51 protein-coding genes and 12 tRNA genes (2 of these 63 only partly in view) are annotated in these 56,348 nt (G+C 63.8%); 48 read left to right on the top strand and 15 right to left on the bottom strand.

What is annotated here, in order from left to right:
* On the bottom strand, positions 1-282 hold the 5' end (the start) of the coding sequence (locus CIW53_RS13385) for a DUF4097 family beta strand repeat-containing protein (protein ID WP_149365213.1). Its footprint begins 555 nt before the window's first position; only the first 282 of its 837 coding nucleotides appear in the window; the start codon lies at positions 280-282; its stop codon lies beyond the left edge, outside the window.
* A 67-nt stretch (positions 283-349) separates the two neighbouring features.
* Entirely contained in the window at positions 350-925 is a 576-nt protein-coding gene (locus tag CIW53_RS18085) for a M13-type metalloendopeptidase (protein ID WP_277949639.1), read from the bottom strand.
* 169 nt (positions 926-1,094) lie between these two features.
* Here CIW53_RS18085 and CIW53_RS13375 point away from each other — a divergent pair, with 169 nt between their 5' ends.
* The 6 genes from CIW53_RS13375 (at position 1,095) to CIW53_RS13350 (ending at position 7,395) form a co-directional block, all read left to right on the top strand.
* On the top strand, positions 1,095-1,871 hold the full coding sequence (locus CIW53_RS13375) for an iron-containing redox enzyme family protein (protein ID WP_149365212.1): 777 nt from the start codon (positions 1,095-1,097) through the stop codon (positions 1,869-1,871).
* A gap of 69 nt (positions 1,872-1,940) precedes the next feature.
* On the top strand, positions 1,941-4,697 hold the full coding sequence (locus tag CIW53_RS13370) for an EAL domain-containing protein (protein ID WP_242451907.1): 2,757 nt from the start codon (positions 1,941-1,943) through the stop codon (positions 4,695-4,697).
* 103 nt (positions 4,698-4,800) lie between these two features.
* Positions 4,801-5,778 (top strand): lipoyl synthase, encoded by a 978-nt coding sequence (gene lipA / locus CIW53_RS13365; protein ID WP_149365211.1) that lies wholly within the window; start codon positions 4,801-4,803, stop codon positions 5,776-5,778.
* Positions 5,779-5,838: 60 nt separating this feature from the next.
* Complete coding sequence (locus CIW53_RS13360) at positions 5,839-6,090, top strand: hypothetical protein (protein ID WP_149365210.1); 252 nt, start codon at positions 5,839-5,841, stop codon at positions 6,088-6,090.
* Between the two features lie 11 nt (positions 6,091-6,101).
* On the top strand, positions 6,102-6,443 hold the full coding sequence (locus CIW53_RS13355) for a carboxymuconolactone decarboxylase family protein (RefSeq protein ID WP_149365209.1): 342 nt from the start codon (positions 6,102-6,104) through the stop codon (positions 6,441-6,443).
* A 1-nt stretch (position 6,444) separates the two neighbouring features.
* Positions 6,445-7,395, top strand: a complete 951-nt coding sequence (locus CIW53_RS13350) for a cysteine synthase family protein (protein WP_149365208.1) — start codon at positions 6,445-6,447, stop codon at positions 7,393-7,395.
* Positions 7,396-7,428: 33 nt separating this feature from the next.
* Here CIW53_RS13350 and CIW53_RS13345 read toward each other — a convergent pair whose 3' ends face one another.
* A complete protein-coding gene (locus CIW53_RS13345) occupies positions 7,429-9,228 on the bottom strand; it encodes an aminopeptidase P family protein (RefSeq protein ID WP_149365207.1) in 1,800 nt (599 codons plus the stop codon).
* A gap of 145 nt (positions 9,229-9,373) precedes the next feature.
* Here CIW53_RS13345 and CIW53_RS13340 point away from each other — a divergent pair, with 145 nt between their 5' ends.
* From CIW53_RS13340 to truD, 8 genes are all read left to right on the top strand, one after another.
* Positions 9,374-11,044, top strand: a complete 1,671-nt coding sequence (locus CIW53_RS13340) for a CTP synthase (protein ID WP_149365206.1) — start codon at positions 9,374-9,376, stop codon at positions 11,042-11,044.
* Entirely contained in the window at positions 11,041-11,880 is an 840-nt protein-coding gene (gene kdsA / locus CIW53_RS13335) for a 3-deoxy-8-phosphooctulonate synthase (protein ID WP_149365205.1), read from the top strand. The genes CIW53_RS13340 and kdsA overlap by 4 nt, the downstream gene beginning before the upstream one ends.
* 90 nt (positions 11,881-11,970) lie before the next feature.
* Positions 11,971-13,269, top strand: coding sequence for a phosphopyruvate hydratase (gene eno / locus CIW53_RS13330; RefSeq protein ID WP_149365204.1), 1,299 nt, complete (start codon positions 11,971-11,973; stop codon positions 13,267-13,269).
* A 19-nt stretch (positions 13,270-13,288) separates the two neighbouring features.
* Positions 13,289-13,624: a cell division protein FtsB gene (gene ftsB / locus CIW53_RS13325; RefSeq protein ID WP_149365203.1), complete on the top strand. Its 336-nt coding sequence runs from the start codon at positions 13,289-13,291 to the stop codon at positions 13,622-13,624.
* On the top strand, positions 13,621-14,331 hold the full coding sequence (gene ispD, locus CIW53_RS13320; RefSeq protein WP_149365202.1) for a 2-C-methyl-D-erythritol 4-phosphate cytidylyltransferase: 711 nt from the start codon (positions 13,621-13,623) through the stop codon (positions 14,329-14,331). The genes ftsB and ispD overlap by 4 nt, the downstream gene beginning before the upstream one ends.
* A 157-nt stretch (positions 14,332-14,488) precedes the next feature.
* A complete protein-coding gene (ispF, locus tag CIW53_RS13315) occupies positions 14,489-14,962 on the top strand; it encodes a 2-C-methyl-D-erythritol 2,4-cyclodiphosphate synthase (RefSeq protein WP_149365201.1) in 474 nt (157 codons plus the stop codon).
* Positions 14,959-16,353, top strand: coding sequence for a magnesium transporter (gene mgtE, locus CIW53_RS13310; protein WP_149365200.1), 1,395 nt, complete (start codon positions 14,959-14,961; stop codon positions 16,351-16,353). Before ispF ends, mgtE begins: the two co-directional genes overlap by 4 nt.
* Before the next feature lie 74 nt (positions 16,354-16,427).
* Positions 16,428-17,435, top strand: coding sequence for a tRNA pseudouridine(13) synthase TruD (truD, locus tag CIW53_RS13305; protein WP_149365199.1), 1,008 nt, complete (start codon positions 16,428-16,430; stop codon positions 17,433-17,435).
* Positions 17,436-17,520: 85 nt separating this feature from the next.
* Here truD and CIW53_RS13300 read toward each other — a convergent pair whose 3' ends face one another.
* On the bottom strand, positions 17,521-18,066 hold the full coding sequence (locus tag CIW53_RS13300; RefSeq protein WP_149365198.1) for a Smr/MutS family protein: 546 nt from the start codon (positions 18,064-18,066) through the stop codon (positions 17,521-17,523).
* A 149-nt stretch (positions 18,067-18,215) separates the two neighbouring features.
* On the opposite strand from CIW53_RS13300, the gene surE reads away from it, so the two are divergent.
* The 4 genes from surE to CIW53_RS13280 are packed head-to-tail and all read left to right on the top strand — an operon-like array spanning position 18,216 to position 21,312.
* Positions 18,216-19,013, top strand: a complete 798-nt coding sequence (gene surE / locus CIW53_RS13295; protein ID WP_149365197.1) for a 5'/3'-nucleotidase SurE — start codon at positions 18,216-18,218, stop codon at positions 19,011-19,013.
* Positions 19,014-19,016: 3 nt separating this feature from the next.
* A complete protein-coding gene (locus tag CIW53_RS13290) occupies positions 19,017-19,697 on the top strand; it encodes a protein-L-isoaspartate(D-aspartate) O-methyltransferase (RefSeq protein ID WP_149365196.1) in 681 nt (226 codons plus the stop codon).
* Positions 19,697-20,305: a VTT domain-containing protein gene (locus tag CIW53_RS13285; RefSeq protein WP_149365195.1), complete on the top strand. Its 609-nt coding sequence runs from the start codon at positions 19,697-19,699 to the stop codon at positions 20,303-20,305. The genes CIW53_RS13290 and CIW53_RS13285 overlap by 1 nt, the downstream gene beginning before the upstream one ends.
* 53 nt (positions 20,306-20,358) lie before the next feature.
* A complete protein-coding gene (locus CIW53_RS13280) occupies positions 20,359-21,312 on the top strand; it encodes a peptidoglycan DD-metalloendopeptidase family protein (RefSeq protein ID WP_149365275.1) in 954 nt (317 codons plus the stop codon).
* Between the two features lie 39 nt (positions 21,313-21,351).
* Here CIW53_RS13280 and CIW53_RS13275 read toward each other — a convergent pair whose 3' ends face one another.
* Both CIW53_RS13275 and yhbY read right to left on the bottom strand, forming a co-directional pair.
* Entirely contained in the window at positions 21,352-21,729 is a 378-nt protein-coding gene (locus CIW53_RS13275; RefSeq protein WP_149365194.1) for an Mth938-like domain-containing protein, read from the bottom strand.
* A gap of 8 nt (positions 21,730-21,737) precedes the next feature.
* Positions 21,738-22,034 (bottom strand): ribosome assembly RNA-binding protein YhbY, encoded by a 297-nt coding sequence (gene yhbY / locus CIW53_RS13270; protein WP_149365193.1) that lies wholly within the window; start codon positions 22,032-22,034, stop codon positions 21,738-21,740.
* A gap of 83 nt (positions 22,035-22,117) precedes the next feature.
* On the opposite strand from yhbY, the gene rlmE reads away from it, so the two are divergent.
* From rlmE to CIW53_RS13190, 16 genes are all read left to right on the top strand, one after another.
* Positions 22,118-22,768, top strand: a complete 651-nt coding sequence (gene rlmE / locus CIW53_RS13265) for a 23S rRNA (uridine(2552)-2'-O)-methyltransferase RlmE (RefSeq protein ID WP_149365192.1) — start codon at positions 22,118-22,120, stop codon at positions 22,766-22,768.
* Positions 22,765-24,729, top strand: coding sequence for an ATP-dependent zinc metalloprotease FtsH (gene ftsH, locus CIW53_RS13260; protein WP_172969667.1), 1,965 nt, complete (start codon positions 22,765-22,767; stop codon positions 24,727-24,729). Before rlmE ends, ftsH begins: the two co-directional genes overlap by 4 nt.
* Positions 24,730-24,988: 259 nt before the next feature.
* Positions 24,989-25,065: transfer RNA gene (locus CIW53_RS13255), tRNA-Arg, on the top strand.
* A 200-nt stretch (positions 25,066-25,265) separates the two neighbouring features.
* Positions 25,266-25,342: transfer RNA gene (locus CIW53_RS13250), tRNA-Pro, on the top strand.
* Positions 25,343-25,367: 25 nt separating this feature from the next.
* Positions 25,368-25,444, top strand: a tRNA-Arg gene (locus tag CIW53_RS13245).
* Positions 25,445-25,459: 15 nt separating this feature from the next.
* Positions 25,460-25,536, top strand: a tRNA-His gene (locus CIW53_RS13240).
* A 20-nt stretch (positions 25,537-25,556) separates the two neighbouring features.
* A tRNA-Lys gene (locus CIW53_RS13235) sits at positions 25,557-25,632 on the top strand.
* Positions 25,633-25,905: 273 nt separating this feature from the next.
* Positions 25,906-25,990: transfer RNA gene (locus tag CIW53_RS13230), tRNA-Leu, on the top strand.
* A gap of 88 nt (positions 25,991-26,078) precedes the next feature.
* Complete coding sequence (gene tig, locus CIW53_RS13225) at positions 26,079-27,371, top strand: trigger factor (RefSeq protein ID WP_149365191.1); 1,293 nt, start codon at positions 26,079-26,081, stop codon at positions 27,369-27,371.
* Positions 27,372-27,412: 41 nt separating this feature from the next.
* Entirely contained in the window at positions 27,413-28,036 is a 624-nt protein-coding gene (gene clpP / locus CIW53_RS13220) for an ATP-dependent Clp endopeptidase proteolytic subunit ClpP (RefSeq protein WP_242451906.1), read from the top strand.
* Between the two features lie 109 nt (positions 28,037-28,145).
* Complete coding sequence (gene clpX / locus CIW53_RS13215) at positions 28,146-29,438, top strand: ATP-dependent Clp protease ATP-binding subunit ClpX (protein ID WP_149365189.1); 1,293 nt, start codon at positions 28,146-28,148, stop codon at positions 29,436-29,438.
* A 173-nt stretch (positions 29,439-29,611) separates the two neighbouring features.
* Positions 29,612-32,083, top strand: coding sequence for an endopeptidase La (lon, locus tag CIW53_RS13210; protein WP_149365188.1), 2,472 nt, complete (start codon positions 29,612-29,614; stop codon positions 32,081-32,083).
* Positions 32,084-32,434: 351 nt separating this feature from the next.
* Positions 32,435-32,707, top strand: a complete 273-nt coding sequence (locus CIW53_RS13205; RefSeq protein ID WP_149365187.1) for an HU family DNA-binding protein — start codon at positions 32,435-32,437, stop codon at positions 32,705-32,707.
* Between the two features lie 19 nt (positions 32,708-32,726).
* A tRNA-Val gene (locus CIW53_RS13200) sits at positions 32,727-32,801 on the top strand.
* A 9-nt stretch (positions 32,802-32,810) separates the two neighbouring features.
* Positions 32,811-32,887 (top strand) — tRNA-Asp (locus tag CIW53_RS13195).
* Between the two features lie 152 nt (positions 32,888-33,039).
* Positions 33,040-34,944 carry a SurA N-terminal domain-containing protein gene (locus CIW53_RS13190; RefSeq protein WP_149365186.1) on the top strand — a complete coding sequence of 635 codons (1,905 nt, stop codon included), beginning with the start codon at positions 33,040-33,042 and terminating at the stop codon, positions 34,942-34,944.
* A gap of 139 nt (positions 34,945-35,083) precedes the next feature.
* Here CIW53_RS13190 and CIW53_RS13185 read toward each other — a convergent pair whose 3' ends face one another.
* Both CIW53_RS13185 and gloB read right to left on the bottom strand, forming a co-directional pair.
* Positions 35,084-36,265 carry a transglycosylase SLT domain-containing protein gene (locus CIW53_RS13185; protein ID WP_343192409.1) on the bottom strand — a complete coding sequence of 394 codons (1,182 nt, stop codon included), beginning with the start codon at positions 36,263-36,265 and terminating at the stop codon, positions 35,084-35,086.
* Positions 36,262-37,029: a hydroxyacylglutathione hydrolase gene (gene gloB / locus CIW53_RS13180; protein ID WP_149365272.1), complete on the bottom strand. Its 768-nt coding sequence runs from the start codon at positions 37,027-37,029 to the stop codon at positions 36,262-36,264. Before gloB ends, CIW53_RS13185 begins: the two co-directional genes overlap by 4 nt.
* A gap of 238 nt (positions 37,030-37,267) precedes the next feature.
* Here gloB and CIW53_RS13175 point away from each other — a divergent pair, with 238 nt between their 5' ends.
* From CIW53_RS13175 to dnaQ, 3 genes are read left to right on the top strand one after another with little or no spacing between them, the layout of a single operon-like run.
* Positions 37,268-37,957: a methyltransferase domain-containing protein gene (locus tag CIW53_RS13175; protein ID WP_149365185.1), complete on the top strand. Its 690-nt coding sequence runs from the start codon at positions 37,268-37,270 to the stop codon at positions 37,955-37,957.
* A gap of 24 nt (positions 37,958-37,981) precedes the next feature.
* Complete coding sequence (gene rnhA / locus CIW53_RS13170) at positions 37,982-38,425, top strand: ribonuclease HI (RefSeq protein ID WP_149365184.1); 444 nt, start codon at positions 37,982-37,984, stop codon at positions 38,423-38,425.
* Positions 38,422-39,132, top strand: coding sequence for a DNA polymerase III subunit epsilon (gene dnaQ / locus CIW53_RS13165; RefSeq protein WP_149365183.1), 711 nt, complete (start codon positions 38,422-38,424; stop codon positions 39,130-39,132). The genes rnhA and dnaQ overlap by 4 nt, the downstream gene beginning before the upstream one ends.
* 26 nt (positions 39,133-39,158) lie before the next feature.
* Here dnaQ and CIW53_RS13160 read toward each other — a convergent pair whose 3' ends face one another.
* The 3 genes from CIW53_RS13160 to ppsA all read right to left on the bottom strand — a co-directional run bounded on the left by CIW53_RS13160 (position 39,159) and on the right by ppsA (position 42,721).
* Complete coding sequence (locus CIW53_RS13160) at positions 39,159-39,860, bottom strand: protein phosphatase 2C domain-containing protein (protein WP_149365182.1); 702 nt, start codon at positions 39,858-39,860, stop codon at positions 39,159-39,161.
* 300 nt (positions 39,861-40,160) lie between these two features.
* Positions 40,161-40,250, bottom strand: a tRNA-Ser gene (locus CIW53_RS13155).
* Positions 40,251-40,348: 98 nt separating this feature from the next.
* Positions 40,349-42,721, bottom strand: a complete 2,373-nt coding sequence (gene ppsA, locus CIW53_RS13150; RefSeq protein WP_149365181.1) for a phosphoenolpyruvate synthase — start codon at positions 42,719-42,721, stop codon at positions 40,349-40,351.
* Between the two features lie 230 nt (positions 42,722-42,951).
* Between ppsA and CIW53_RS13145 the strand changes: the two genes are divergently transcribed.
* Together CIW53_RS13145 and CIW53_RS13140 are read left to right on the top strand one after the other, a co-directional pair.
* On the top strand, positions 42,952-43,767 hold the full coding sequence (locus tag CIW53_RS13145) for a pyruvate, water dikinase regulatory protein (protein ID WP_149365180.1): 816 nt from the start codon (positions 42,952-42,954) through the stop codon (positions 43,765-43,767).
* Between the two features lie 27 nt (positions 43,768-43,794).
* Entirely contained in the window at positions 43,795-44,280 is a 486-nt protein-coding gene (locus tag CIW53_RS13140) for a DUF1249 domain-containing protein (protein WP_149365179.1), read from the top strand.
* Positions 44,281-44,397: 117 nt separating this feature from the next.
* Here the strand turns inward: CIW53_RS13140 and CIW53_RS13135 are convergent.
* The 3 genes from CIW53_RS13135 to CIW53_RS13125 all read right to left on the bottom strand — a co-directional run bounded on the left by CIW53_RS13135 (position 44,398) and on the right by CIW53_RS13125 (position 44,671).
* A tRNA-Asp gene (locus CIW53_RS13135) sits at positions 44,398-44,474 on the bottom strand.
* Between the two features lie 36 nt (positions 44,475-44,510).
* Positions 44,511-44,586 (bottom strand) — tRNA-Glu (locus tag CIW53_RS13130).
* A 9-nt stretch (positions 44,587-44,595) separates the two neighbouring features.
* Positions 44,596-44,671, bottom strand: a tRNA-Ala gene (locus tag CIW53_RS13125).
* A 169-nt stretch (positions 44,672-44,840) separates the two neighbouring features.
* On the opposite strand from CIW53_RS13125, the gene CIW53_RS13120 reads away from it, so the two are divergent.
* From CIW53_RS13120 to CIW53_RS13100, 5 genes are all read left to right on the top strand, one after another.
* On the top strand, positions 44,841-46,607 hold the full coding sequence (locus CIW53_RS13120; RefSeq protein ID WP_149365178.1) for a cation:proton antiporter: 1,767 nt from the start codon (positions 44,841-44,843) through the stop codon (positions 46,605-46,607).
* 162 nt (positions 46,608-46,769) lie between these two features.
* Positions 46,770-47,525: an FKBP-type peptidyl-prolyl cis-trans isomerase gene (locus CIW53_RS13115; RefSeq protein WP_149365177.1), complete on the top strand. Its 756-nt coding sequence runs from the start codon at positions 46,770-46,772 to the stop codon at positions 47,523-47,525.
* 147 nt (positions 47,526-47,672) lie between these two features.
* On the top strand, positions 47,673-49,016 hold the full coding sequence (locus CIW53_RS13110; protein WP_149365271.1) for a UDP-glucose/GDP-mannose dehydrogenase family protein: 1,344 nt from the start codon (positions 47,673-47,675) through the stop codon (positions 49,014-49,016).
* Entirely contained in the window at positions 49,013-49,237 is a 225-nt protein-coding gene (locus tag CIW53_RS13105) for a SlyX family protein (RefSeq protein ID WP_149365176.1), read from the top strand. The genes CIW53_RS13110 and CIW53_RS13105 overlap by 4 nt, the downstream gene beginning before the upstream one ends.
* Positions 49,238-49,284: 47 nt before the next feature.
* A complete protein-coding gene (locus CIW53_RS13100; RefSeq protein ID WP_149365175.1) occupies positions 49,285-49,851 on the top strand; it encodes a DUF2058 family protein in 567 nt (188 codons plus the stop codon).
* A 21-nt stretch (positions 49,852-49,872) separates the two neighbouring features.
* On the opposite strand, the gene CIW53_RS13095 is transcribed toward CIW53_RS13100, so the two are convergent.
* On the bottom strand, positions 49,873-51,954 hold the full coding sequence (locus CIW53_RS13095) for a 3-hydroxyacyl-CoA dehydrogenase NAD-binding domain-containing protein (RefSeq protein ID WP_149365174.1): 2,082 nt from the start codon (positions 51,952-51,954) through the stop codon (positions 49,873-49,875).
* Positions 51,955-52,251: 297 nt separating this feature from the next.
* Between CIW53_RS13095 and CIW53_RS13090 the strand changes: the two genes are divergently transcribed.
* The 4 genes from CIW53_RS13090 to CIW53_RS13075 form a co-directional block, all read left to right on the top strand.
* Complete coding sequence (locus CIW53_RS13090) at positions 52,252-52,746, top strand: hypothetical protein (protein WP_149365270.1); 495 nt, start codon at positions 52,252-52,254, stop codon at positions 52,744-52,746.
* A 13-nt stretch (positions 52,747-52,759) separates the two neighbouring features.
* Complete coding sequence (locus CIW53_RS13085; RefSeq protein ID WP_149365173.1) at positions 52,760-55,315, top strand: bifunctional diguanylate cyclase/phosphodiesterase; 2,556 nt, start codon at positions 52,760-52,762, stop codon at positions 55,313-55,315.
* Between the two features lie 193 nt (positions 55,316-55,508).
* Positions 55,509-56,105 (top strand): RNA polymerase sigma factor RpoE, encoded by a 597-nt coding sequence (rpoE, locus tag CIW53_RS13080; protein ID WP_172969678.1) that lies wholly within the window; start codon positions 55,509-55,511, stop codon positions 56,103-56,105.
* Between the two features lie 11 nt (positions 56,106-56,116).
* Positions 56,117-56,348, top strand: the beginning of a protein-coding gene (locus CIW53_RS13075) for a sigma-E factor negative regulatory protein (protein WP_242451905.1). 416 nt of this gene lie beyond the right edge of the window; 232 of the gene's 648 nt are visible here — the first part of the coding sequence; it begins with the start codon at positions 56,117-56,119; the stop codon falls past the right edge of the window.

Raw genomic sequence — 56,348 nt, 5'->3', positions numbered from 1 at the left:
GTTGCGGGCCTGCACCGAGGCGTGCTCGCCGACGTGGTCGGAGGTGACCTGCAGGTCCTTCAGCCACGCCGCGTCGGAAGCACAGGCGGTGCCGCGCACCTCGATCCTGGTCAGGCCCGGTACGCTGCGGATGTCCATATCCGCCGAGCCGAGGGTCACGCTCAGGCTCTTCAGGCCGGCAGCGTCGATGTCGGTGTTGCGCGGTGCGCTGAATTGGCAGGGCGTTGCGGCTGCCGCCAGCGACGGCAAGAGCAGCAACAGCAGGGGAACGATCTTTTGCATGGCATGTACTCCGTTGGGCAATCCAGCCTCTGATGCGCGCGGGTGGCACAGCGTTTACACGAGTGGCCTACCAGATGCGCACGCGATCCTTCGGCGCCAGATACAGCTTGTCGCCTGGCTTGACGTCGAAGGCTCGGTACCACGCGTCGATGTCGCGCACCGGGCCATTGACGTGGAACGCGCGCGAGGAGTGCGGATCGCTGGTGACCTGGCGGCGGATCGCGTCGTCGGTGAGCTTGCCGCGCCATGCCTGCGCCCAGCCGAGGAAGACGCGCTGGTCCCCGCTGAGGCCGTCGAGCACCGGGGCGGGCTTGCCGTCCAGCGAGGTATGGTAGGCGTCCAGCGCCAGGGTGAGGCCGCCGAGGTCGGCGATGTTCCCGCCCATGGTGAGGTCGCCGTTGATGTGCACGCCGGGCAACGGCTGGAACGCGGAATGCTGCCTACGGGTTCGCGCGGTGGCGAAAACATGGATGCGGGGTTCATGAGCGGCACCGGCGATCCCGGGTGACCGTCTCGGGCGAGCGGCCGCCCTTCGGGTCGGGGTTTGACGGTATGCGTGGATGCGCGGGCGCGCGCAAGATCGTAGGCTGGACGGTGTTGGGGTTCGTTTGGCCGTCCATTTTTCGCGACACGAGCGACGCATGCCGTCGTGTGCGGTGCGCGCAGCAGACGTCCCATGTCATGCGACATCCCCGAATTCATGGCTTTCCGGCAGCGTCTCGCGTTGACGGATCACGGTCGGCAGCGGGAATCCTCCCCCGTCGGCCACAAGGCAGCAACCACCGCAACATCCAATCTCGCAGGAGAGTCCCATGAACAATCATTTCGAACGCACCGGCCCGTTGACGGAACTGAGCAGCTACCCGCAGTGGGCGCAGCAGATGGTCGCCGATTGCGAAAGCACCAAACAGTCCGTGGTCCAGCATGAACTGTGGGACCTGATGCGTGGGGCAACCCTCGATCAGGTGTCCACGGCGAACTTCATGAAGGGCATCTGGCCGGTGATCGAGCGATTCCCGGCCTACATGGCGCTCAGCCTGCTCAAGACCCGGTTCGGCCGAAGCCCCGGCGACAACCTCGCGCGCCGCTGGCTGGTGCGCAACATCCGGGTCGAACAGAACCACGCCGAGTACTGGCTCAACTGGGCCGAGGGTGCTGGTGTGCCGCGCGACGAGGTACTGCATGGACGGGCACCGCATGGCACCGGGACGCTGGCCAGCTGGTGCGAGGAGGTCTGCACCGGGGGTACGCTGGCGGCCAGCATCGCCGCCACGAATTACGCGGTCGAGGGAGCTACCGGCGAGTGGTCGCAACGGGTTTATGAGAGTAAAACGTATGCTGAAAGCTTCCCGGCAAGCGAACGGGTCGGCAGTCTGCGCTGGTTGCAACTGCATGCCGCCTATGACGACACTCACCCGTGGGAGGCGCTGGAGATAGTCTGTACCTTGATGGGCATGACGCCGTCTGCCGATGAAGTGACCCACATCGGCGACTGCATCAAGCGCAGCTACACCAGCATGTGCATCAGCATGGACCGCTGCCTGCACGTACGCCGCAACCTGGAGGCGATGAGCGAAGCCGCCGCCTGACCGGAGCGGTCGGTGTAACGTGGCGACCGCGCACCCACGAGACGCCGGTCATGGTAGAAGGGGTTACCGATGCGTAACGCGCAAGCCACCTTGCAACGACCGCTGTCCAGGCGCCTGATGCCGCTGGCGTACGCGCTGGCGGGTATCGTGGGGCTTATCCTGGCGCTGACCTGGGGAGCCCTGCAGGTCCAGATCACTCTTGCCGGTTTTCTCAACGGCGAGAGTCTCTGGTCCAAGGCGCAGAAACAGTCCGTGATCGACCTGGAAACCTATGCGACCAGTGGCGCAGCGGCGGACCTCGCCGACTTCCACCGCCACTACGCGGTGCTCGAATCCGACCGCTGGGCACGCGACGCCATCGCCTCGGGCGACTTCGACCGGGAGAAGGTGGTGAAGGCGTTCGCCCGCGGCAGCGTGATCCCCGGGGCTATCCCCGGCATGATTTTCATCCTGCAGCATTTTCGCTCCGCTCCGCACATCAGCGTGGCGTTGCAGGCGTGGTATTCCACCGATGATTCGATCGCCGAATTCGCCGGCATCGCGAACGAGTTGCAGGCGGCGTATGCCGGCGGCGGCCCGTCGGTGGCGGAGCTGGCTCGGCAGCGAACCCGCATCCAAGCGCTCAACGACTATATCGAGCCGCGCACGAACGTGTTCTCGCTGGAGATCGCGCATGGAGCTGCCTGGGTCGGCACGATCCTGTTTTCCAGCGTGCTCGCCGCGGCGTGCTTAGCCTTGCTGATGTGGCTGGGCATGGCGCGCCGGATTCTGGCCAGCGTTCGTGGTACCGAAGAGCGCTATCGCCTGCTGTTCGACAGCGCTGCCGATGCGATCGTGATGGTCGACGAAGCCAGCGGGCGGATACTGGATGTCAATCGCACGGCATCGACGTGGACCGGGCGCGGGGTGAACGAACTGATCGGCGACCGCTTCGTGCACCTGTTCATGCAGTCGTTGTCCGGACAGCAGGCGGGACGGGCGGCCAGCAATACACTGCTGGGAATGAACGGCGCCACGCGGCCGGTGGAAACCCAAACCAGTCTCGTCGATTGGGGTAGCCAGCCGGTGCGCCAAGCGATCATCCGCGACATTTCCGAGCGGGTGGCGATGGAGCAGGAGCGGCGGGTTGCCGCCGAGGCCCTGGCCAGCATCGCCGAGGGCGTGATCATTGCCGACGCGACCCGCCAGGTGATCTCGATCAATGCGGCGCATACGGTGCTCACCGGCTTTACCCTCCAGACACTGCAGGGCAAACGCCTGGACGATACCCGCCGCCTGGCTGATGGCAGGCCGCTGCCGCAATCGATATGGGATGGTGTTGCCGATGGCCGGAACTGGCTCGGAGAAGTGCAGAGCACGCGCAGCGATGGCAGCCACTACCCCGAGCAGCTGAGCGTCAGCGCTATCCGCAATGCCGACAACCAGGTGGTCTATTATGTCGCGGTTTTCACCGACATCCATGAAGCGAAAACCAACCAGAAGCGTCTCGAACATCTGGCCAAGCACGATCCGCTGACGGGCCTGGTCAACCGCGCCGAGTTCGAGCGCCGTTGCGCCGATGCGATCGTCGTGGCCGAGCGCGAGCGGCTGGCGGTGGTGGTGCTGTTCATCGACCTGGACGCGTTCAAGATCGTCAACGACAGTTATAGCCATGCGATCGGCGATCGCCTGCTGATCAAGGTGGGCGAACGCATCTGTCGGCAATTGTCCGAGGGGGACGTGGCCGGGCGCATCGGTGGTGATGAATTCACCGTGTTGATCCCGCGACTGATCCTGCGCGAGGACGCACGGGCGATCGTCGGCCGCCTGCTGGCCACGCTGTCCGAACCGTTGCTGGTGGACGACTACGAGATCGTGCTCAGCGCCAGCATCGGCGTGGCCGGTTATCCGCTGGACGGCGACGACGCGGCGGCGCTGATCGCGAACGCCGATGCAGCCATGTATGCCGCAAAAACCGAGGAGCGCAACGCATTCCGCTTCTACACGCCGATGATGCATGCCGGTACCCGGCGGCGGCTGCAGATGGCCGCGGAACTGCGTCAGGCGCTGGTACGCGAGGAATTCCATCTGGTCTATCAGCCAAGTGTCGAGATGCGCACCGGACGGATCGTTGCGGTGGAAGCCCTCCTGCGCTGGCAGCATCCGGAGCGGGGCGAAGTGATGCCGGCCGAATTCATCCCGGTCGCGGAGAGCCTGGGCCTTATTCGGCGCATCGACGAATGGGTATTGCAGACGGCGTGCGCGCAGATCCAGGCGTGGGATCTTGCCGGCGTGCCGCCGATCCGCGTGGCGGTAAATATTTCGGCGCGCTGGTTCGGTCATCCGGCCTTTGTTGAGGGAGTAAGCCGCACCTTGCATTCCAGGCGCCTCTCGGCGCACCGCTTGCTGCTGGAGATCACCGAAAGCGCCATGCTGCGGCTGGGTGACGACACCGAGCGCACGATGAAGACCCTGCACGCGCTGGGCATCGATGTGGCGATCGACGACTTCGGCACAGGTTATTCGTCGATGGCCTACCTCAAGCTGCCGGCGGTCGCCTATCTGAAGATCGACCGCTCCTTTGTCACCGGCCTGCCCGGCAGTGCGAATGATGCGGCGATCGTGCAGGCGATGCTGGCCATGTCCAAGAGCCTCGGCCTGACCACGATCGCCGAAGGCATCGAGACCGAGGCTCAGCATGATTTTCTGCTGCAGGCGGGCTGCTTCGAAGGGCAGGGCTATCTGTATTCGTACCCGCTCCCGGCGGCGAATATCCAACGGTTGTTGTGTCCGAGCCACCCGCAGACCACGGCCAAACTCAGGCTGGTGCCGCCCAAGCGCAGCTGATTCCACGCATTGCCCATGCAACCGTGCCGGTCGCTTGATGTGCATCAGGGCGCGCGGACGGAGACCGCGGAAGACTGTTGCGAGTTTCCCAGCGGCGCCCCTCATGTCCGACAGCGTTCCGATTCCCGACGGCAGCAAATTCGTCAGTCCGCAAGGTACCCGCGCGGTCAAGGGCGGCATTCGACCGAACGCCGCCAGCAGCGTGCCGGATGCGAGCCGCAAGCCGCCATGGCTACGGGTGAAATTGCCGTCCGGAGCGCAATACGAGGCCGTGCGCGAGATCGTGCACGGCCACAAGTTGAATACGGTATGTGCCGAATCGAAGTGCCCGAACATCGCCGAATGCTGGGGTCGGGGCACCGCCACGTTGATGCTCATGGGCTCGGTGTGCACGCGCGCGTGCAAGTTCTGCTCGGTCAGTACCGGCAACCCGAACGGCTGGCTCGACCCGCTGGAGCCGCTGCAGGTCGCCGACGCGGTGGCATTGATGGGTCTGAAGTACGTGGTGCTGACGTCGGTCGATCGCGATGACTTGGCCGATGGCGGCGCCGCGCACTATGCCGCCTGCGTGCAGGCGATCCACCGGCGCTCGCCGCAGACCGCGGTGGAGGCGCTGACCCCGGACTTCGCTGGCAATCTCGCGGCAGTTGCCACGGTGCTCGATGCCGGCCTGGTCACCTATGCGCAAAACATCGAGACGGTGGAACGGCTGACCCACCCCGTGCGCGATCCGCGCGCCGGCTATGCGCAGACGCTCGGCGTGCTGGCCTTCGCCAAAAGGCACGCGCCGAAGACGCTGACCAAGACCAGCCTGATGCTGGGCCTGGGCGAGACCGACGCGGAGGTCGAGCGCACGCTGGACGATATACGCGGAGCCAACGTCGATGTCGTTACGCTGGGCCAGTACATGCGGCCCAGCCCGCATCACCTGCCGGTGCAGCGTTTCGTCACGCCGGACGAGTTCAGGCACTACCGCCAACTGGCGCTGGACAAGGGCTTCCTGGAGGCGGTCGCCGGGCCGCTGGTGCGTTCGAGCTATCGCGCCGAACGCGTGCTGGAGCACAACAATCTGGGTTTGTGATCGGGCATGCGGTCAGCCGGTACGCCGTTTCATCGTTCGTTGGCAGCAGGAGGTACCGCCATGTCACTGCCTGTTTCACATCGCTTCCCGTTTCGCTCTCTCGCCCGGACGGATTCCGCCGGATCCGGAGGTGCCGTCGTGGAAACCGCGGCCGCGCGGAGATCGCGCGAACTCCGGCTCAAGCGCGAAAGGCTCATCGACGAGGAACTTGCGCAGAGCTTTCCCGCAAGCGATCCGCCGAGCTGGGTGCAGGGTGTGGCACCGCAGCCCGCTGCAAGCGGATGCCATGAAGGGTTCACCAAGGATCAATGAGGAGTCATGTCATGGATACATCCATCTACCCGCAGGCCACCGCAGGGCTCGCTCACAAGCGCCGTGAACTGGCGCCGGAGCCGCTGAAGGCGTTCAAGGCGTTCAGCGCCGCGGTATTCGCCGATGGCGCGTTGCCGAATGTCACCAAGCAGTTGATCGCGGTGGCGGTGGCGCACGTCACCCAGTGCCCGTACTGCATCAAGGGCCACACGACCGAAGCCTTGAAGCAGGGGGCCAGCGAGCAGCAGATCATGGAAGCGATCTGGGTCGCCGCCGAGATGCGCGCGGGCGGTGCGTACGCGCACTCCACGCTGGCGCTGGACGTGATGCAGCACGCGCATGAGGTGGCCTGAAATGGCCACGCGCTTTGCCACGGTGTCGCACGACATTCTCGATGCGGTAGGCGACACGCCGCTGCTGGAGATCGAGGGCGTCTACGCCAAGATCGAGTTCCTCAATCCGTCCGGCTCGATCAAGGCGCGCATTGCCAAGTACATGATCGAGCGGGCCGAGCAGGAGGGCCTGCTCAAGCCCGGCGACACCATCGTGGAGGCGACCAGTGGCAACACCGGCAATGCGTTGTCGATGGTGGCGGCGGTGAAGGGCTACCGCATGCTGGTGGTGATGCCCGAAGGCATGTCCAGTGAGCGCGTGGCGATCTCGCGGGCATACGGCGCGGAGGTGCTGTTCTGTGGCAACTTCCACGTCAACGAGGCGCTGAAACGGGCCCGCGAACTTGGACAGCAACCCGGCTACTTCGCCCCCGGACAGTTCGAATCGGAATGGAACGTGGAGGAAAACCGTCTGGTACTGGGGCCGGAAATCCTGTCCCAGCTGCCGCCGGGTCAATTGCCGGACGCGCTGGTGCTGGGCGTGGGTACCGGCGGGACCCTGATCGGCGTGGGCCAGGCGTTCCGTGAGGTCAATCCGAATGTGCGGCTGTTCGCGATGGAGCCGTCCGAGTCGTGCACGATCCTGTGCGGCGAGATCGCGATGCACACCATCGAAGGCATTTCCGACGGCTTCGTCCCGGGCATCTTCCAGCGCCATGCCGGTCTGGTGAACGAGATCCTTAGCGTGTCCAGCACCGAGGCCGTCGCCGAGATGAAGCGACTGGCGCGCACCCACGGACTATTCTGCGGACCGAGTTCCGGCGCACACCTGCTGGCCGCCAAGCGCGTCCGCCAGAACTTTCCCGAGCTGCGCACCGTGGTCACGGCATTCTGCGATGAAGGCGAGAAATACCTGCACGAATACTTCATGCACGCCGATGCCGCCGAGGTGGACGCGACACACTTCCGCTGACTCGCAGCGCCTGCCCTGCGTTGCGGGTCTGTCCTACAGCGGCGCGCAGTGGCGGTTCAACCATTCCAGGTCGGCATCATCCAGCAGCGGGCTGAGGGCGGCGCGCACGCTGGCGTGATAGTCATCCAGCCAGGCGCGTTCTTCCGGGTTGAGCAGGCCCGGTTCCAGTGCGCGACGGTCGAATGGACACATCGTCAGCGTCTCGAAGGCGAGGAATTCGCCGAACTCGGTACGGTCGGCCTCGATCACCACGGCCAGGTTTTCGTGGCGGATGCCGTGCCGGCCGGGTTTGTACAGGCCGGGCTCGATCGAGCTGATCATGCCAGGTTCCAGTGGCACCAACGCGCCACCGGCGACCGGTGCCCGGATCGAGTGCGGGCCTTCGTGCACGTTGAGGAAATAGCCGACGCCGTGGCCGGTGCCGTGGCCGTAATCCATCCCGCTGGCCCACAATGGTGCGCGTGCCAACGCATCCAGCTGCGGTCCGCTGGCACCTTTGGGGAAGCGCGCACGCGACAGTCCGATCATGCCTTTCATCACCAATGTCGCGTCGCGGCGTTGTTCCGGCGTGGTCTCGCCGAGCGCCAGAACGCGGGTGATGTCGGTGGTGCCGCCCAGGTACTGGCCGCCCGAGTCGATCAGCAGCAGGCCCTTCGCCTGCAGTGTGCTGTGCGACTGCGGCGTGGCGCGGTAATGCGGCAACGCGCCGTTCGCCTGGTAGCCGGCGATGGTGGCGAAACTCTCGCCCACCCAGCCGGGCTGGGCCGAGCGTTCTTCGTGCAGCAGGGTGTCGACGTCCAGCTCGGTCAGCGTCATGCCGGCGGCGAGGCGCTGCTCCAACCGGCGGAAGCCACGCACCAGCGCGGCGCCGTCGCGGCGCATCACGTCGCGGATGTGGTCGAGTTCGGCGGCGCTCTTGACTGCCTTGAACGCGGTGCTCGGATTGGCCGCCTCGATGCGGGTGACGGCCGGCGCAATGGCGGCGGCGATCGAGCTGACCACCCGGCCGCTGTCCAGCAGCAGGTGGTCGCCGGCACCCAGTTCCTGCAGGGTCGAGGTGATCGAAGCGTAGTCGGCAATGCCTATGCCGTCGGCGGCCAGCTTCGCGACCAGCGCGTCGCCGAGCTTGGCACGGCTGACAAACAAGGTGGCGCGCTGGTCTGCCTGCACCAGCAGGTGGGCCAGGAACACCGGGTTGCACTCGACGTCGCTGCCGCGCAGGTTGGTCAGCCAGGCGATGTCGTCGAGGCTGGACAGCAGGTGATGGGTGGCGCCGAGCTTGTGCATTGCCTTGCGCAGGCGAGTGAACTTTCCGGCGCGTGGAACGCAGGCATAGGCCGGATCATGCTCGACCACCGGCGCCTGCGGCAGGGCGGGGCGATCCGTCCAGATCATCCCGGGCAGGTCCAGGTCGGTGCGCACGATGGCCCCGGCATCGGCCAGCAGGCGCTCGATCTGCTTGCAGGTGGTTACGGCCACGCTGTCGCCGGCCGCCGCCAGCACGTCGCCTTCGTTCAAATGCTGCTGCAGCCACTCCAGATGTTCCGGTGTATGTGGCACGCGCAGCTTCATCAGGCCGATGCCGCTGCCCGCCAGTTGCTGCTCCGCTTGCGAGAAATAGCGCGAATCGGTCCATAGGCCGGCATGCTCGCGGGTCACGATCAGGGTGCCGGCCGAGCCGGTGAAACCGGACAGCCACTCGCGCGCCGACCAGTGCTCCGGCAGATATTCGGACAGGTGCGGATCGGCGCTGGGAATGAGGACGGCGGCGACGCCATGCTGCTGCATGGCCGCGCGCAGGGCGGCGAGACGGGCGGGAATGGGGTTGTTCATCCGGCCATGCTAGCAGGCGGTCTGCGGCGTTTTCACCCGCTGTGGAGGTGCCGGAAATGAACCGACAGCGACGAATTCTCGATTGCCATCTCGCAGTGCGACGCTTCTGCAGCTAAAATGCCAATTTCCAGCACGGCTGCTCTCCATGACCCCCCTGATTTTCGTCACCGGCGGTGTGGTGTCCTCGCTTGGCAAGGGCATTGCTGCGGCGTCGCTCGCTTCCATCCTCGAAGCCCGCGGCCTCTCGGTCACCATGATGAAGCTCGATCCTTATATCAATGTGGATCCGGGCACGATGAGTCCCTTCCAGCACGGCGAGGTCTACGTGACCGACGACGGTGCGGAGACCGACCTCGACCTCGGCCACTACGAGCGCTTCGTGCACACCCGCCTGACCGGCAAGAACTCGATCACCACCGGCAAGATCTACGAGAGCGTGATCCGCAAGGAGCGCCGCGGCGACTACCTGGGCGCCACCGTGCAGGTGATCCCGCACATCACCGACGAGATCAAGCACTGCATCCACGAAGCCACCCGCGGCTTCGACGTGGCGCTGGTGGAGATCGGCGGCACCGTCGGCGACATCGAATCGCTGCCGTTCCTGGAGGCGATCCGCCAGCTGCGCGTCGAGCAGGGGCCGGAGAAGGTCGTGTTCATGCACCTCACCCTGGTGCCTTTCATCAAGGCTGCCGGCGAGATCAAGACCAAGCCGACCCAGCATTCGGTAAAGGAATTGCGCTCGATCGGCATCCAGCCGGACATCCTGCTGTGTCGCTGCGAGGAACCGTTGCCCGAGGCCGAGCGCCGCAAGATCGCGCTGTTCACCAACGTGCCGGAATCCGCCGTGATCAGCGCCGCGGATGTCGACGTGATCTACAAGATGCCGCTATGGCTGCACAGCCAGGGGCTGGACGACATCGTGGTGAAGCGGCTCGGGCTGGATGCCGGCCCGGCGGACCTGTCCAGTTGGCAGCGTACGGTCGACGCCGTGGAACACCCGAAGGACGAGATCACGGTGGCCATCGTCGGCAAGTACGTCGAGCACAAGGATGCCTACAAGTCGCTGGGCGAGGCCCTGCGCCATGGCGGCATCACGCAGAAGACGCGGGTGAACCTGGACTGGATCGATTCCGAGCAGGTCGAGGCCGAAGGTGCTGCCAAGGTGCTCGGCAAGGCCGATGCGATCCTGGTGCCGGGCGGTTTCGGCAAGCGTGGTTTCGAAGGCAAGGTACTGGCGGCGAAATACGCCCGCGAGCATGGCGTGCCGTACTTCGGCATCTGCTATGGCATGCACGCAGCGGTGGTGGACTTCGCCCGCAACGTGGCTGGTCTGGCTGACGCCGATTCCAGCGAGAACGACCGCAACACGCCGAACCCGGTGATAGGCCTGATCACGGAATGGACCACGGCCACCGGCGAAGTCGAGCAGCGCAGCGACCGTTCCGACCTCGGCGGCACCATGCGCCTGGGGTCGCAGGAGTGCCGCCTGAAGGCCGGCACGCTGGCTCGCGAACTGTACGGCCATGACGTGGTGCGTGAGCGCCATCGCCATCGCTACGAGTTCAACAACCGCTACCGGCAGCTGTTCGAGGACCTGGGGCTGGTGATTTCCGGCAAGTCGATGGACGACCTGCTGGTGGAAATGATCGAGTTGCCGCGACAGCAGCATCCGTGGTTCCTGGCCTGCCAGGCGCACCCGGAATTCACCTCGACGCCGCGCGATGGGCATCCGCTGTTCATCGGTTTCGTGCGTGCCGCGCGCGAGTACAAGGCGGTACACGAGGGCGAGCCGCTGGCAAAGGAGTCGGTGGCATGAAACTCTGCGGATTCGATATTGGCTTGGACCAGCCACTGTTCATGATCGCCGGCCCCTGCGTGGTCGAGTCGGAACAACTGCAACTGGACACGGCCGGCACGCTGAAGGAAATCACCGACCGGCTCGGCATCCACTTCATTTTCAAGTCCAGCTTCGACAAGGCCAATCGTTCCTCCGGCGAGAGCTTCCGTGGACCGGGCCTGGAGGAAGGGCTGCGCATCCTCGGCGAAGTAAAGCGCCAGATCGGCGTGCCCGTGCTCACCGACGTGCACGAATACACGCCAATGGATGAAGTGGCGTCGGTGGTCGACGTGCTGCAGACGCCGGCCTTCCTGTGCCGGCAGACCGACTTCATCCAGAAGGTGGCGCGCGCCGGGAAACCGGTGAACATCAAGAAGGGCCAGTTCCTGGCGCCATGGGACATGAAGCACGTGGTGGCCAAGGCCAAGGCCGTCGGCAACGACGACATCATGGTGTGCGAGCGCGGCGCCAGCTTCGGCTACAACAATCTTGTCTCGGACATGCGTTCGCTCAGCGTGATGCGCGAAACCGGCTGTCCGGTGGTGTTCGACGCCACCCATTCGGTGCAGTTGCCGGGCGGGCAGGGCGCCAGCTCCGGCGGACAGCGCGAGTTCGTACCGGTACTGGCGCGCGCGGCGGTGGCCGTGGGCGTGGCCGGCCTGTTCGCTGAAACCCATCCCGACCCGAGCAAGGCGCTGTCCGACGGCCCGAACGCCTGGCCGCTCGGCAAGATGGAAGCACTGCTGGAAACCCTGCTGGAGCTGGATGCCGTGACCAAGCGGCACGGTTTCCTGGAGCAGGATTTGCCGCTGTAGGAGCCCTCTTGCGGGCGATGCTTTTTTGCCAACCCAAGGAGCATCGCCCGCAAGCGGGCTCCTACGATCAACCTTCACAGACGGACGACCATGACGACTCAGATCACCCGCATTCACGCCCGTGAAATCCTCGACTCGCGCGGCAACCCCACGCTGGAAGCCGAAGTCACCCTGGCCGACGGCGGCTTCGGCCGCGCCGCGGTGCCCAGTGGCGCCTCCACCGGCTCGCGCGAGGCGGTGGAGCTGCGCGATGGCGACAAGTCGCGCTACGGCGGCAAGGGCGTGAAGAACGCGGTGGCGAACGTCAATGCCACCATCGCCGATGCGCTGAAGGGTTTCGATGCGGCCGACCAGAAGGGGCTGGACACCAACCTGATCGCGCTTGACGGCACCCCGAACAAGGGCCGGCTGGGCGCGAACGCCTTGCTCGGCGTGTCGATGGCGGCCGCGCACGCAGTGGCTGCGTCGCGTGGCGAGCCGCTGTGGCAGTACTTGTCGAACGGCAAGCCCGGCGCCCTGCCGGTGCCGATGATGAACATCATCAACGGCGGCGCGCACGCCGACAACAACGTCGACGTGCAGGAGTTCATGGTGCTTCCGGTCGGCATGCCGAACTTCGCCGAGGCGCTGCGCGCCGGTGCGGAAATCTTCCATGCGCTGAAGAGCGTGCTGCACGGTCGCGGCCTCAGCACCGCCGTGGGTGACGAAGGTGGTTTTGCGCCGAACCTGCGCTCCAACGTCGAGGCGATCGATACCATTCTCGAAGCGATCAACAAGACCGACTACAAGGTCGGCAGCGAGATCCTGCTCGGCCTCGATGCGGCCAGCTCGGAGTTCTACAAAAACGGCAAGTACGACCTTGCCGGCGAAGGCAAGCAGTACAGCTCGGCGCAGTTCGTCGACCTGCTGGCGAGTTGGGCGAAGCAGTACCCGATCGTCACCATCGAGGACGGCATGGCCGAGGGCGACTGGGACGGCTGGAAGCTGCTCACCGACGCGATCGGCGAGCGCGTGCAAGTGGTCGGCGACGACCTGTTCGTCACCAACCCCGCGATCTTCAAGGAAGGCATCGACAAGAAGATCGCCAATGCCATCCTGATCAAGGTGAACCAGATCGGCACGCTGTCCGAGACGCTGGAAGCGATCGCGATGGCCGACGCGGCGAAGTACGCGGCAGTGATCTCGCACCGCTCCGGCGAGACCGAGGACACCACCATTGCCGACATCGCGGTAGCCACCACGGCAACCCAGATCAAGACCGGTTCGCTGTGCCGCAGCGACCGTGTGGCGAAGTACAACCAGCTGCTGCGCATCGAGGAGGCGCTGGGCTCGGCCGCGCGCTATGCCGGCCGCGATGCGTTCCCCAACCTGACCCGTCTGCCGGGCTGAGCGGAGTCATCGGACGCCCATGCTGCGCTGGATCGCCCTGGTTCTGGTCCTGCTGCTGATCGGTCTGCAGCTGAAGCTGTGGACCGGCAGCGGCAGCATGCACGAAGTGGACAGCTTGCGCGTGGCGGTGAAGAAACAGGCCGACGAGAACGCGAAGCTGCTGCAGCGCAACCAGGCGGTCGGTGCCGACGTGCTGGACCTGAAGCACGGCGACCAGGCGGTCGAGGCGCGTGCGCGCACCGAACTGGGATTGATCAAGCCGGGCGAAGTGTTCTACCAGGTGGTCGAACCACCGGCTGGTGCTGCCACCGCGCTGCCGCCACCGCCACCTGCCAAGCCCGCCGGATCGCCATGAGCGCGCCGATGGTGTGGTGCGTGGTGCCGGCGGCGGGGCGCGGCACCCGTGTCGGCGGGAGTTGCCCCAAACAATACCTGCCGCTGGCAGGGCGAGCGCTGATCGAACACACGCTGGAGCGACTCGCCGCGCATCCGCGGATCGCCGGCCTGCTGGTGACCCTGGGTGCGGACGACGCGCAGTGGCCCGGCATCGGTACGCTCAACGGCAAGCCGGTGCTCACCGCAGTCGGTGGCGTCGAGCGCAGCGATTCGGTGCTGGCCGGAATCGATGCACTGCCGGCGTCGGTGGGCGCGGACGATTTCGTGCTGGTGCACGACGCCGCGCGCCCGTGCGTGCGGCTGGCCGATATTGGCCAATTGATCGAATTGGCCAGTGCGGCCGACGGCGGGCTCCTGGGCGCGCCGCTGCGCGACACGCTGAAGCGCGCGAATGCGGCTGGCCGCAGCGAGTCGACCGAGCCGCGCGACTTGCGTTGGCGCGCCTTCACGCCGCAGATGTTCCGGCGTGGTCAACTGGCGGCGGCGTTGCGTGAGGCGGCACGACGCGGCGTGAACGTCAGCGACGAAGCGATGGCGATGGAGCTGGCCGGCTTCGCACCGTTGCTGGTCGAGGGCGCCGAGGACAACATCAAGGTGACCACGGCAGCGGATTTCGCGCTGGCCGAGTTCCTGCTTTCGAGGACAGGAGGGTGTGCCCATGGGTAGCAAGCCGTTCGCGCGTTGCCCTGCGGGCCAGGGCGGTTTGCTCACGCAGCTGGGTCATCGCGCAGTCGTGTATCGACATACACTTCCTCGATCTTCCTTGCTGCGCGAGCAAACCGCTCCCGGCGCGACCAACTTGCTACCCAAGGACACACCCTAGATGCGCATGGGCCAGGGTTTCGACGTGCATGCATTCGGCGAGGGCGACCACGTCACCCTGGGTGGCGTACGCGTGCCGCATCGTCGCGGCGTGGTGGCGCATTCGGACGGCGACGTGGTGATCCATGCGCTGTGCGACGCGATCTTCGGCGCGCTGGCGCTGGGCGACATCGGCCAGCATTTCCCGCCGTCGGACGAGCGCTGGCGCGATGCCGACAGCCGCCAGTTCCTGCGTCATGCGGCGACGCTGATGGGGCAGCATGGCTACATACTGGGCAACGCCGACATCACCGTGATCGGCGAAGCGCCGAAGGTCGGCCCGTACGCGCAGGCGATGCGCGAGAACCTCGCCGCCGACCTGGACAGCGAGGTCGGCCGCATCAGCGTCAAGGCCACCACCACCGAAAAGCTCGGCTTCTGCGGCCGGGGTGAAGGGATTGCCGCACAGGCGTGCGTCCTGCTGGAGCGCGCGTGACCGAAGTAGAGGCCCGCAGCGCCGCGAACCGGCTGCACGACCAGCTCGAAGCCATCGTCGAACTGCTGCATCGGCACGAGGACGATGGCCGTCTGCCGGCTGACGTGCTGGCGGAGCTGCGCCGGCAACTGGACGAGCTGCATCCGGCCGATATCGCCTTCATCCTCGAATCGTTGCCGCTGGATGAGCGTCTCGCTGTCTGGCAGTTGGTCAGGGCCGACCGCGACGGCGAGATCCTGCTGGAAGTGTCCGATGCAGTGCGCGAATCGCTGATCGCGGACATGGACCGGCACGAGATCCTCGCCGCCGCCGAAACCCTGGACGCCGACGAGCTGGCGGATCTGGTCGAGGACCTGCCCACCGCGGTCCTGCCGGAGCTGATGGCCAGCCTGGATTCGCAGCAGCGCGAGCAGGTGCAATCGGCGCTGTCCTGGGAGGACGACCAGCTCGGCGCACTGATGGACTTCGAGATGGTCACCATCCGCGAGGATGTGAGCCTGGAAGTCGTTTTGCGCTACCTGCGCCGCTGGGACGAGCTGCCGGCACAGACCGACAAGCTGTTCGTGATCAACCAGGACAACCTGCTCACCGGCGTGCTGCCGCTGCACTGGCTGTTGGTGAACCCGCCGGAAAAAATGGTCAGCGCGGTAATGGCACCGGACGTCAACACCTTCCATCCCGCCGACGACGCCTACGAAGTGGCGCAGGCGTTCGAACGTTACGACCTTGTCACCGCACCGGTGGTGGATGACTCGGGCCACCTGATCGGGCGCATCACCATCGACGCGATGGTCGACGTGATCCGCGAAGAGAGCGAAAGCGAAGCACTCAGTCGTGGCGGCCTGCGCGAGGAGGAGGACATCTTCGCTTCGGTGTGGGCCTCGCTTAAAAACCGCTGGTCGTGGCTGGCGATCAACCTGGTCACCGCCTTCATCGCCTCGCGCGTGATCGGCCTGTTCGAGGACTCGATCGAGCGCCTGGTGGCGCTGGCCACGCTGATGCCGATCGTGGCGGGCATCGGCGGCAACTCCGGCAACCAGACCATCACCATGATCGTGCGCGCGCTGGCACTGAACCAGATCACCGCCGAAAGCGCGAAGCGACTGTGGCGCAAGGAGCTGACCGTGTCGCTGTTGAACGGACTGATCTGGGGTAGCGTGATAGGCCTCGTGGCGTGGCTGCTGTACGACAGCCTCTCGCTGGGTCTTGTGATGACTGCGGCGATGACGCTGAACCTGCTGCTGGCCGCGTTCGCCGGCGTCGGCATCCCGGTGCTGATGACGAAGTTCGGGCGCGATCCGGCGCTCGGTTCCAGCGTGCTGATCACCGCCATGACCGACAGCGGAGGCTTCTTCATCTTCCTGGGGCTGGCCACGATTTTTCTGGTGTAGTTCGGGAGCAGGGGCGAGGCGGGCGTCTCCGTCGGATAAGCTGTCTGCGATCCCCACTACGCGACCCTGACCCCATGTCCGAACTTCCTTACGCCTGCGGCACTCCTCCCTTGGCCGCACGTCTGCGTGCCAGTCCCGAGGATTTCCAGGTCGAGGAGATCCTCGGTTATGACGCCGATGGCGTCGGCGAGCACGTACTGCTGTGGGTGGAAAAGCGCGGCGCGAATACCGACTGGGTCGCGCGCGAACTGGCGAAATTTGCTGGCGTGCCGCAGGTCGCGGTCGGCTACGCCGGGATGAAGGATCGCCATGCCGTGACGCGGCAGACATTCTCGGTGCAACTGGCCGGCAAGACCGACCCGGACTGGTCGACGTTTCCGCATGCCGAGGTGAAGGTACTGGCGGCAACCAGGCATTCGCGCAAGCTCAAGCGCGGCGCACTGCGCGGCAATCGCTTCGTGCTGGTGCTGCGCGAAGTTCAGGGTGATCGGGCTGCTGCCGAACAGGTGCTGCAACAGATCGCTGTGCGTGGCGTGCCGAACTATTACGGCGAGCAGCGTTTCGGTCGCGAAGGCGGCAACGTGGAGCAGGCAAGGGCGATGTTTGGCGGGCGCCGCGTCGAGCGCGACAAACGCTCGTTCCTGCTGTCCGCGGCGCGCTCGCACATCTTCAACAACGTGCTGGCTGCACGGGTCGAACGTGATGCGTGGGACAAGCCGCTTGACGGCGAGATCTGGTCGCTCGCCGGCTCGCGTTCATGGTTCGGCCCGGAGCCATTCACCGATGTGCTGGCCGAGCGGCTGGTGCGCGCCGACATCCATCCGTCCGGCCCGCTGTGGGGCCAGGGCGAGCCACCGACCCAGGCCGAGGCTGGCGCGCTGGAGCGCGAAATCGGTGCGGCCAACAGCGATCTGGCCGCCGGACTGGCAGCGGCGCGGATGGATCAGGAGCGCCGTCCGTTGCGGCTGCTGCCCAAGGACCTGAAATGGCGCTGGCTGGACGACGCCTCGCTGGAACTGTCGTTCGAACTCCCGGCCGGCGCGTATGCCACGGTGGTCGTGCGCGAACTGGCCACGGTCTGAAAGTGGGAGCGACTTCAGTCGCGATGTTTTTCCTGGCTCTCGCGCCAGAGCATCGCGACTGAAGTCGCTCCTGCATGCCCGACGGTCACGCTTTCAGCAAAACCACCACGGCCCCGGTTCCGCCCATCGCAGGCTTTGCCGACGCAAACGCGATCACGTCGTCGCGCCGGCGCAGCATGCGATCGGTGAGTCGTTTCAATACCGGCCCGGCGGCTTTCGAGCGCAGGCCCTTGCCGTGTACGATGCGCACGCAGCGCCAGCCGTTGCGTTTCGCCTCGGCCAGGAAATCGACGATGCTGGCCTGCGCGGCGGCGGCGTTCATCTGGTGCAGGTCGAGATCATCCTGCACGCTGAACTGGCCACGCTTGAGCTGGCGCAACAGCTTCGGCGGGTAGCCATCGCGCAGATAGCTCAACTCTTCGCCCACTTCGAGCAAGGCCGGGTCGAACGCCATGTCCAGCAGTTCGCCGGGCACGGCTGCTTCGTCCGCGTCCAGCATGTGCGGATGCGGCAACGGTTTTTCCACGGCCGGGGGTGGCGATACGGGGTCGAGCCGGCGCACGTCACCGATCGCCTCGCGGAACAGGCGGCTGTCGTCGTCGCTGGCGGCGATGGGTGCACGGCGCTTCATGTCGTCATGCTAACCAATGGCGTGACGAATGCGCGCATCGGCGCAAGATCGAGTGAAACCGGTGACACGCTCCGGTAGACTTCGGCAGTGGAGTGCGCACCATCGTGTCGATGAGGGGCGCGCACTCAGTCAGTCTTGGACGGAGCAGCATGCGAGTTCTGGTCAGCAACGACGATGGCGTGGATGCACCGGGCATCCGCGTGCTTGCCGAGTGTCTCGGCGCGGTCGGCCAAGTCACCGTGGTGGCGCCCGATCGCGATCGCTCCGGCGCCAGCAACTCGCTTACCCTGGACGCGCCGCTGCGCGTCCAGCCAATGGGCAATGGCTACTATCGCGTCGCCGGTACGCCGACCGATTGCGTGCATCTGGCGCTGGCCGGATTGCTGGACGAGGAACCCGACATGGTCGTGTCCGGCATCAACAATTCGGCCAACCTCGGTGACGACGTGATCTATTCCGGTACGGTCTCCGCCGCCATGGAGGGACGCTTCCTCGGGTTGCCGGCCATTGCGGTGTCGCTGGACACGCGCGACCACAAGGGCGTGCATTACGAGTCGGCGGCCAGGGCCGTGCTGCTGCTGATGCGGCGATTGCTGGTCGATCCGCTGCCGGCGGACACCATCCTCAATGTCAACGTGCCGGATCGGCCGTGGGCGCAGATCGAGGGTTTCGAGGTTACCCGGCTGGGTCGCCGTCATCGTTCCGCACCGTGCATCGCGCAGACCGATCCGCGCGGCCGGCCGATGTGGTGGATCGGTCCGGCGGGCGAGGTGGACGATGCCGGGCCGGGAACCGATTTCAATGCCGTGCGGCGTGGGTTTGTTTCCGTCACGCCCATCCATGTCGACCTGACCCGTTTTCAGGCGCTGGAGAAAGTCAGCAGCTGGATGCAGGCGCTGAGCGACGACATGGCAACTGGCCAGGACAGCAATGATGAGGCGGCTTGAACGATGAATGTCTACCCACTCCCTGCCGCAGATCTGAAAGGCGAGGGGATGACTTCGCAGCGTGCGCGTGACCGCCTCGCCACCAGCCTGAAGGAGGGCGGGATCGAGGATGCGCGCGTGATCGACGTGATCCGCAATACGCCGCGGCATCACTTCATCGATCAGGCGCTGCATTCACGCGCTTACGAAAATACCGCGTTGCCGATCGGGCATGGCCAGACCATCTCGCAGCCGTGGGTGGTCGCACGGATGACCGAAGCCCTGCTTGAGTTCGGCACGCCGCAGAAGGTGTTGGAGATCGGTACCGGTTCGGGTTACCAGGCGGCGATCCTGTCCGCGCTGGTGCCGCAGGTGTTCACGGTCGAGCGGATCGAGGAGTTGTTGCGCCAGGCGCGTCGACGCTTCCGTCAGCTGGGCCTGACCAACCTGCGTTCGCGTTACGACGACGGCAAGCTCGGCTGGCCGGACGAGGCGCCGTTCGACGCGATCATCCTCACCGCCGCCGGCGACACCATTCCCACCCGGATCCTCGACCAGTTGAGTCCCACTGGCGTGCTGGTGGCGCCGGTCGGTTCGCCCAGCCGGCAGACGTTGATCCGCATGCGTGGCGATGGCCAGGGTGATTTCGTGCAGGAGGAGCTCGGCGCGGTCAGCTTCGTGCCGCTGCTTGGCGGGATCGGTTGATGCGCCTGTTCGGGGCACTTTATGCGCGCGCGCTGGTATGGGCACGCGAGCCAAGGGCGCTGTATTACCTGTCGGGATTGAGTTTCGTCGAGGCATTCATCTTCCCGATTCCGCCGGAAGCGATGTTGGCGCCGATGATGCTCGGCAAGCGGCACAAGGCCTTTTTCTTTGCCAACATCAGCTTGCTGTTCTCGTTGCTTGGAGCGCTGGTCGGTTATGCGCTGGGCCACTGGGCTTTTCATGCGTTGCGACCGTTGCTGGATGCATTGCATCTGTCGGCACCGATCGAGCAGGGCGTGGCGACGCTGAGCCTGCAGATGCAGGAGCATCGCTGGGGCATGTTCGGCGTGCTGATCCTGGCAGCGCTGCAGCCGGTGGTGCCGATGAAGTTCGTCACCTGGGCGTGCGGGATCATCGGTGTGCCGATCCTGCCGTTCCTGGCCTGCATCGGACTCGGTCGCGGCAAGCGCGTATGGCTGCTGGCGCTGCTGATTCGACTTTTTGGCGAGCGTGCGGAAAGGATCCTGCACAAGTACATCGAATGGATCGGGTGGGCTGCACTGGTCCTGCTTGCCTTGTTGCTGGTGTGGTGGCTTTGGCTGCGTTGAGCGCCGACAGTCATGAAGATCGATCCCGCATGAAAAACGCGCAAGGCATCGGTATGCTGTTACGCATGGATCGACACCTTCAATGGCTGGTGATACCGGCAGTTTCCCTGCTGCTTGCCGCCTGCGGCACCATGCGCAGTTCGGTGGTGGTCGAGCCTGCAGGCGCCAGTGGCTACACCCGACAGCCTGTCGGCACCTTGCAACATGCCGATACCCGACTGCCGTCCCGCACGCCGATTCCCGGCGGAAGCTATGTGGTGACGCGAGGCGATACGCTCTACTCGATTGCATTCCGCAAGGGCGTGGATTTTCGCGATCTGGCGCAATGGAATGCGATCGCCGCGCCGTACACGATCTGGCCGGGACAGCGACTGACCCTGACGCCGGCACACAGTGCGGCGATGGCGCATGGGAGCCATGCGGCAACATCCGCTGCCGCCCCGGTATTCAAGCCCGTTGCAGCACCGTCACACGGCGCCACTGGCACGAACCCGCCGGCCACGCTGCCGGTGAAGCCGGCGGTTCCTGCCGTCGCTGCCACTGCCCCTGCCGTGGTTCCGGTCGCAGGCATGCCGGCACCGGCGATGGCGAGCGCACCGCCAGCGGTCGTGCCGACCGGCGCCTCACGTGAGGTAAGCGGCGTGCACTGGCGCTGGCCTGCCGATGGCAGTCTGATCAGCCGCTTCCAGAAGGGGGACGCGATTCCGGGCATCGAAATCGCCGGGAAGTCAGGCGATCCCGTGCGTGCCGCCGCCGATGGCGTGGTCGTTTACAGCGGCAACGGGTTGGTCGGCTATGGCGAGTTGGTGATCATCAAGCACAGCGACAGCTTTCTGTCGGCCTATGGCCACAACCGCAAGCGCCTGGTCAAGGAAGGGCAGCGAGTCAGCGCCGGACAGCAGGTTGCCGAGATGGGTTCCACCGGTGCGACGCGCAATGAGCTGGAATTCCAGATCCGCAGGGACGGCAATCCGGTGAATCCGTTGGACTATCTGCCCCCGCGTTGAGCGCGGCGCGATTCCGCCGGACGCACGAGCTGCCGGGCGTCATGCCTTGGGCAGGATGAATCCCGCGACGACCCGACGCCCTTCCCCTGCGAGCAGGTTGTAAGTGCGAGCGGCGGCGGCATTGTCCATCACCTCGATGCCGATACCCTTGCGCAGAAAGCCGGCGATGAAGGCCGCTTCAGGAAAGACCTGACGCTCGCCCGTGCCCAGGATGACGAGTTCCGGCTGCAGCGCCAGGATGGCTTCGACATGGCTGGCGTCGAGTGCATCGGCAGCAGCCACCGGCCAGCCCTCGATCGCCCGGTCCGGTGCAAGCAGGAAGCTGCTGTCGAGCGCGCGGTCGATCAGCGTGATGTCGCGTACACCGACGCGACGAACGAACAAATAACCTTCGGGACGATCGAGCGACAAGTCCATCAGCGAGCCTATCGGGGCAATGCGATCTTCGGTTCGTCGGCGTTGCGACGGAACAGCACCACGACGTGCCCGATCTGGTGGATCTTCTGCGCCTGCGTACCTTCGGTAAGCACGTCGACTTGCGCCTGCCGCTCGTCCTTGTCGCCACCGGACAGTTTCACCTTGACCAGCTCGTGGATGTCCAGCGCCTGGTTCAATTCCTTGACCACGGCCTCGGTGGCACCCTTGTTGCCCAGCAGGACGACCGGGCTCAGGTCGTGGGCGAGGCTGCGCAGATAGCGGGTCTGCGAGGAAGAAAGGGCCATGCGATGGTGCTCGATTCGCGGTAAGTGAACGGCAAAGGGTATCATGCACCACCCCTTTCCCCAATCGGCACACCAAAAACGACATGGCCCGCAGCAAAAGCAGCGCAGTCTGGCTGCGCGAACATTTCAATGATGAATATGTGAAGAAAGCCCAACTCGAGGGTTTGCGTTCGCGTGCGGTGTACAAACTGGAGGAATTGATAGAGCGCGATCGTCTGCTCAAGCCGGGCATCAGCGTGGTCGACCTCGGTGCGGCCCCGGGCAGCTGGTCGCAATTGGTGCGCAACCGCCTGGGCGACAGCGGCAAGGTATTCGCGCTGGACATCCTGCCGATGCAGAGTATTGCCGGGGTGGATTTCCTGCAGGGCGACTTCCGCGAGGAATCCGTGCTGCGCGAGCTGGAGTCGCGCCTGGAAGGGCAGAAGCTGGATCTTGTGCTGTGCGATCTGGCCCCCAATATGAGTGGTGTGGCGCTGGCCGACCAGATCCGTGCGATGGCGCTGTCCGACTTGGCGCTGGATTTCAGCAGGCAGTGGCTCAAGCCGGGCGGCTCGTTCCTGATCAAATTGTTTCAGGGAGTCGGCTTTGACGATTACTTGCGCAGCTTGCGCGCGGACTTCACCCGCGTAACCATGCGTAAACCTAAGGCCTCCCGCGCGCGTTCGCGTGAGGTGTACGCACTGGCGGTGGGGCTCAAGCCTTCCGCCGTGTCACCGGGCGGGAACCGTGCATGAATGAAACAGCGAAAAATGTGTTGCTCTGGGTGATCATCGCGGTGGTCCTGTTCACCGTGTTCCAGAGCTTCAATCCGCATGGCGCGGCCTCCTCCGATCTGCCCTACAGCTCGTTCGTACAGAGCGTGGACAACGGCAACGTGGCCAACGCCACGATCAGCGCCGACCAGCCGGCCACCATCAGCGGCAAGCTGAAGGACGGCAGCCCGTTCCGCACGGTCGCGCCGATGCTCGGCTTCTCCACCAACGAGGTGGTCAAGCAGATGCAGAGCAAGGGCGTCGAAGTGCGCCAGGATCCTTCCGAAGGCTTCTCGTTGATCGGCTTGCTGATCAGCTGGTTGCCGGTGCTGCTGATCGTGGGCGTGTTCATCTGGTTCATGCGTCAGATGCAATCCGGCGGCGGTGGCCGCGGGGCGATGAGCTTCGGCCGTTCGCGCGCCAAGTTGCAGGGCGAGGACCAGATCAAGGTCAATTTCAGCGACGTCGCCGGTTGCGATGAAGCGAAGGAGGAGGTCGGCGAACTGGTCGAGTTCCTGCGCGACCCTGGCCGGTTCCAGAAGCTGGGTGGCAAGATTCCGCGCGGCGTGCTGATGGTCGGTCCGCCCGGCACCGGCAAGACCCTGCTGGCGAAGGCCATCGCGGGCGAGGCGAAGGTGCCGTTCTTCGCGATTTCCGGTTCCGACTTCGTCGAGATGTTTGTCGGTGTCGGCGCCAGCCGCGTGCGCGACATGTTCGAGCAGGCCAAGAAGCACGCGCCGTGCATCATCTTCATCGACGAGATCGACGCGGTCGGCCGCCATCGCGGCGCCGGCCTGGGTGGTGGTCACGACGAGCGCGAGCAGACCCTGAACCAGTTGCTGGTCGAGATGGACGGCTTCGAAGGCACCGAAGGCATCATCGTGATCGCCGCGACCAACCGTCCCGACGTGCTGGATCCGGCGCTGCTGCGTCCGGGCCGTTTCGATCGCCAGGTTGTGGTCGGGTTGCCGGACGTGCGTGGCCGCGAGCAGATCCTCAAGGTGCACATGCGCAAGGTGCCGACCGCCAGCGACGTCAATGCAATGACAATTGCGCGCGGCACGCCGGGTTTTTCCGGTGCTGACCTGGCCAACCTGGTCAACGAGGCGGCGTTGTTCGCCGCGCGCGAGAACGCCCGCGAAGTGCGCATGAGTCATCTGGACAAGGCGCGCGACAAGATCCTGATGGGCAGCGAGCGCCGTTCGATGGCGATGAGCGAGGACGAGAAGAAGCTCACTGCTTATCACGAGGCTGGCCATGCGATCGTCGGTCGGCTGGTGCCGGAGCACGATCCGGTCTACAAGGTCACGATCATCCCGCGTGGTCGCGCGCTGGGCGTGACCATGTACCTGCCCGAAGGCGACAAGTACAGCATCAACCGCGTGGCGATCCAGTCGCAGCTGTGCTCGCTGTACGGCGGGCGGGTGGCGGAGGAACTGATCTTCGGCGCCGACAAGGTCACCACCGGCGCATCGAACGACATCGAGCGGGCCACCAAGATGGCGCGCAACATGGCCACCAAGTGGGGCCTGTCCGACGAACTCGGTCCGATCACCTATGGCGAGGACGAGGACGAAGTGTTCCTGGGTCGTTCGGTGACCCAGCACAAGAGCATCTCCAACGAGACCGCGAGCAAGATCGACGAAGTGGTGCGTGGCATCCTCGATCGCGCCTATGCGCGCAGCCAGGAATTGCTGACGGCTAACCTCGACAAGCTGCATGCGATGGCCGATGCGCTGCTGCAGTACGAGACCATAGATGCGCATCAGATCGACGACATCATGGCCGGGCGCGTACCCGGGCCACCGGCCGACTGGACCAGGAATGCCGCAACCGGCGCTACGCCGCCGCCACCGCCGCCGAAGGGCGATGCCGGTTCGGCAGTGGGCAAGGTCGGTGACCCTGCACCGCAGAGCCGCACCGGACTGGACGGTCAATCCTGATTTGGACGGCTATTCGGACGATCGTGATCGTCCCGCGATGTGATGATGGAAGAGGGCGGCCACCGGCCGCCGTCTTCACGTGCTGACTGGCACCACCGGCATGGTGGGTTTTTCGCCTTTGTGCCGCACGGCAACCCCCCGATGAAGAAAGTTTTGCGAAAAGGGTTGACGCACGGGGGCGGAGTCTGAATAATTCCGCTTCTTGCTTCACCGCCTCGATGCCCAAACATCGCAGCGATGACGTAGAAGTTTTTTCAGTGCGCCCGTAGCTCAGTTGGATAGAGTACCTGGCTACGAACTAGGTGGTCGGGAGTTCGAATCTCTCCGGGCGCACCATTTTTATTCGGCGAGGCGGGGTGCTTGCACCCCGTTTTGTTTTCAACGGAAGGCGGGTATTTGCTCTCCGTGAAGACAGATGATTTCAGCGACACAGTGATTCAGAAACACTAAGGTGTGCTTCGATACGGATTGACTGAGCGAGGCGGCACCCGTAACATTTCAAGGCTCCGGCGGCGGCATGGCCGGTGATTCGAAAGCGGGGTATAGCTCAGTCTGGTAGAGCGTTGCGTTTGGGACGCAAAAGTCGGGGGTTCGAATCCCTCTGCCCCGACCAGCGACACGTTCTACCTGCAGAGACTGCGCCTGTAGCTCAACCGGATAGAGCATCGGCCTTCTAAGCCGACGGTTGCAGGTTCGAGTCCTGTCTGGCGCACCAGTTGCAAGATTTATGGTGGGTGTAGCTCAGCTGGTTAGAGTCCCGGATTGTGATTCCGGTTGTCGTGGGTTCGAATCCCATCATCCACCCCAGTTTCAAACCCAGGTTTCCTGGGCCGTTAGCTCAGTTGGTAGAGCAGTTGACTCTTAATCAATTGGTCGAAGGTTCGAATCCTTCACGGCCCACCAATCAAGCAAAACGCCGATCGCTTGCGGTCGGCGTTTTGCTTTGGCGCGACAGCAAGGCGCGATGGCGGCAAGTCGGTCCCGGCGCGGCCCGTGATCGCTGTCAGTGCTTGTGCTGCACGGTGGTGCAACCGTAAAATGGTCTGCTTTCGTATAAGGGAATCATCGACTTAGACGATCGTGATCATGGCTGCCGCGATGCCCTCCTGACTTGTCCGGCAAGTCATAATCGGCCGCAGAATCCAGTGGTTACGCGTGTTTGATGAGCTGGGCAAGGCGAGAGTGGCGGAATTGGTAGACGCACCAGATTTAGGTTCTGGCGGTTAACCCCGTGGGGGTTCGAGTCCCCCCTTTCGCACCAAGCCCCGTTGGTTTTCTTGTTTTCAGGCGGCAAGGCCGTCATGGTGCCTGCGCCAGGCCCACAACATCAGGTAGTACCAGGAGACGTCATGCAGGTTTCGGTTGAGAGCATCGGCACGCTCGAGCGCAAGCTCACGGTGAAATTTCCCGCGGAGCGGTTCGAGACGCAGGTAAGTGCGCGTATTGCGGAGATGGGCCGCACCGTTCGCCTGAAAGGTTTCCGTCCAGGCAAGGTGCCGACGACGGTGATCAAGCAGCGTTTTGGCGAACAGGTTCGTGGTGAGGTGCTGTCCGACCTGATCGGCAGCACGCTGCGCGAAGCTGTGGAGCAGGAAAAGCTGCAGCCGATTGCGAATCCGGCGATCAACACCACCGGCAAGCCGGAAAACGGTGAAATTGCCTACACCGCGACGTTCGAGATCATGCCGGAGTTCCCGGTAGTTGACGTGGCTTCGTTGGAGATCACCCGCCCGGTGGCGATGGTGACCGATGCCGACATCGACAAGATGCTGGAGACCCTGCGTCAGCAGCGCCGCAGCTTCGAGGAGGTCGATCGCGCGTCCGTCGAGGGGGACTTCGTGATGTTCGAATACTCCGCCGAAGCAGGCGACTACCGCTTCCCGGCCGAAGGCCTGGAGCGTGCGGGCAGCGTGCTGGGTTCGGGTACCTTGTTCAAGGCGCTGGACGAGGCGTTGGCCGGGCGCAAGGGTGACGACAGCTTCGAGGCCGAGGTTGCCTTTCCGGGGGATTTCCGCAACGAACAACTGGCTGGCAAGTCGGCGAAGGTCAATTTCAAGATCATCAAGGTACAGGAGCCGAAGCTGCCCGAAATCGACGGCGAGTTCGCCAAGCTGTTCGGCATCGACGACGGCGACATGGAGACGTTTCGCAAGGAAGTCCGTGCGAATCTCGAGCGTGAGCTGAAGGCTGCACTGATGGCGCGCCTGAAGTCGGAAGTGGCCGAAAAACTGGCCGACGCCCATGCCGAACTGAACGTGCCGAACCTGATGGTGCAGTCCGAGGCGCGCAACATGGCCACCGGCAGCGTGCCGCAGGGTCAGCAGCCGCCGCCGCAGTTGATCGAGGCAGCCATGCCCATTGCGCGCAAGCGCGTGGTTGCGGGGTTGTTGATGGGTGAGCTGGCTCGCAAACAGGGAATCAAGATCGATCGCAAGCGCGTTGCTGAACAGCTCGCCGCGATCGCATCGACCTACGAAGAGCCGGAGAAGGTCATTGAACTCTACAACGGTGACCCCCAATTGATGTCTGGGCTGCAGAATCGCGTGATGGAAGATCAGGTGGCCGAATGGGTGGCAGAGCATGCCAGGACCACCCAGCAGGACCTGAGCTTCGACGACGTGATGCGCCCCGCCAACGCCTGAGCCTTTACAGGCACACTCACCGGAGAGCTGCAAACATGGCCATGGATCAGATCCAGAACCTCAATTTGATACCGATGGTCGTCGAGCAAACTGCTCGCGGCGAGCGCTCCTATGACATTTACTCGCGCCTGTTGAAGGAGCGGGTGATTTTTCTGGTGGGCGAGGTCAACGACCAGGTCGCCAACGTGCTGGTCGCGCAAATGCTGTTCCTTGAATCGGAAAATCCGGACAAGGACATCCATTTCTATATCAACAGTCCCGGCGGGGCAGTGACCGCGGGTCTGGCGATCTACGACACCATGCAGTTCATCAAGCCCGATGTCAGCACCATGTGCATTGGCCAGGCATGCAGCATGGGTTCGTTGCTGCTGACGGCCGGTGCCAAGGGCAAGCGTTTTTCGTTGCCCAACTCGCGCGTGATGATTCACCAGCCTTCGGGTGGCGCGCAGGGCCAGGCGACCGACATCGAAATCCAGGCCCGCGAGATCCTGTACATGCGCCAGCGCCTGAACCAGATCTACGTCGAACACACCGGGCAGGCTATCGAAAAGATCGAATTGGACATGGAGCGCGACCGCTTCATGAACGCGGTTGACGCAAAAACCTATGGCCTGATCGACGACGTGCTCGACAAGCGCGCTGGCGAGACGGTGAAATCGGCCTGATTTCCGGGTTCTACCCCCGAGTCTCGAGAGGGGCTCCGTGTCTGCAGGCAGACGCGGGGCCCTGTGTTATTCTCGCGACGCATTCAGATTTGTCAGTGGGACCGAAAGTATGAGCGACGACCGGCAGGGGCGTTCCAGCGACAGCGGCAAGATCCTCTATTGCTCTTTCTGCGGCAAGAGCCAGCATGAAGTGCGCAAGCTGATCGCGGGTCCGTCCGTGTTCATCTGCGACGAATGCGTGGAGCTGTGCAACGACATCATCCGTGAGGAACTGGAAGAAAAGGCTGCCTCCGGGCGCACCCAGTTGCCGAAGCCGCGCGAGATCCGCGAGTCGCTGGATCAGTACGTGGTGGGACAGACCCGCGCCAAGAAGGCGCTGGCTGTGGCGGTGTACAACCATTACAAGCGGATCGAGTCGCGCCAGAAGAGCGACGACATCGAACTGGGCAAATCCAACATCCTGCTGATCGGCCCGACCGGCTCGGGCAAGACGCTGCTGGCTGAAACGCTGGCGCGCCTGCTCAATGTGCCGTTCACGATCGCCGACGCGACCACGCTGACTGAAGCCGGTTACGTGGGCGAGGATGTCGAGAACATCATCCAGAAGCTGCTGCAGAAGTGCGACTACGACGTCGAGAAGGCGCAGTCGGGCATCGTCTATATCGACGAGATCGACAAGATCTCGCGCAAGAGCGAGAACCCGTCGATCACCCGCGACGTGTCCGGCGAAGGCGTGCAGCAGGCGTTGCTGAAGCTTATCGAGGGCACCCTGGCCTCGGTGCCGCCGCAGGGCGGACGCAAGCATCCTCAGCAGGAGTTCCTGCAGGTCGACACCAAGAACATCCTGTTCATCTGCGGCGGTGCATTTGCGGGCTTGGAAAAGGTCATTCAATCGCGCTCGGAGAACACCAGCATCGGTTTCTCGGCCGAGGTCCGCAGCAAGGAGCGTACGCAGAACCTTGGCAAGGTACTGGCCGATGTGGAGCCTTCCGACCTGGTGCGTTTCGGCCTCATTCCCGAATTCGTCGGCCGCCTGCCGGTAGTGGCGACGCTGGATGAACTTGACGAGGCGGCGCTGGTGAAGATCCTCACCGAGCCGAAGAACGCGGTCACCAAGCAATTCAGGAAACTGTTCGAGATGGAGGAGGTGGAACTGGAGTTCCGTCCCGAGGCGCTGCAGGCGATCGCGAAAAAGGCGCTCAAGCGGAAGACCGGCGCACGCGGCTTGCGTACCATTCTTGAACAGGTGCTGCTCGACACGATGTATGAGTTGCCTTCGTTGGAGCACGTCAGCAAGGTAGTGGTGGACGATGCCGTGATCGAAGGTCAGGCCGAGCCCTACCTCATCTATCGCGGCAACCTGCAGCAGCGCGTGGCGGGAGAAAGTGGCGACGCCGCCTGATCCTTGCCCGCGATCTCCTCGATGATGACGGCCCCGGCAGTGTTCCGGGGCCGTTCTGCTTTTTGCGCTCTCCAACTCTTGCGTGAACGCACGATTGCCTCCACTTGACGTAATAACAGGCCCGGCGCAGTGTCGGGATGAATCCAGATCCGAACCCGAGGGACCTCTCTTTCATGGCCAAGAACGCCCCCCTTCCTGCTGTGCTGGACGTGTTGCCGGTGTTGCCGCTGCGCGACGTCGTGGTTTATCCGCACATGGTCATTCCTTTGTTCGTCGGCCGCGACAAGTCCATGCGTGCACTGGAGCGGGCGATGGAGGGCGAGCGGCAGATCCTGCTCGTCGCGCAGAAAAGCCCGGATATCGACGATCCCGAGATCGCCGACCTGCATCAGGTCGGCACGCTGGCCGGAGTACTGCAACTGTTGAAGTTGCCTGACGGCACGGTCAAGGTGCTGGTGGAGGGCCAGTCGCGGGTGGCAGTGGAGGATTTCCGCGAAGAGAACGGGATGCTGATGGCGCGTTCGCATACGATCGAGCCTGTCTACAACGCCAAGGAGCGCGAGCTCGACGTGGTCTCGCGCACGCTGATCTCGTTGTTCGAACAATTGGTCAAGCAGAGTCGCAAGCTGCCTCCGGAAGTATTGGCCAGCCTGTCCGGCATCGACGACCCGTCGCGCGTGGCCGACTCCATCGCCGCGCACCTTTCCGTACGCATGGCAGACAAGCAGAAGGTTCTGGAAACTGCCGATGTCGGCAAGCGGCTCGAGCTGTTGATCGGGCTGGTCGATGGCGAGATGGACCTGCAGCAGGTCGAGAAGCGTATTCGCGGGCGAGTCAAATCGCAGATGGAAAAGAGTCAGCGCGAGTACTACCTCAACGAACAGATGAAGGCGATCCAGAAGGAGCTCGGCGACAACGAGGAAGGCCCGAACGAAGTCGAGGAACTCCAGAAGAAGATCGAAACTTCCGGCATGCCGAAGGCCGTGTTGACCAAGGCGCGACAGGAGTTCAACAAGCTCAAGCAGATGTCGCCGATGTCGGCCGAGGCCACCGTGGTACGCAATTACCTGGACTGGCTGGTGGGTGTGCCGTGGAAAAAGCGCAGCAAGGTGCGCAAGGATCTGCAAATGGCGCAGGAAGTGCTCGACGCCGATCACTTCGGACTGGAAAAGGTCAAGGATCGCATCCTGGAATATCTTGCCGTGCAGCAACGCGTATCGGCGATGAAAGGGCCGATCCTTTGCCTGGTGGGGCCACCGGGCGTGGGCAAGACCTCGTTGGGACAGTCGATCGCCAAGGCGACCAACCGGAAGTTCGTGCGCATGAGTCTGGGTGGAGTGCGTGACGAGGCCGAGATCCGTGGTCATCGGCGCACTTATATCGGCTCGATGCCAGGCCGCATCGTGCAGAACATCAACAAGGTGGGTACCAGGAATCCGCTGTTCGTGCTGGACGAGATCGACAAGATGTCGATGGACTTTCGTGGTGACCCGTCGTCGGCACTGCTGGAGGTGCTCGATCCGGAGCAGAACCATGCGTTCAACGATCATTACCTCGAGGTCGACCTGGACCTGTCCGAGGTGATGTGGATCGCCACCGCGAATTCACTGAACATTCCAGGTCCGCTGCTCGATCGCATGGAAGTCATCCGCATCCCCGGCTACACCGAGGACGAGAAGCTCGGTATCGCTCAGAAGTACCTGCTGGCCAAGCAGCTCAAGGCCAACGGCCTGAAGCCCGAGGAGCTCAGCGTGGACGAGGAGGCTTTGCGCGACATCGTGCGGTATTACACGCGCGAGTCGGGCGTGCGCAATCTGGAACGCGAAATCTCCAAGATCTGTCGCAAGGTGGTGAAGGAGCTCACGCTGGGACAGGTGAAAAAGACCAAACCGGGGGCCGCATCGAAGGCGGGCAAGACCAAGGCCAAGTCCGGTACCGAGCGGGTCAGGGTCGGTTCGGGCAACCTTGGCCATTACCTGGGCGTGCGCCGGTTCGATTTCGGCCGCAAGGAATTGCAGAACGAAGTGGGTTTGGTGACCGGCCTCGCCTGGACGCAAGTTGGTGGCGAATTGCTCAGCATCGAAGGCTCGGTGGTGCCCGGCAAGGGCAGGCTGGTGCATACCGGCCAGCTCGGCGATGTCATGAAGGAGTCGATCCAGGCCGCGTTGTCCGTGGTGCGTGCACGCGCCGATCGATTGGGTATCGACCCCGAGTTTCACCAGAAGCTCGACGTGCACATCCATGTGCCCGAAGGCGCCACGCCCAAGGATGGCCCCAGCGCGGGCATCGCCATGTGCACGGCATTGGTATCCGTGCTGACCAAGGTGCCGGTTCGCTCCGAAGTGGCGATGACTGGCGAAATCACCTTGCGCGGCCGGGTACTCCCGATTGGCGGACTCAAGGAGAAACTGCTGGCGGCACTTCGCGGCGGCATCACCACGGTAATCATTCCGGAGGACAACAAGAAGGATCTTGTCGACATGCCGGCCAACATAACCTCGTCGCTGGAGATTCACCCGGTGCGTTGGATTGACGAGGTGCTGGATATCGCACTGGAGCACCCGCTGCAGCCGAACCCCGTCAAGGAGGAGGCACCTGCCGCATCTGCCGGCGAATCGGCGGAAGTGCATTCTCGACCGCATTGACCCGTGTAGGCTTATCGATGATGGGCGTTCCGGATTCGTCCGGTTTGCGGCCGTGGCCATTCTTCTTTCCGGTTTTCCGCGTTTGATCGACCCTCCGGTGCCGTAGTCGTCTGGCGCCGGTTTTGCAAGCGATTTCGTCATATGCAGACAAGCCGAAAACGTTGCTGTGGCTTGTGTTGCGGATTCCGGCAAGGCACTGGTATAAAGGCCGTACCGCAGCCCGGCGTTGCATGTCAGTGCAGTGATGCGGGGTTACGTTACGGCGCTTAACAAGAGCCAGCCATCCATGCCGGCGTGCCAGGTCTCCAGGACTGACCACGCTGGTGAAAATCCGAACAAGGGAGTTTTTCAATGAATAAAACCGATCTGATCAATGCCATCGCCGAAGCGGCCGAGTTGACCAAGGCCGACGCAGGGCGCGCTCTCGAAGCCTACCTGGAGGCTGTGCAGAAGTCGTTGAAGAAGGGCGAGGATGTTTCGGTGGTGGGGTTCGGCACGTTCACCGTGCGCAAGCGCGCTGCCCGTACTGGCCGCAACCCGCGCACGAATGAAGCGATCAAGATCAAGGCCTCGAAAGTGCCTGCTTTCAAGGCTGGCAAGACCCTCAAGGATGCCCTAAACTAAGCGGCTGACGCTTGGTTTCGGGTGCTTAGCTCAGCGGTAGAGCGTCGCCCTTACAAGGCGGTGGTCGTAGGTTCGATCCCTACAGCACCCACCAGAAAAATGCGGAGTGGTAGTTCAGTTGGTTAGAATGCTGGCCTGTCACGCCGGAGGTCGCGGGTTCGAGTCCCGTCCACTCCGCCACAGTTCGCAAGGGCGCCCGCGTGGCGCCCTTGTCATTTAGGCAGTTTGCGTCTGCTGCCTGGGTCGATCGGACATGCGTGCCGGTGCGGGGGGGCAGCCCCATCCGCGAGCCACGCGCTTCATGCGCCTCAACCACGTGCGGGAAGATTTCAATGCTGCAGGCAATGCGTAACAAGATGCATGGATGGCCATCCATCATCCTTCTGGGGGTTTGCGTTTTCGCGATGTCGCTGTTTGGCATGGAGAGCTACTTCACGTCGCGCAATGATTCATTCGTGGCGAAAGTCGGCAGTCATGAGATCAGCCAACGTGACTTTCAGGATCGGGTGAATCAGCTGCGACAGCAGACGAGCGCCGAACAGGGCGAGCACTTCGACTCCAGCATGTTCGAAAAGCCCGAGGTCAAGCAGCGCATTCTGGACGGCATGATCGACCAGCAGTTGCTGCTCCAGGCCAACGCCGACTGGGGTCTGCGCGTGGCCGACAAGGCCGTGCGTGATTACATCGGGGCGATCCCCGCCTTTGTGGTCAACGGGCAATTCGATCCGACCAGCTACCGCGCATGGCTGGCCAGCCAGCGCAAGACGCCGGCGATGTTCGAGGACGACATACGCGCCTCACTGGCGACCCGGCTGCTGCCGGACGCGATTGACGCCAGCACGTTGATCAGCGATGCCCAGATCGACCAGTTTCTCAGTCTGCTGACACAGCGCCGTGATCTGCGCTACTTCATGCTGCCACGACCGACGCCGGCGGACAGCAAGGTCAGCGATGCCCAGGTGGAAGTCTGGTACAAGGCACATCTTGCGGACTACATGAACCCCGAGCAGGTCTCGGTAAAATACATCGAAGTCAATGGCGCCGACCTCAAGCCGGATATTGCGCCAAGTGATGACGAATTGAAGAAGCGCTACGAAGACGAAAAGCAGCGCTTCGTGCAGCCCGAGCAACGCCTGGTTTCGCATATCCTGATCGACGTGCCGAACAATGCCACGCCAGACCAGCAGAAGGCGGCGCTGGCCAAGGCCGAGAAGATTGCAGCGCAGGCCAATCCCGGCAATTTTGCCGAACTCGCTAAAAAGGATTCGCAGGATCTCGGTTCGAAGCGCCAGGGTGGCGATCTTGGCTGGCTCGAAAAAGGCGTGACCAATCCGGCCTTCGATTCGGCGATGTTTGCATTGCAGAAGGGCCAGATATCCAAGCCGGTGCTGTCGCCCGACGGTTATCACATCATCTGGCTACGTGACGTTCGCAGTGGCGAGTCCAAGCCGTTTGCCGAGGTGCGTGACCAGTTGGTCAAGGAAGCTCTGGCTGCCGCACGTGACCGGAAGTACAACGAAGTCGCGGGCAAGATGTCGGACAACACCTATCAGAACCCGACTTCGCTCGAGCCCGCAGCCGCGGCGCTGAACCTGCCCATAAAGAGTACGGGGTTGTTTTCCCGCAAGGGTGGCGAAGGGCTGGCGGCGAATCCCAAACTGATCGCTGCCGCGTTCAGCGACGATGTGCTGGTCCAGGGCAACAACTCGGGTTTGATCGATCTCGGCAACGACCACTCCGTGGTGATCCATATCGACAAGCATGTGGCGGCGGCTGCACGACCGCTGGAAGAAGTACGCGCCGACGTGCAGAAGAAAATCCTGGATGAGCGCGTTGCGACCGCCGCCAGGAAGCAGGCGGATGGAGCGCTGGCGCGTCTGCGCAAGGGCGAGGCGATGGCGGCCGTGGCAACGTCGGTCGGTGCCAGTGTCACCAGTGTCAGCGAAGCCGTACGCGGACATGCTGAGGTCCCTGCGCCGCTGATGACGCAGGCGTTCCTGTTGCCGCACCCGGTTTCCGGCAAACCGCAGTTCGCCGCTGTGGACATGCAGGATGGCAACTATGCGTTGCTGGCCGTAGACAAGGTGCAGGGTGGCGACCTGTCCAAGGTGCCGCCGGAGCAGCGCGACGTGCTGCGCCAGCAGATGGGCCAGGCGTATGGTTCCGAGGCGACCCGCGAGCTTCTCGATGTGCTCAGGGCACACGCCAAGATCAAGGTGAACAAGAACCTCATGTAACGGATGTTCGACGAACTGAAACAAGAAAAGGCAGCCGACGGCTGCCTTTTCTGTTTCAGTCTTGAATATCGGAATGTAAACGCCCCCATCGTCGCTGCCCTTGCGTTGCGATATCGAAGCGGCGTCGGGTCGATCGGATTCAATCGGTCCCGTTCACCTGCAGGACCTGGCCGGGTTTGAGCGTGTGGCCCGTGAGCTGGTTCCAGCGGCGCAATTGAGCAACGGATACCGAGCAATCGTGCGCGATCTTCCATAGGCTGTCGCCAGGCCTGACCGTATAGGTTTTCCGTGAAGAGGCGTGATCGCGAGGGTCTGTCGGGCGCATGTCGGCGCTGGCCGAGGTAGATTGATTCAGCAAGGCGTCGCGAAATTGCTGCACATGGCCACGCGGAAGCAGCAGGTACGAATTGACGCGTGGATTGACCAGGTCACCGCGGAACGCTGCATTGAGATCCTTCAATGAATCCACCGGCATGCCGGCATGATCGGCCGCTCGCGCCATCGGTATCGGGTGCGGAATCGGGATCCGGACCAGATGCTTCTCTTCGGACAGACGGGGCAGGCTGACATTGAAACGGGCCGGCTCGCGCACGACACACGCTATCGCCAGCAACCGAGTCAGATGCTCGCGGGTCACCCGACGTACCGGCCATGCCGGAATCAACGGCTCGTCCGCGGGCAGACCGTGCTTCCGAATCATCTTTCTTATCGAATATTCGCCAGCGTTGTAGGCGTAATCGACTACGCGCCAGTCGTGAAACCGGTCGTGATATTGCTTGAGCAGCTTCATCACGGCGTTTGCGGCTGCGTTTACGTCCAGGCGACCGTCGTAGCGGTCATCGACGCGAAGCCCCATGGCATCGGCCGTGACCGGCATGATCTGCCACATCCCGGCGGGTCGATGCCGCCGGCCGGAGACCGGCTGGAAGTGGCTCTCCACCCAGGGCAGCAATACGAATTCACCGGCGACGTCGTACTGGGCAGCTACCTGCTGCACATAAACCAGGCGGGGCATGACCTCCAGCAATCGTTTCTCGAACTGGCGTGGGTGACGCGTGTATTGCCTGGCCTGAAGCAGCACCGACGGGTCGGCATCGCAGTCCGCCATGGCAAAGCTGCTGCGCAGTCGCTCCCATACATTGCTGTCCGGGGATGCGGGCTGCGGTGCCATTTCCACCGACGGCGCGATGGGCTCGCCGGCGGCAGGCGCCACCGGAGTCGTCTCCACCTTGGCCGGGTGCGGGTTGCCCGATGGCACGTTGGCGCAAGCCGTCAGTACCATCGACAGGATCAGCGGCAGCAAAGAGACCCGTTTTTTCATCCGCGAAATCCATCCTTGGCTGTCCGAATGGCGGCAAAACGGGCCACCCGGTCAGCGCCAGTGCCGTGGCGCTTTCGACACCATTCGACGACCGCATCGGTATCGACGCGCAGGAACGGGTTGGTGTCCAGTTCGCTGCGCAGTGTCACCGGGAGCGTGGGATGGTGGCTGGCTCGCAACGCGGCGACTTCCAACAGGCGCTGGCGCAAGTGGGCATTGTCCGGTTCGATGGTACGTGCAAAGCGCCCGTTCGCTTCGGTGTATTCGTGCCCGGCGCAGATCAGGGTGGCGCCCGGCAGCGTCGACAGGCGATCGAGCGAGGCGAGCATCTGCGCCGGGGTACCCTCGAACAACCGGCCGCAGCCCAGGCTGAAAAGAGTATCGCCGCACAGCAACAGCCCGGCGCCGCTGTAGGCGATGTGACTGAGGGTGTGGCCGGGAATCGCGATCACCTCGAAACGCACTGCCGGCGACATTAGTTCGACGAGGTCTCCGTCGCCGACGCGATGGGTGGCCTCATCGATGCGGTCGTCATTTGGTGCGTAGACCGGTACGTCGTGCTGCCTGCGCAGTGCGGCGGCACCTCCGATGTGATCGTGGTGATGATGGGTCAGCAGAACCGCGCGCAAACGCAGTTTTTGCCCGGTCAATGCACGCTCGACGACATCGGCATCACCGGGATCGACGGCAATCGCATCGCCGCTGTCGTCGTGCAGCAGCCAGATGTAATTGTCGGTCAGCGCTGGCAAGGGTGTGATATGCAAGATGACTCCGCTGCGTTCTCGGGACACCCGAGAGATCGGATGTGTCCCCTTGGCGACGACGCAGCCATCCGGGGCGCGTATCAGGCGGTCGACTATAAAGAGGCTGGAAGAGCGGCTCGTTAGCTGCGCGTTAATCCGGTTGGGATGGTTCATTTCACGCGCATTCCCCGTTTGCGGTGATCTGCCAGCTGCTGCCAGCCGTTACACTTCGGATACCGATGGGTACCGGGCCGGCTGCATGCGCCAACGCAATCAAGACGTCTACACCAGCGCGCCAATGCACCGGTTGCTGGAGGAGCAACTACGCGTATTGATGCCGGATCTGCAGCGCTGTTTCGGCTCGCATGCCTTGTTGCTTGGCGCATCGCCCGATGACGGCCCGCCGGCGCTCCCACTGGTCGGTTGCTGGACCAGCCTGCATCTGCGCAACAACCGTTATCGGGGCGATCTGCAGGCGGCAGCGGACGAACCGCTGCCCTTTGTCGATGACGCATTCGAGTTGGTGTTGCTGCGCCATGCGCTGGAGGTTGCGCCGGTCGCCTCGGCCTTGCTGGACGATGCGATCCGCATGTTGGCGCCCGGCGGCGTGCTGGTGGTGACGGGCATACATCCGCTCAGTGGCTGGGCGCCGTGGCTGCGCTGGCGCGGGCATGGTGCATCGCAAATGCCACGACTGCAGTTGCCGTTGCGACTCAGGCACGGACTGCTGCAGGCGGGGCTGGAGATCGAACGGGCGCAACGGGTGGGACGCATGTTGCCAGGCCTGCCGATGATCCCGACGCAAGGAGGTGTACTGGGCGGCGGTTACATATTGTTTGCGCGCAAGCAGCGGCGGGCGATAACCCCGCTGCGGTTCAGGCCGGCGCCCGCGCGGGTACCGGCCAACGGCCGATGGTCGCCAAGCATTCGGCGCAGTTCGGCGTCATGACTTCAATGGGATATGTGAGTAGCGATGAGCGAAGTGGAAGCATTTACCGACGGTGCCTGTCTGGGCAACCCGGGCCCGGGTGGCTGGGCTGCGCTGCTGCGGGCAAAAGACAGCGAACGCCTGGTCGCAGGCGGTGACCCCGCCACCACCAACAACCGGATGGAACTGATGGCGGCGATCGGTGCGCTGGAAGCCTTGAAACGGCCGTGCCAGGTGACCCTCACCACCGATTCGCGCTACGTGATGCAGGGCATTGAGCAGTGGATGCCGAAGTGGCGCGCGAACGGCTGGCGCACGGCCGACAAGAAGCCGGTTAAGAACCAGGATCTGTGGCAGCGACTGTCCGCGGCGGTCAGCACCCATCAGGTGCGCTGGAAATGGGTGAAGGGCCACAACGGTCACGTCGAGAACGAACGGGTCGATCAGGCGGCACGCGAACAGGCCGAGTTGCTCAGGGGCCGGGCATGAGGCAGGTCGTTCTCGATACCGAAACGACCGGACTGGAAGTGCGCCAGGGTCATCGGCTGGTGGAAATCGCCTGCGTCGAGCTGATCGAGCGTCGACTCACCGGGCGGCACTACCAGACTTATCTCAATCCGGATCGGGCGATCGATGAAGGTGCCCGGCTGGTAACCGGCATCGAGGACGAGTTCCTGCTCGACAAGCCGCGCTTTGCCGACGTGGTGGATGACTTCCTCGCCTTCATCGACGGCGCGGAGTTGGTCATCCACAACGCCAGTTTCGATATCGGCTTCCTCGATGCCGAGCTGGCTCGGCTGGACAACGGTGCAGGCCGGATCAGCGATCGTTGCACCGTGCTCGACACGCTGGCCATGGCGCGCGAGCGCTACCCCGGCCAGCGCAACAGCCTCGATGCCCTGTGCAAGCGGCTGGGCGTGGACAACTCGCGGCGCGACCTGCATGGCGGCTTGATCGACGCCCAGTTGCTGGCCGACGTCTATCTGGCGATGACCACGGGGCAGGGGGCCTTCGAGCTCGGTTTCGAGGGAGCTGTCGAGCAACGCGATGCCGTGGTGGTCGCGCCGGTGGTGCTACGGGTGCGGCCGCGTGTCCTGCATGCTTCAGCCGACGAATTGCTGCGGCACGAGCAGCGGCTGGATGCGCTGGACAAGAGCAGTGCGGATGGCCAGAGCGTGTGGCGTCGGCAGGGTTAAAAACAAACGGGCCGTACCCGCAGGATTCAGCAGGAACGCACGAGCAGCACGGTGATATTGTCATCGCCGCCGCTGTCGAGCGCGTCCAGCAGCAATTGATCGACACATTCCTGTGCGGCCAGGTCGTTGCGCGCCACCGTGCGCGCAATCGTCGTGTCGCTGACGCCTTCGGTCAGTCCGTCGCTGCACAACAGAAAGCCCATGCCCGGTTCCAGTTGGCCGCGTGCCATGCCGATGTGCAGTTGCTCGGTGGCCGTCACGCCCAGCGCCTGGGTCAGCACGTTGCGTTGCGGATGCTGCGATGCCTGCGCCGGGTCGAGTTGCCCGGCTTCGACCAGCGCCTGCACCAGCGAATGATCGTGGCTGATCTGCCGCAGCTCCTGTTTCCATTGGTAGATCCGGCTGTCGCCGACCCAGGCCACTTCGTAACCGTCGGTGGTGGTCCGCAACGCGGCGATCGTGGTGCCCATCGGCAGCACGTCGAAGCTGGGCCGGGTGTGTGCCAGCAACCGCTCGGCCGCACCGTTCACCGCTTCGATCAGGCTGTGTCCGCGACTGACCAGTTCGACCACAGCATCGCGCACCAGTGCCGACGCCACTTCGCCGTGCTGGTGGCCACCCATGCCGTCGGCGACCAGGAACAGGCCCAGCGAGGCATCGGCGTAATAGGTGTCTTCATTGCGCGTGCGACGCAGGCCGACGTGGGTGCCGTGTCCGAATTCGATCATGGTCTTTCAGGTAGACGAATGGTGTGGAGCATGACGGATGTGGGGGTGGGGCGCAAAAGCAAATTTGTGGGAGAGCCAATGCAGATGCAGGTGCATTCTCGGTGGGACTTGGAGGTGCTTGGAAGTTTGCGGGGATTGTTCGGCCCATCCCGGGCTTCACCCCTTCGCGCTGAGCGCTGCGGGGCCAGCCTGCGGCTGTCCAAAATTGTTCCAGACAATTTTGTCGAACCGAGAGGATTCGTCCACACCTCCCTCTCCGCCAGATACGCAAAACGCCCCTTGCGGGGCGCTTTGCGTATCTGGCGGAGAGGGAGGGATTCGAACCCTCGGTACGCTTACACGTACGCCTGATTTCGAGTCAGGTACATTCGACCACTCTGCCACCTCTCCGGAGGGGTGCGCGTGGTCCGCGCGAGCCGGCAAGTTTACGCGACGGGGTGGGCGGAGACAAGCGGCGTGGGGCCGGCTTGCCTCCGATCCGAACCTGGTCAGCCGGCCTTTTTCTTGGCCAGCCGCAGCCAGGTGTCGACGACGGTATCCGGGTTCAGCGACAGCGATTCGATACCTTGTTCCATCAGCCATTCGGCCAGGTCGGGGTGGTCGCTGGGACCCTGACCGCAGATGCCGATGTACTTGCCTTTGGCGCGTGCGGTCTTGATCGCCATCGCCAGCAGTTTCTTGACTGCCGGGTCGCGTTCGTCGAACAGGCTGGCGACGATGCTGGAGTCGCGGTCGAGGCCCAGGGTGAGCTGGGTGAGGTCGTTGGAGCCGATCGAAAAGCCGTCGAAGATGTCGAGGAACTCGTCGGCGAGCAGGGCGTTCGAGGGCACTTCGCACATCATGATGACCTTGAGGTCGTGCTCGCCCTGCTTGAGACCGTTCTTCGCCAGCACCTCGATGACCTTGCGGCCTTCGCCGAGCGTGCGCACGAACGGGATCATCACCCATACGTTGTTCAGCCCCATCACTTCGCGCACGCGCTTGACCGCCTGGCACTCCAGCGCGAACGCCTCGGCGAAGCTGGGATCGACGTAGCGGCTGGCACCGCGAAAACCGATCATCGGGTTCTCTTCGTGCGGCTCGTAGCGCGAACCGCCGAGCAGGCCGGCATACTCGTTCGACTTGAAGTCGGACAGACGCACGATCACCGGCTTCGGGTAGACCGAGGCAGCGATGGTGGCGATGCCTTCGGCGAGGCGGTCGACGTAGAACTCGACCGGGCCAGGGTAGCCGGCGATGCGCTCGTCGATCTTCGCCTTCGTTTCGGCGTCCTGCTTGGCGTATTCCAGCAACGCCTTCGGGTGCACGCCGATGTGGCTGGCGATGATCATCTCCAGCCGGGCCAGACCGATGCCGGCGTTCGGCAGCATGCCGAAGTCGAACGCGCGCTCGGGGTTGGCCACGTTCATCATGATCTTCAGCGGCGCCTCGGGCATGGCGCCCAGGTCGGCGGTGATCCGCTCGAACTTCAGGATGCCTTCGTAGATCGTGCCGGTGTCGCCTTCGGCGCAGGACACGGTGACGTCGGCGCCATCGGGGATCAATTCCAGCGCATTGCCGGTGCCGACCACCGCCGGCACGCCCAGCTCGCGCGCGATGATCGCCGCGTGGCAGGTGCGGCCGCCGCGGTTGGTGACGATCGCCGAGGCACGCTTCATCACCGGCTCCCAGTCGGGGTCGGTCATGTCGGCGATCAGCACGTCGCCGACCTGCACCTTGTTCATGTCCGAGAGCGAGCGGATCACGCGCGCCTTGCCGGCGCCGATCTTCTGGCCGATAGAACGGCCTTCGGCCAATACCTTGCCTTTCTCGCTGAGATGGAAGCGTTCCAGCTGGGTCGCGTGCGAACGCGACTTCACCGTCTCCGGACGTGCCTGCACGATGTAGATCTTGCTGGTGTGGCCGTCCTTCGCCCACTCGATGTCCATCGGGCGGTCGTAGTGCTTCTCGATGATCAGCGACTGGCGGGCGAGCTCCTGCACGTCTTCGTCGTTGATGCAGAATTTGTTGCGCAGTTCGGTCGGGGTGTCTTCGGTGCGCACGCGTTCGCCGGGTGCATCGGAATAGACCATGCGCAGCTGTTTTGCACCGAGGTTGCGGCGCAGGACGGCCGGCTTGCCGTCGCGCAGCGTCGGCTTGAATACGTAGAACTCGTCGGGGTTGACCGCACCCTGCACGACCATCTCGCCAAGCCCATACGAACCGGTGACGAACACCACGTCGCGGAAGCCGGATTCGGTGTCCAGCGTGAACAGCACGCCGGAGGCGCCGACGTCCGAACGCACCATCAGCTGCACGCCGGCGGAGAGAAACACGTCCTCGTGCCTGAAGCCCTGGTGCACGCGGTAGGCAATCGCGCGGTCGTTGTACAGCGAGGCGAAAACCTCCTTGACCTTATGCAGCACGTCGTCGATGCCGACGACGTTGAGGAAGGTTTCCTGCTGGCCAGCGAACGACGCGTCGGGCAGATCCTCGGCTGTCGCCGAAGAGCGCACGGCAACGGCGATGTCGTCGGCCCCGGCGTCCTTGCACAGCTTGATGTAGGCGTCGCGGATTGCCTGCTCGAGTTCGCCGGGCAGGGCGGTGTCGACGATCCAGCCGCGGATTTCCTTGCCTGCCGCGACCAGCGTGTCGACGTCGTCGACATCGAGCGAGGCCAGTCGCTCCTGGATGCGCTTGGCCAGGCCGCTCTTTTCCAGATACTGCTGGAACGCATCGGCCGTGGTGGCAAAGCCGCCAGGCACGGAGACGCCGAGCTTGGCCAGGTTGCCTATCATCTCGCCGAGCGAGGCATTCTTGCCGCCGACCTTGCCCAGGTCGGTCATGCGCAGTTGGTCGAGCCAAAGCACCAGGTCGTTCAAGGGTGTCTCCTCAAGAAGCTCTACGGGTAGTGGAATGGACGCGGCACGAAGGCGCGAAGCGGGTTGCAAAGAACTGGTATTGTCCGCTGTCGATGGTGCGCAGCACAAGAAGACCATTGCCGGCAGATGCCATTCCAACGACATACCAGTCAGGCGCCAGTCAATCGGCGACAGCATTTTGCGCTTGCGCTAAGGTGCGGACAAACGCACCAGCGCGAATGGGATCCTGTATGCAGCGAACGGTTTTTTTCATTTCCGACTCCACTGGTATTACCGCGGAGACGATCGGCAACAGCATCCTGGCGCAATTCGAGGGCGTGCAGTTCGACAAGCACCGGTTGCCGTTCACGGACAACGCGCACAAGGCGGAAGCCGCCGCACTGCGGATCAAGACCAAATACGCGCAGAGCGGGCAGCGACCGATCGTGGTCAACACCATGGCCGATCGTGCGCTGTGCGAGATCGTGGCGGCCAGCGGTGCGTTGATGCTGGACGTGTTCGCGCCGTTCATCGGTCCGCTGGAGGATGAACTGGGTACCAAGCGCTCCGGTGCGGTCAACCGTTCGCACGGCATGGTCGATTTCGACAAGTACGAGGCGCGCATCAACGCAACCAACTACGCGCTCTCGCACGACGATGGCATCGACGTGAACTACGCCGAGGCCGACCTGATCCTGGTCGGCGTGTCGCGCTCCGGCAAGACGCCGACCTGCCTCTACATGGCCTTGCATTACGGCGTCAGCGCCGCCAACTATCCGCTGACCGACGACGACCTCGAGAAGCTCGAATTGCCTGCACGCCTGCGCCCTTACAAGGATCGGCTGTACGGGCTGACCATCGATCCGGTGCGGCTGGCGCAGATCCGCGAACAACGGCGCGCCGGCAGCCGCTACGCCACGTTGAAGCAATGTCGCTGGGAGCTGGAACAAGCCGATCGGCTGATGCGCCAGGCCGGCATTCCCAGCCTCAACACCACGCATGTGTCGATCGAGGAGATCGCCAGCAAGATCTTCGACCGCTTCGGTATCGAGCGGACCATGTTCTGAACGTCGACTGGAGTTGCAGTACTTTTGATGAGCGCCGTACTGGACAATCGCCACAGCCTGCTGCCGGGACGCTTCGAGTTCCTGATGGGCTTGTATGCGGAGAACTATCACCGCCTGACGCGGCTGTTCGCGCCGCAGCAACTCGCTGCGGGCCGTTACGTATCCAGCGTCGATGATGGATTGAACGTGCACCTGCATGTGCAGGAATGCCATCCGTATACGCTGGAGCTGGAACTCACCTACGACTTCGTCGATGCGCATACCGGCCAGCGCGCACCGTCGGCACAGTTGCGCATGTACACCGACGCCCACGTGGCCGAGGCCCTGCATTGCCATCCGGGTCGCCATCTGTGGCAGGTGCTGGGACCCTTTTCGCCGGCGCATACGGTGTTCCAGCATCGCCTGCGCATGAACGGTTTCCTTTCGCGTTGGCTGGAGTACCTCGCCGAGCAGGGGCATTCCACCGGAACGCTGGAGCCGCAATCGGAGTCGTGCGAGGGCAGTCTGGAATAGGGGTTATTTGAAGAGTGCAGCCATGGATGGCTGCTTCTTGATCTTTTCGCGCACGGATGAGCGCACGAGTACACGACAACAAAAAAGCCCGCACTTGGCGGGCTTTTGTTTGAATAGTGGCGGAGTGGACGGGACTCGAACCCGCGACCTCCGGCGTGACAGGCCAGCATTCTAACCAACTGAACTACCACTCCGCATTTTGTTGCTTCTTCCAGCTTTGCGAGCCGACTTGGCGTCCCCACGGGGATTCGAACCCCGGTGTCCACCGTGAAAGGGTGGTGTCCTAGGCCTCTAGACGATGGGGACAATTCAAGTTGGTGGAGCCAGGCGGGATCGAACCGCCGACCTCCTGCATGCCATGCAGGCGCTCTCCCAGCTGAGCTATGGCCCCGCCGCTGGAAGCCAGGAAGAATAGGTCCGAGTCACATATCCGTCAAGCTTTTTTTCGGGAATCCGCGCAATTGAATTCGCCGACGACGGCGTTGCCAGCGTGCACCCGGGCAGGGGATGAAGTGTATTCGTTTAAGCTGCAGTGACTTGAGTGTTGAACAGGATGGCGTATGCACGAAATCGGCTTCATTCGCGATCTTGCGGTGGTGATGATCGTGGCCGGTGCCACCACGATCCTGTTCCAGCGCATGCGCCAGCCGGTATTGCTGGGCTACATCCTGGCCGGCGTGCTGATCGGTCCGCATACGCCGGGAACGCTGGTGGCCGATCCGCGCGCGATCGACGACATTTCCAATCTTGGCGTGGTGTTGCTGATGTTCACGCTGGGGCTGGAGTTCAGCGTGCGCAAACTGCGCGAGGTCGGCATCGGCGTGCTGGTGGTGGCGCTGGGCGAAGTCGGGCTGATGCTGTGGATCGGCATCGGCATCGGCGGGCTGTTCGGCTGGAAGGGCATGGACGCACTGTTCCTGGGCGCGATCATCTCGCTGTCCTCGACCATGGTGGCGACCCGCACGCTGGCCGAAAGCGGCCAGCGACATCAGCCGTTCGCCCAGCTTGTGGTGGGCCTGCTGGTGGCCGAGGACATGCTGGCGATCGTGATGCTGACCTTGCTCACGGCGGTGGCGATCGGTGGATCGGTGCAGGCCGAAGCGGCATTCACGCTGATCGGGCACCTGGGCTTGTTCGTGGTGGTGGGAATGATCCTCGGCCTGCTGCTGTTGCCGCGGCTGGTCGATTACGTGGCCGGCTTCGGCAGCGATGAAACCCTGCTGGTCAGCGTGCTCGGCATCTGTTTCGGTGCCAGCCTGCTGGCGGCCTGGATGGGTTTCAGCGTGGCTTTGGGCGCGTTCCTCGCGGGTGCTGTGGTGGCCGAGTCGCGATGCGTCGGTCGCGTGTTGCGTCTGGTCGAGCCGCTGCGGGACATGTTCGCGGCATTGTTCTTCGTGGCGATCGGCCTGAAGATCGACCCGGCGATGCTGCTCCAGTACGCGCTGCCGGCATTGGCGATCGCGGCGGTGGTAATCGTCGGCAAGACGCTGGCCTGCAGCCTTGGCATTTTCGTGACCGGCCACGATGCGCGCACGTCGCTGCGTTCGGGGTTGGGGATGGCGCAGATCGGTGAGTTCTCGTTCGTCATCGCCACGCTGGGACTCTCGCTCGGCGTGATCAGCGATTTCATCTATCCGATCGCGGTGGCGGTTTCCGTGGTTTGCATGGCGGCTTCGCCGTATCTGACCCGTTCGGCCGACGGACTGGCGAACGGCCTGCACCGGATGACGCCGCGGTCGGCACGTCTGCTGGCGACCAGTTACAGCGGCTGGCTGGAAAACCTCAAGCCGGTCAACGAAAACGCGGCGATCGCGGCGATTTTCCGGCGCCTGCTGTGGCATATAGGGATCAATGTGCTGCTGGTGGTGACGCTGTTCATGGCTGGTGCCTATGTCAATGCGCACAACTGGAGCTGGTTTTCGATGGTCGGCATCGGCCGCGATCTGCGCCACACGCTGATCTGGGCGTGCGCACTGTTTCTGTCCCTGCCGATGCTGATCGCGGTGTACCGCAAGGCCGAGGCGCTCGGCATGTTGCTGGCCGAAATCGGCATACGTGAGCGCTTCGCCGGTTCGTACACCCAGACCATTCGCAATGTGTTGGCGCGCATCATTCCGCTGGCGACCCTGCTGGCGTTGGCCCTGCTGGTCAGTGCGCTGGGTACGACGATTCTGCCGCCACGCGGCATTGCGCTGTCGTTGGTGATTCTTGGGGTCGTGCTGGCTGTGGTGCTATGGCGCAGCCTGGTGAAGATGCACGCGCGCCTGCAGGCGGCCCTGAAGGAGACCCTGGACAAGCCGGAGCTGCCCGGGGACGGTTCCGGCTGATCCGCGTGAACCATTTGACGATGCAAATGAACCTTTATGCGGTCTGACGGTCGGACCCTTGAGTCGTTGCCAAGACCGGACAAGCGCCGCACAATGCGTGGCCTGCCCCATCGGGGGGCCCGGCCGGCAACGCCGGCATATCTAAACACGAGGGAGTTACGAATGAAGCATTTTCTGCGTCCCACGCTAACGGCGGTCGCGATGACCGTTGCGCTGGGCATGACTGCGAGCGTGTACGCTCAGGCTGCCAAGACCGGCGCCGCCGGCACGGTCGACAAGGCCAAGGCGAGTTATGTGGTGGGCTGGGAGATCGCTTCTCAGGTTCCGCCGATCATGCGCGACGAACTGGATGCCGCTGCGGTGGGCCGTGCGGTGCAGGCGGCGCTGTCCGGCCAGAAGCCGACCATGACCGATGCCGAAGCCAAGGAGGTGCATGACGCCTTCATGGCCAAGATCCAGGCCAAGTACAAGGTCGAGATGACCAAGCTTGCAGCCAAGAACAAGGCCGAAGGCGATGCTTTCCTCGCCAAGAACAAGAGCGCGCCCGGCGTCAAGACCACGGCTTCGGGCCTGCAGTACAAGGTGATCAGCCAGGGTACGGGCGCGCGTCCGGGTCCGAACGATACCGTGGAGATCAACTACACCGGCACGTTCGTCAACGGCCAGGTGTTCGACGCCTCGTCCAAGCACAACCCGCCGGGTCCGGCCTCGATCCCGCTGGCTGGCGTGATCCCGGGTTTCCGTGAGGGCCTGGAGCTGATGCAGGTAGGCGGCCATTACAAGCTGTTCATTCCGTCCTCGCTGGCCTACGGTTCCGAGCCGCAGCCGCCGATGCCGCCGAATGCCACGCTGATTTTCGACGTGACCTTGGTCAAGACCGGCCCGACCGCTGCTGGTGCGGCCACGCCCGCCAAGTAATACCGTCAATCGCGATTTGAAAGATCGCAAAACAGGAAGGGCGTGAAGCAATTCACGCCCTTCTGCTTTCCGCAGACTGTCAACGGCCTTTCCACAACCACGCGGTTACAATAGTCAGTTCGTTACGAGGGAGTCGCGACAACGATGATGAAGGTCACTATTTTTGGTACCGGTTACGTGGGACTGGTTACCGGTGCCTGTTTGGCCGAGATGGGCAACCACGTGATCTGCGTCGATATCGACGCAGCCAAGGTCGAGCGATTGAAGCGTGGTGAAATCCCCATCTACGAGCCGGGCCTGGAATCAATCGTGCTGCGCAATCACGCCAGCGGGCGGCTGGATTTCACCACCGAGGTAGCCCCGGCGATCGCGCACGGCGAGCTGCTTTTCATTGCGGTGGGTACGCCGCCGGACGAGGATGGCAGCGCCGACATGAAGTATGTGCTGGCGGTGGCTGCCAGCATCGGCCAGCATCTGGGGGGTTATACGGTGGTGGTGAACAAGTCGACCGTGCCGGTCGGCACCGCCGATCGCGTGCGCGAAGCGGTTGCAGCCGAATTGCTTGCGCGCGACGTGGCGATCGAATTCGATGTGGTGTCCAACCCGGAGTTCCTGAAAGAGGGCGCCGCGGTGGAGGACTGCCTGCGACCGGATCGGATCATCGTGGGCGCTTCGAGCGCGCGCGCGGTGGCGGCATTGCGCAAGCTGTACGCGCCGTTCAACCGCAATCACGATCGCATGGTGGTAATGGACGAACGTTCGGCCGAGCTGACCAAATATGCGGCGAACGCGATGTTGGCGACCAAGATCAGTTTCATGAACGAGATCGCGAACATCGCCGAGCGGGTGGGGGCGGACGTTGAGCTTGTGCGGCAGGGTATCGGGTCGGATCCTCGCATCGGCTATCACTTCATCTATCCGGGAGCCGGCTACGGTGGTTCGTGTTTTCCGAAAGACGTGCAGGCGCTGGAGCGCGCGGCACACAGCCACGGCTACGAGGCGCGCCTGCTCGGCGCGGTAGAGGCGGTCAATCGGCAGCAGAAGGGCAAGCTGTTCGAACTGATTTCGCGCCATTTCGACGGCCAGCTGAAGGGCCGGACCATCGCGCTGTGGGGACTGGCGTTCAAGCCCAATACCGACGACATGCGCGAAGCGCCCAGCCGGCAGCTGATGGAAGCGTTGTGGAATGCAGGTGCGCAAGTGCGCGCGTTCGATCCGGAAGCGCGTGAGGAGACGCATCGCCTCTACGGCGAGCGCGAAGACCTCGTGCTGTGCGACAAGCCGCATGAGGCGCTGCACGGCGCCGACGTATTGGCCGTGGTCACCGAATGGAAGGCGTTCCGCAGCCCCGATTTTGCGCATATCCGCGCGACGCTGGCCGAGCCGGCGATATTCGACGGACGCAATCTGTACGACCCGGCCGTGGTGGAAGAGGCCGGCCTGGCTTATTACGGCATCGGCCGCGGTCGCAGCTTGCGGATATCGAATTGAACATCTCCAATGAAGTATTGGGACAGCGGCTGGACGAAATGGAGGTCCGGCTGACTTTCATCGATGAGGCGGTGCAGGCGCTGATTGTGGCGGATGCCGAACAGTCGCCGCGGATCGCGGCGCTGGAGCGTGCGTTGCGCGATTTGCGCGGCGAGATGGCGTCGATGCGCGTCGCACAGGCAGACGACCCGCATGACGAGCCGCCGCCGCCGCATTACTGATCCATCCGACTGAACCGATCCCGCCCTACCGATCACGGAACCCCAGCATGGCCGATTCCCTGCGCGATCAGCTGCTCAAGAGCGGCATCGTCAAACAGGTCCAGCAAGACCGGTCGCGCGAACAAAAGCGCCCGGTCTCCCAGCCTTCCGGCAAAACGGCGCGCAAGAGCGGCAAGCCGCCTGCGCGGCCGACAGGACAGAGCCAGCAGGACATCGATCTGGCCAAAGCCTATGCGATACGGGCACAGACCGAAGCGCGCGAACGCAAACGCATAGAGCAGGAAGCAGCCGAGCAGGCCAGGCTTCGCCGCGAGCGCAAGTTGAAGATCCAGCAATTGCTCGAAGGCCGGACCTTGAACAAGGCCGAGGCCGATCAGCCACGCAACTTCGAATACGGTGGCAAGATCCGCCGCGTGCATGTCGACGCGGCGCAACTGGCGGCACTCAACGCCGGCGAGCTTGGCGTGGTGCAGCAGGCCGGCCGCTACCTGCTGGTCAACCGTGACATCGCCGAACAGGTTCGTGCGCTCGATCCACATCATCTGGCCCTGTTGGTCGATCCAGGGGCCAATGGCATCGGTGACGACGGCGTGCCGGATGACCTGATGTGGTGATCGCGGGGAACGGGAAACGCATCACGCGTCGTGCGTTGCTTCTTGCTTGCCACCGGTATCGGTCAGCGCCTGATGATCCCAGCCATGCTTCGGTTTGAAGCGCTCGCCGTAGCTGCGCGCCAGTTGCTCAAGGCGTGACCTGAGCTGGTCGACGCCAACACTGCGCGCGTACTGGATCGGGCCACCACGGAACGGCGCAAAACCGGTACCGAAGATTACCCCGGCGTCGAGCAGGTCGGCATCGTCGACCACGCCGTCGGCAAGGCAGGCGACGGCTTCGTTCACCATCGGCAGGATCATGCGGTCCTGCAGATCCGGCGGCATCACGTACTCCTTGTCGACCTCGGGTTTTTCCGGCTTGCCGTCTTGCCAGACATACAGGCCTTGGCCGTCCTTCTTGCCGCGCTTGCCGGCATCGAGCTTTTCATCCAGCCCGGGCGGAAGCTCCAGTCCGAGAAACGGAGCGAGTTCCTTGCCGACCGAGGCGCAGACATCCAGACCCACCGTGTCGGCCAGTTCGATCGGACCCATAGGCATGCCGAATTTTTTTGCCTCGCGATCCAGCACCGCGCCTGGGACACCCTCGCTGTACAGGCGCAAGGCTTCCAGCAGATACGGCATCAGAATGCGATTGACCAGGAATCCCGGCGTTCCCTTGACGGCGACCGGCAGCTTGCCGATCGCCTTGCAGAACGCCAGGGCGCGCTTCTCGATGGCCGGATCGAGCTGGTCGTGGCGGACCACCTCGACCAGCGGCATTTGCGCCACCGGGTTGAAGAAATGCAGCCCGAGGAAGCGCCGGGGCGCTTGGAGGCCCTGGCGCAGCTCATCCAGCGGAATGCTGGAGGTGTTGCTGGCGAGAATCTCGTCAGCCTGGAACTGGGGCTCGATCTGGCCGTACAGCGCGCGCTTGGCGTCGGCATTCTCGTAGATCGCTTCGATCGCCAGATCGGCGGAAGCCACGCCGTTGCCATCGACATCGGCGCGGAGCCGGCGGATGGCAGCCTCGACCTTTTCGGGGGACTTCAGCTTCTTCTCGTACAGCTGGCGGGCACGATCCAGCGCCGGCTGGATGTATTTCATCTCGCGGTCCTGCAGGGTCACGTCGAAACCCTTGAGCGCGGCCCACGCGGCGATGTCGCCACCCATCACGCCCGCACCCACCACATGCACATGCCGGATACCCGCCTCGACGCCGCTGCCCTGGCTCTTCAGCCGTTCCTGCAGAAAGAAGATGCGGATCAGGTTCTGGGCTGTAGGCGTCTTTGCCAGCTTCGCCACCGAACGGGCTTCGATCTTCAGTCGTTGCTGGATACCGGAGCCGCCGCGCTTCCATACATCGATCATGGCGAACGGGGCGGGGTAATGCTCCTTGCGCACCTTCGCAGCGGTTTGCTTGAGCATCATCGGCGCGAGGATCTGCCGGGCCAGCCAGGTATTGCTGGCCCAGGCCCTGGCGCGTCGTGCGAAGGGACGCGGCGGCGCATGACGCAGCAACAGGCGCGCCTCGGCCAGCAGTTCCGCGGGGAGGGCGATGCGATCGACCACGCCCAGTTCCAGCGCGCGTCTGGCCGACAGCGACTTGCCGGTAAGCATCAGCGGCAGCGCGTCGGTGGCGCCGATCAGCCTTGGCAGGCGCGCGGTGCCGCCCCAGCCGGGATGGATGCCGAGCATTACCTCGGGCAGCGCGATGCGGGTTTTTTCGTCGTCTGCCGCAATGCGCTGGTGGCAAGCCAGGATCAACTCGGTGCCGCCGCCCATGCAGGCGCCGTGCACGGCAGCCACGGTCGGGCAGGGCAGGCGCGCCAGTGATTCGTAGACGCGCTGGCCGTGTTCGATGTTCTCCAGCACAGTGTCGTGCCGGGCGTACTCGACGAACTCCTTGATGTCGGCCCCCACCGCAAACCCGGCTGGTTTGGCCGAGTGAATGATGACGCCGGCGGGCTTGTCGATCGCCAGCCGCTCGACGATCTGCTCCAGTTCGTCCAGCATGGCGCGGGAGATCGCATTGACGCGACTGTCGGCGCGATCGAGGGTCAGCGTGACAACGCCATCGTCGCCTTCGCTGGTCTGCCAGTGGTTGAAGCGCAATCCTTCGAACATGGGGTTACAAGCGTGATGGATGAGGCATGAACCATACCGTCCCGCTGGCTCGATTGCGAGCTGTGACCGGCGTCCTTGACCGGCGGATGAAGCAGGTGTGAAATCGGCTACCCCACCGGACTGTCCGGCGTGGGCAAGGGGCGCTGCGTGGTTTTCGTGTCGACTCGGCGGCGACTTTCGGTTTTGTCGTGCTTCATTGGACCGGAATTCGTGCCGGCTGGACCATTCACCCGGCGGGTCCCGTGTCGAAACTGCCTTGCCGGGATCACCATGCAGCCACTGCAGGAACGCGATGCAATGATGTCCGCAATGGCCTCCGCTTCACCGCAAGCGGGCACCGAGATTTTCGAGCGCGTGCTGGCTGCGCCCAGCGGATTGGTCCTGCTGGACTGCAAGAATGTCCACGCACTGATCGATCAGTTCCGCGCGCTGGCCCGGCACACCGGCCAGGCGGTCTACCTGTGGCAGCCCGATACCGGCCTGGGCAGCCTGCGCGACGCGCATGTGCGGGTGCCGGATTGCCAGCGACTGGGAAATGCGCTCCGCTACATGCGGCAAAGCATGCATTTCGGCGTCTATTTCCTGATCGGGCTGGAGCTGCCGTTGTCGGCGATGGATGCCACCTTGCTGCGTCAACTGGCGCGTGCACCCAAGGAGCATCTCAGGCGTGTGGTGCTGATCGATGCCCCCGCGGCGCTGGTCGAGCACCTGGGGGATCTGGCCGTGCACCTGGGCAGCGAAGACAGTCAGCCGCGGCGGTTGCGCCTGCGCGACGGTCGCTGGCTGGTTTGAGGCGGACACGCAGATGAATTCCGGCATTCTGCTGATCGCTGCACAGCGTGAGCTGCGACGCAACCTGTTCGATGCGCTCGACGAGGCGGGTTACCCGCATATCTACAGTGCGCGTGACGTGTCGCATGCGGCGATCCTGCTGGAAGGGCGTCCCTCGCTGCAACTCGTGGTGGTGGTTTTTTCCGGCGACGAACAGCAGGCGAAAAGTTGCATCGAGCAGACACGCCGTCTGCCCGGCGGCAGCGGCGCGCCACTGATCGCGGTGTTGTCCGAAGAGGCCTCGTTCAACCCGGCCGACCTGCCGGCGGGGATCGCCGACTGGTTGTCTGCCGAGCAGATCGGTACCGAGCTGCTCGCTCGCTGGCGGCGCTCGCTCGGCAGCCAGCCCAGCCTGTCTGCTCCGGGCCCCCTCCACGGCGGTAGTGAGCCGGGCGATTACCGGTATGTCTTCGAGGAAGGCGACAGCGAGTGGCTGATCGTCGATCCGCAGACCGGACGCTTGCTGGAAGTCAGTCCCACCGTGGCCAGGCACAGCCGGATGCACACGCGCCAATGGGAGGGCCTGGCGTTGTCCGAGGTGCTGCGTTTCGAGGGCGTCGCGATCGCCCAGGTGCTGGCCGAGGCGGATCGCAGCTGGTATCCATGCCAACGCAAATCGGCCCTGGGTGCCGACATCGGCCAGGCCAGCGTGCGTCGCATCCGGCATGCGGGAAAGGAAGCACTGGCGCTGATGTTCCGCAGCGATCGCGCAGACCTGCGGGCGGAGGCTGCGCTGTCGCTGCTGTCGCGCATCTTCGCCTCGACCAGTGGTGTCGACGCGCAAACCGCGGCGGCGCGCCTGTTGTTCGACGAACTGGGGCTGGATTACCTGGTGGTCTGGGCGGCGCGCCAGGACGGCGGCGAAGGGCCGACACAACTGTTGCATCTGTGGAATGGCGATGAGCAGACCTGGCCCGCGCCGCAATTGCAGGGTTCCCTGCAACTGGTACTGGGCGGCAAGCCCATCCTGTACCGGACGGACGCGAAGCGACTGGCTCCGATGGATCCGTTGCTGCAGCAACTCGAATTGACCGGTTTTGCCGGATTGCCGCTGTACGACGAACGCCATGCCGTGCTCGGCGCCATGCTGGCCGGCAGTCGCAAGGGTTTTGGCGAAATGAGCATCATCGAGCCGGTGCTGCGCTGCGCAGCGGCGCGCTTTGCCCAGATGCTCGAGTTGAGCCGCACGCGCGAGCAGGGCCGCGCCGAAGGGCTGGTCGATGCATTGACCGGGCTGCCAAACCGGCTGCTGTTCAATGACCGGCTGGACACGATCATTCGCGAGGCGACCCGCAACGGCGAATGTTTCGCCGTGTTGTTCGTCGATCTGGACCGCTTCAAGGCCATCAACGACACCTACGGCCACGCCGCTGGCGACCAGGCTTTGCGGGTCGTCACGCAGCGACTGTGCGGCAGCATTCGCGCTTCGGATACCGTCGCCCGCTACGCCGGCGACGAGTTCACCATTGTCTTGCGGCATATCGTGAAGAACGACGACGTGCTGCGGGTGGCCGAAAAGATCGTACAGATGATGGAGACGCCGCTGTATCTCGACGACGGCACCGAATTGCAGATCACCGCCTCGATGGGCCTGAGTTTCTTTCCCGACGACGCGGGCGATGCGCAGACCCTGCTCAAGCACGCTGACGAGGCGATGTATGCGGCCAAGCACCAGGGTCGCAACAATTTCCAGATCTACGAAGTAAGCCCGGAATACGCGAAGGAACATGGCATGGCGCTGAAAACGCGACTGCGCCATGCGGAGGGCAACGGCGAGTTGCGGGTGGTCTACCAGCCGCAGGTCGATACCGAGACCGAGGACATCACGGGGATGGAGGCGCTGGTACGCTGGGAACACCCCGAACTGGGCATGATCAGCCCGGCGGTGTTCATTCCGCTGGCCGAGGAAACCGGCCTGATCATCTCGATTGGCGAATGGGTCATGCGCACGGCGTGCCGGCAAGCGCAGGAATGGGAGCAGCGGTACGGCTTGCGACTGCGCCTGGGCGTGAACCTGTCGGCCGTGCAGCTGATGGAGCCGGAGCTGCTGGATACGGTTGTCCGGGCCCTGCGTGACACTGGCCTGGACCCGACCCTGCTGGAGCTGGAGGTTACCGAGAGCATCAGCATCAAGGCCGCGCCGAATCTGGTGGAAAACCTGCACGCGCTGCACAAGCTGGGTTGCCATATCGCGATCGATGATTTCGGCACCGGCGCAGCCTCCCTGGACTACCTGCGCCGCCTGCCGGCCGACCGGATCAAGATCGACCAGAGTTTCGTGCGCAACATCGGCGTCGATCCGGACGATGAGGCCATCGTTCGAGCCACCATCGAGATGGCGCATCGGTTGAAGCGTGCAGTGATCGCCGAGGGCGTGGAAATCGAGCAGCACCTGGAGTTCCTGCGCGCCCACGATTGCGACGAGCTGCAGGGCTACCTGTTTTGCCGCCCGCTGCAGCCGATCAGCTTCGACAAGTTGCTGGCCGAGCGCCAGCGCCTGCTCGAACCGCGGGCCGCCGAACCGGCTTGAGTCGCTTGCGGATGGCCCCATGACGAGTGACACCCTTCCTTCCGACATGACAACTGGGCAACGGACGGTGCGTTATGGTGGGGGAATACCTTCGCAGGCTGAACTTGAGCGCTCGGCAACGGTCTGAGCAGCGCGTTCAGTTTCCAACAAGCTCCCGCAGCGGATGACGGCATTGACGATGGACACGGCCCGGATGGGCGAAAACGAACTGGACCGCGCGCTCGTCGAGCGCGTCCAGAACGGGGACAAACGGGCATTCGATCTGCTGGTGCGCAAGTACCAGCACAAGGTGATCGGGCTGGTTTCGCGTTACGTGAGAAGCCATGCGGAATGCGAGGACATCGCGCAGGAGTCCTTCATCCGCGCATGGCGCGCGATCGGCTCGTTTCGGGGCGATAGCGCGTTCTACACGTGGCTGTACAAGATTGCGGTGAACACCGCCAAGAACCACCTGGTCGCGATGGGCCGACGTCCGCCGGCGGGCGACATCGACGCCGACGATGCCGAATTCCTGGCGGCCGGCGCCGAGCGCATGCACGACAGCGCTACCCCGGAGCGCGAGTTGATGCGCCAGGAAATTGAACAATCCGTGTTTTCCACTGTCCAAGCGTTGCCCGAAGAGCTGCGGACAGCCATCACGCTGCGTGAGGTGGATGGCCTCAGTTACGATGAAATCGCCGAGGCGATGGGCTGCCCGATCGGTACCGTGCGTTCGCGGATCTTCCGGGCACGTGAGGCGATCGACGAAAAACTGCGGCCCCTGTTGTCAGACCGCGAGGATCAGACATGAACCAGGCAGACATGAATCAGCAAATCCGCGAAAGCCTCTCCGCCGGCATCGACGGTGAATTGTCGAAGGAGCAGCTTCGATTCCTGCTGAGTCGACTTGGCCACGATGCGCCAATGCAACAGACCTGGCAGCGCTACCACCTTGCCCGCGATGGTGTGCGCGGAGAGCTGCCGCCGATGGCCAGCGCGGGTTTTGCCGCGAGGGTCATGGCGGCCATCGAACACGATGCGTTGCCGGTGACGA

The sequence above is a fragment of the Rhodanobacter sp. T12-5 genome, from assembly GCF_008329435.1.
GTDB lineage: Bacteria > Pseudomonadota > Gammaproteobacteria > Xanthomonadales > Rhodanobacteraceae > Rhodanobacter.
This window is presented reverse-complemented; position numbering and strand designations above follow the sequence as displayed.

Coding starts and splice junctions, on each gene's coding strand:
- CIW53_RS13095 (WP_149365174.1), bottom strand. CDS start 51,954: ATGTTCGAAGGATTGCGCTTCAACCACTGGCAGACCAGCGAAGGCGAC.
- CIW53_RS18085 (WP_277949639.1), bottom strand. CDS start 925: ATGCGTCGCTCGTGTCGCGAAAAATGGACGGCCAAACGAACCCCAACA.
- rlmE (WP_149365192.1), top strand. CDS start 22,118: ATGGCCCGCAGCAAAAGCAGCGCAGTCTGGCTGCGCGAACATTTCAAT.
- CIW53_RS13340 (WP_149365206.1), top strand. CDS start 9,374: ATGACCCCCCTGATTTTCGTCACCGGCGGTGTGGTGTCCTCGCTTGGC.
- kdsA (WP_149365205.1), top strand. CDS start 11,041: ATGAAACTCTGCGGATTCGATATTGGCTTGGACCAGCCACTGTTCATG.
- eno (WP_149365204.1), top strand. CDS start 11,971: ATGACGACTCAGATCACCCGCATTCACGCCCGTGAAATCCTCGACTCG.
- CIW53_RS13175 (WP_149365185.1), top strand. CDS start 37,268: ATGCGCCAACGCAATCAAGACGTCTACACCAGCGCGCCAATGCACCGG.
- ispF (WP_149365201.1), top strand. CDS start 14,489: ATGCGCATGGGCCAGGGTTTCGACGTGCATGCATTCGGCGAGGGCGAC.
- clpX (WP_149365189.1), top strand. CDS start 28,146: ATGAGCGACGACCGGCAGGGGCGTTCCAGCGACAGCGGCAAGATCCTC.
- CIW53_RS13275 (WP_149365194.1), bottom strand. CDS start 21,729: ATGGACTTGTCGCTCGATCGTCCCGAAGGTTATTTGTTCGTTCGTCGC.
- CIW53_RS13290 (WP_149365196.1), top strand. CDS start 19,017: ATGAATGTCTACCCACTCCCTGCCGCAGATCTGAAAGGCGAGGGGATG.
- CIW53_RS13355 (WP_149365209.1), top strand. CDS start 6,102: ATGGATACATCCATCTACCCGCAGGCCACCGCAGGGCTCGCTCACAAG.
- CIW53_RS13285 (WP_149365195.1), top strand. CDS start 19,697: ATGCGCCTGTTCGGGGCACTTTATGCGCGCGCGCTGGTATGGGCACGC.
- rnhA (WP_149365184.1), top strand. CDS start 37,982: ATGAGCGAAGTGGAAGCATTTACCGACGGTGCCTGTCTGGGCAACCCG.
- CIW53_RS13300 (WP_149365198.1), bottom strand. CDS start 18,066: ATGAAGCGCCGTGCACCCATCGCCGCCAGCGACGACGACAGCCGCCTG.
- CIW53_RS13370 (WP_242451907.1), top strand. CDS start 1,941: ATGCGTAACGCGCAAGCCACCTTGCAACGACCGCTGTCCAGGCGCCTG.
- clpP (WP_242451906.1), top strand. CDS start 27,413: ATGGATCAGATCCAGAACCTCAATTTGATACCGATGGTCGTCGAGCAA.
- tig (WP_149365191.1), top strand. CDS start 26,079: ATGCAGGTTTCGGTTGAGAGCATCGGCACGCTCGAGCGCAAGCTCACG.
- CIW53_RS13360 (WP_149365210.1), top strand. CDS start 5,839: ATGTCACTGCCTGTTTCACATCGCTTCCCGTTTCGCTCTCTCGCCCGG.
- dnaQ (WP_149365183.1), top strand. CDS start 38,422: ATGAGGCAGGTCGTTCTCGATACCGAAACGACCGGACTGGAAGTGCGC.
- CIW53_RS13375 (WP_149365212.1), top strand. CDS start 1,095: ATGAACAATCATTTCGAACGCACCGGCCCGTTGACGGAACTGAGCAGC.
- CIW53_RS13205 (WP_149365187.1), top strand. CDS start 32,435: ATGAATAAAACCGATCTGATCAATGCCATCGCCGAAGCGGCCGAGTTG.
- rpoE (WP_172969678.1), top strand. CDS start 55,509: ATGGGCGAAAACGAACTGGACCGCGCGCTCGTCGAGCGCGTCCAGAAC.
- yhbY (WP_149365193.1), bottom strand. CDS start 22,034: ATGGCCCTTTCTTCCTCGCAGACCCGCTATCTGCGCAGCCTCGCCCAC.
- ftsH (WP_172969667.1), top strand. CDS start 22,765: ATGAATGAAACAGCGAAAAATGTGTTGCTCTGGGTGATCATCGCGGTG.
- CIW53_RS13115 (WP_149365177.1), top strand. CDS start 46,770: ATGAAGCATTTTCTGCGTCCCACGCTAACGGCGGTCGCGATGACCGTT.
- CIW53_RS13160 (WP_149365182.1), bottom strand. CDS start 39,860: ATGATCGAATTCGGACACGGCACCCACGTCGGCCTGCGTCGCACGCGC.
- ispD (WP_149365202.1), top strand. CDS start 13,621: ATGAGCGCGCCGATGGTGTGGTGCGTGGTGCCGGCGGCGGGGCGCGGC.
- CIW53_RS13190 (WP_149365186.1), top strand. CDS start 33,040: ATGCTGCAGGCAATGCGTAACAAGATGCATGGATGGCCATCCATCATC.
- truD (WP_149365199.1), top strand. CDS start 16,428: ATGTCCGAACTTCCTTACGCCTGCGGCACTCCTCCCTTGGCCGCACGT.
- CIW53_RS13090 (WP_149365270.1), top strand. CDS start 52,252: ATGATGTCCGCAATGGCCTCCGCTTCACCGCAAGCGGGCACCGAGATT.
- CIW53_RS13345 (WP_149365207.1), bottom strand. CDS start 9,228: ATGAACAACCCCATTCCCGCCCGTCTCGCCGCCCTGCGCGCGGCCATG.
- CIW53_RS13085 (WP_149365173.1), top strand. CDS start 52,760: ATGAATTCCGGCATTCTGCTGATCGCTGCACAGCGTGAGCTGCGACGC.
- CIW53_RS13350 (WP_149365208.1), top strand. CDS start 6,445: ATGGCCACGCGCTTTGCCACGGTGTCGCACGACATTCTCGATGCGGTA.
- CIW53_RS13140 (WP_149365179.1), top strand. CDS start 43,795: ATGAGCGCCGTACTGGACAATCGCCACAGCCTGCTGCCGGGACGCTTC.
- CIW53_RS13185 (WP_343192409.1), bottom strand. CDS start 36,265: ATGAAAAAACGGGTCTCTTTGCTGCCGCTGATCCTGTCGATGGTACTG.
- CIW53_RS13100 (WP_149365175.1), top strand. CDS start 49,285: ATGGCCGATTCCCTGCGCGATCAGCTGCTCAAGAGCGGCATCGTCAAA.
- CIW53_RS13110 (WP_149365271.1), top strand. CDS start 47,673: ATGAAGGTCACTATTTTTGGTACCGGTTACGTGGGACTGGTTACCGGT.
- CIW53_RS13280 (WP_149365275.1), top strand. CDS start 20,359: ATGCTGTTACGCATGGATCGACACCTTCAATGGCTGGTGATACCGGCA.
- lon (WP_149365188.1), top strand. CDS start 29,612: ATGGCCAAGAACGCCCCCCTTCCTGCTGTGCTGGACGTGTTGCCGGTG.
- ftsB (WP_149365203.1), top strand. CDS start 13,289: ATGCTGCGCTGGATCGCCCTGGTTCTGGTCCTGCTGCTGATCGGTCTG.
- CIW53_RS13145 (WP_149365180.1), top strand. CDS start 42,952: ATGCAGCGAACGGTTTTTTTCATTTCCGACTCCACTGGTATTACCGCG.
- CIW53_RS13120 (WP_149365178.1), top strand. CDS start 44,841: ATGCACGAAATCGGCTTCATTCGCGATCTTGCGGTGGTGATGATCGTG.
- surE (WP_149365197.1), top strand. CDS start 18,216: ATGCGAGTTCTGGTCAGCAACGACGATGGCGTGGATGCACCGGGCATC.
- lipA (WP_149365211.1), top strand. CDS start 4,801: ATGTCCGACAGCGTTCCGATTCCCGACGGCAGCAAATTCGTCAGTCCG.